Origin of the sequence: Streptomyces sp. NPDC004435 (genome assembly GCF_042873895.1) — a bacterium.
GTDB lineage: Bacteria > Actinomycetota > Actinomycetes > Streptomycetales > Streptomycetaceae > Streptomyces.
The window spans coordinates 54,430-110,489 of sequence record NZ_JBIAMB010000008.1; the positions used below are offsets into that span (position 1 = coordinate 54,430).

The following is a 56,060-nucleotide window of genomic DNA, read 5'->3' on the forward strand; positions in this document are numbered from 1 at the left end:
CCGGCGGCGCGGCCGGGACCGGCGGGGGCGGGCGCGGTTCACGCCGTCGCCAGGAACTGTGTCGCCGCCAGTTCCCCGTACAGCTCGTCGCCCTCGACCAGCTCCGCGTGCGTGCCCACCGCGCGCACGCGGCCCGATTCCATGACGACGATCCGGTCCGCCAGCGTCACCGTGGACAGCCGGTGCGCCACGACGAGGACCGTCGTCTCCCGCGCCACCTCCGCCACGACGTCCCGCAGCGCCAGTTCGTTGACCGCGTCCAGCTGCGAGGTGGCCTCGTCGAGCAGCAGCAGCCGCGGCCTGCGCAGCAGCGCCCGCGCGATGGCGACCCGCTGCCGCTCGCCGCCCGACAGCTTGGAGCCGCGGTGACCGACCACCGTCTCCAGGCCCTCCGGGAGCCGTGCCACGAGCGCGTCGAGCCGGGACCGTACGAGCACCCGGCCGATCTCCTCCTCGTCCGCGTCGGGCGCGGCGAAGGTGAGGTTCTCCCGCAGGGTGCCGGACAGGACGGGCGCGTCCTGCTCCACGTAGCCGATCGACGCCCGCAGCTCGGCGAGCGGCCACTCGCGTACGTCCCGGCCGTCCACCAGGACCCGGCCCCCGGTCGCCTCGTAGAAGCGCTCGATCAGCCCGAACAAGGTCGTCTTCCCCGCCCCCGACGGCCCGACGAAGGCCGTCATGCCCCGCCCCGGCACCTCGAAGGACACGCCCCGGTGCACGGCCGGCAGGTCCTCCCGGTACCGGAACGACACGTCGTCGAACACCACGGAGGCCGGACCGCCGCCTCCCGCCGGAGCGGCCGGTCCGGCCGGTCCGGCGTCGGTCTCCTCGACCTCCAGCGCCTCGGCCTCCAGGATCCGCGACACGGCGGCCGACCCCACCTGGAACTGCGTCGCCGCCTCCACCAGCTTCGAGATCGGCTCGATCAGGTAGAAGAGGAAGAGCAGGAAGGCGATGAGGGACGAGATCGACGTCGCCCCGGACGCGACCCGGGCACCACCGATGCCGAGGACGGCCAGGAACGACACCTGTACGGCGAGCCCGATCGAGGAGCCCGCGAGCGACTGCCACTTGGCCGACTTCACGCCGTGCCGCCAGGCGTCCCGGGCCGCCTCGTCCACGACCGCCGTCTCCCGGGCCTCCGCGCCCGACGCCTTGATCGTCCGGAAGGCGCCGAAGGCGCGCTCCAGTACGGTGGAGATCCGGCCGACCGCCTCCTGCGAGCGCCGGGTCGCCGCCGCGATCCGCGGCATGAGCACGGCGACGGCCCCGCCGATGAGCACGATGACGCCCACCGTCACGCCCAGCAGCACCGGGTCCATGAACCCCATCAGCACCAGCGTCGCCACGAACGAGAGCCCGCCGGTCGCCGCCGACACGACGGACTGCGTGGTGACCGCCCGCAGCAGGGTGGTGTCGGAGGTGATCCGCGACATCAGATCACCGGGCTGCGTCTTCTCGACCTCCGGAAGCCGCAGCCGCAGCAGCCTCCCGATCAGCGAGCGCCGGGCCGCGAGCACCACCGACTCGGCGGTCCGCTCCAGGACGTACGAGCCGAGGGCCTCGACGGCCGTGCCGAAGACCACGAGCGCCGTCAGGACCAGCAGGATCGACGCGATCGGTTCGTCGTGACCGAGCCGGTCCACCAGCGCCTTCGCGGCGAGCGGCTGGGCGAGCCCGCTCGCCGCCCCGATCAGGGCGAGGACCGCCCCGAACGCGACGGCGGGCCGATGGGGCCGGAAATGCGTGTAGAGCGCCCGCCAGACCTGGCGGGTGGAGACGCCGGAGGCGGGAGGGGGAGGGGTTTCGAGAGCGGTGGTCACACGGGTGAGGACGCGAGAGCGCCGTCCTCACCTGACACGCGCACCCCGGAGATCACGGGAGCGACGATCGGATGCCGGGCACCGCCGGCGAGCCGGAGGGCCCGACGTCCACCGCGTCGCGTGACGCACCGAGGCCGTCCGGAGCCCGGCCGCTGTCGGGGTGTCCGCGTCCGGCCCGTGGAGGGCGCCTCCGTGCCGTGGGGCATGATGGACGACTCACCGTCCCCACGTTCGATGGATGTACACGTCATGTCTGAGCCGGCTCCTGTGACGATTCTGCTCGTCGAGGACGACGAGGTGATCCGCAGGTCCGTCGCGATGGCGCTGGAGCGGTACGGGTACCGGGTGACCGTCGCGGGCGACGGACTCACCGGGCTCGAACTGTTCCGGGACGGGCGGCACGACCTGCTGCTGCTCGACGTGATGCTGCCGGCCCTGGACGGCATCGGGCTGTGCCGAAGGATCAGGGAGTCCAGCACGGCGCCGATCCTCATGATGTCCGCGCGCGGTGACGCCCTCGACGTCGTCTCCGGGCTTGAGGCCGGGGCCGACGACTACGTGGTCAAGCCGGTGGACACCGCGGTCCTGGTGGCGCGGATCCGCTCCCTGCTCCGCCGGGCCGCGTTCGTGCCCCAGGGCACCGGGCCGTCCGGCCCCGCGGACACGGCGGACGCACCGCTCGTCTTCGGCGACCTCAGCATCGACCCGGCCGCCCTCGAGGTGCGCAGGGCCGGCGAGGAGATCGCGCTGGCGCCGACCGAACTGCGGCTGCTGCTGGAGTTCTCCGCCCACCCCGGGATCGTGCTGGACCGCCAGAGCCTGTTGCGCAACGTCTGGGACTACGGCTGGGACGGCGACACCCGCGTCGTCGACCTGTGCGTGCAGCGCCTGCGCAAGAAGATCGGAGCCGAGCGCATCGAGACGGTCCGGGGCTTCGGCTACAAGCTGCGACGCTGAAAGGGGAGCTCCGGATGCCCTTCGTACGCGCGCTGCTCAACCCCCGCTCGCTGCGCTGGAAGATCGTTCTGCTGATGGGACTGGCCTGTACCGCCATGGCCCTGACGGTCGGCGTACTCGTCCACGAGTCGACCCTGAACCGGTCCATGCACGAGGGCGCGGGAAAGGCGGTGGACGCCCTCGACCGCGCTCTGAGCGAGGCCCGGGAGTCCGGCGGGCAAGCGCCCCTCGTCTCCCCGGGCGAACTCCCCGACGCCCTGCTGAGCCGGGTCGAGCGCGAGGGCAGCGGGACCCTGTACGTGAACCGGCCCCCGGCACCGGTCTTCTGGGCGGCTCGGCAGGAGGGCGGACGGCTCTACGCGGTCGAGATCGACATGACCGGCGACCTGCTCACCCGCCAGGCCCTGGACCGGCACATGTGGAAGTACTCCCTGCTCACCCTGGGCATCGTCGTCCCCGTCACCGCCCTCGCCACCGAGCTGCCCGCGCGGCGGCTCCGCCGCGTGGCCCGCACGGCGCGCCGCATCACGGCCGGCGACCTCGACGCCCGCACGGGGACCGGCCGTCGCGCCGGTGACGCGACCCGGACGAAGCGAGGGGATGGAAACGCGGGAGGGGACGAGCCCACGGACAGGCGCAGCCGTGGCGGCGGTGACGAGATCGGGGAGATCGCGGCCGTCGTCGACTCGATGGCGGACAGCCTTCAGCGCCGCATCGCGGGCGAGCAGCGCTTCACCGCCGACGTCGCGCACGAACTCCGCACACCGCTCATGGGTCTGGTCACCTCGGCCGGCCTGCTGCCCGAGGGCGAGGCCACCGACATGGTCAGGGACCGGGTCGGGGTCCTGCGCGATCTCGTCGAGGACCTTCTGGAGATCTCCCGTCTCGACGCGGGCGCCGAACAGCCGCAGTGGCGTCCGGTGGCCCTGGCGGAGCTCGTACGGGAATCGGCGGCGCGGAGCGGACTCGACGCGCGGGTGACCGCCGACGAGGCGGCGGAGGCCCGGACGGATCCCCGGCGCCTGGACCGGATCGTCACCAACCTCGTCGTCAACGCGCACCGCCACGGCGCCGGTCCCGTCGAGATCACGGTCGCCCCGGGGACGATCACGGTACGCGACCACGGCCCCGGCTTCCCCGCGGACCTCCTCGCCCACGGTCCCCAGCGCTTCCGGACGGGCGCGGACGAGCGGGGGCGCGGGCACGGCCTGGGCCTCACCATCGCGTCGGGCCAGGCCAAGGTGATCGGCGCGGTGCTGGAACTCGCCAACCACGCCGAGGACGGGGGAGCGGTGGCGACACTGCACCTGCCGGCCGAGCGGCCCGGCCCCCTCGGCCCCTGACCGCCGCGCGGGCCAGGCTCCGGCGCCCGCCCGTCTCGCGCGGGGCCCGCCTGCGGGCCCGACGCGCCGACGGGCTAGTTCTCCGGGCCCGCCGCCTCGCGCGGGTCCCGCCTTTCGGCCCGACGCGCCGCGCGGGCTAGGCCTCTCGCGCCCGCCGCCTCGCGCGGGCCCCGCCTTCCGGCTCGACGCGCCGACGTCGATACACGATCGATGGGTTGCCGAGCCTTGCCGGAGCCTTCGTCTCGGCCGTCCGGACACGCCGCTCCCGCAGCCTTGCCGGCGTACTCGTCCCGAACGGCAGCATCCGGAGGTGGCTCCGTGTCCCTTTCCCCCGCGTCCCTTTCACCCGCCCACCGCAAACGCGTCGCGGGCGGCGCGCTGGCCCTGGTCCTCGTGACGGCGCTGGGCGTCGCCGTCTCCGGAGCGGGGACGGAGGGCCGCCCCGCGGCGCCCGCCGCGCCTGGAACCGTGTCCGTCGACGGCGGCGGGGTCCCGTGGCCCCAGGACGGACAGACAGCCGTCGCACTGGAGGGCTCGGGCCCGGTCGGGACGCGGGGCGACGGGACCCCCGTCCCCGTCGCGAGCCTCGCCAAGGTGATGACCGCTCACGTCATCCTCCAGGAACACCCGCTGCGGCCGGGGGAATCGGGCCCCCTGATCACGGTGGACCAGCAGGCCGCGCACGAGGCGGGCGTCGGCGGTGAGTCGACGGTGCCGCTTCAGGCGGGCCGACGCTACTCCCAACGCCAGCTCCTCGAACTGCTGTTGATTCCCTCCGGGAACAACGTCGCCCGTCTGCTGGCCCGCTGGGACTCCGGAAGCCAGGAGGCGTTCACGGCGAAGATGCGGCGCGCGGCCGCCCGACTGGGCATGGACCGGACCACGTACACCGGCGCGAGCGGCATCGAACCCACCACCACCAGCACCGCCACCGACCAGCTCGTCCTGGCCCAGGCGGCGATGCGGCACCCCGTCTTCCGGGACATCGTGGCCACCCGGGCCGTCACCGTTCCGGGAGTCGGCACGATCACCAACACCAACCCCCTGCTGGACGTCCCGGGCGTCGTCGGCATCAAGACCGGCTCCAGCACGCCGGCCGGCGGCAACCTCCTGTGGGCCTGCGAGGTCCGCGTCGGCGGCACTCCCCGCCTGCTCGTCGGCGCCGTCCTCCACCAGCGGGCGAACACCACGCCCGTCGAGGGCCTCCACGCCGCCGTCGACAGCAGCCGCCGCCTGATCACCGGGCTGCGCGACCGGCTGGCACGGGCGGAGGGCTGAACCGCGATGACGACGTACGGACACGGCGCCACCCCGGATCAGGCGGCAACCGGACCCCTCCCGGACGACGTGCCCCCGGACGACGTGCCCCGCCGCCCCCGGCCGGGCGACACACGCCGCCGAAGCGTGGCCGTGGCGCTCTGCTGCGCGGTCCTCGCCCTGACCCTGGTCGGCCACAGCCGGCTCCCCGCCCTCCCCGGGCACCTCAGCAGTCTGGCCGAGACCCTGGTGCCCTGGTCCGCCCTGGCGGTTCTCGTGCTCGCCGCCGTGGCGCTGTCGCTCCGGCCGCGGACGGCGGCGGTGGCGCTGGTCCTGCCGGTGGTCGCCTGGACGGCCGTCTTCGGCGGCACCCTCACCGACAAGTCCTCCGCCGGCGGGGACCTCACCCTGGTCAGCCACAACGTCAACCAGGACAACCCCGACCCGCAGGGCACCGTACGGACCCTCCTCGCGTCCCGCGCGGACGTCGTCGCGCTCCAGGAGCTGAGCCCGGAGACCGCGCCCGCCTACGCCGCCGCCCTGGCCGACGCGTATCCGCACCACTTCCAGCAGGGGACGGTCGGCCTCTGGAGCACCCGTCCCCTGCGCGACGCCCGCGCCGTCCCGATCATGCCGTGGACCCGTGCCATGCGCGCCACGGTCGAGACCGACCGGGGTCCGCTCGCGATCCACGTCGTCCACCTGCCGTCCGTCCGTGTCGGGCCCTCCGGCTTCACCTCGGGCGCCCGTGACGACGTCATCTCCGTCCTGGAGGATGTCCTCCGCGCCGAACGCTCCCCGCGCGTCGTGGTCATGGGCGACTTCAACGGCTCCACCGACGACCGGGCCTTCCGCCCCCTGACCACCCGCCTGACCTCGGCCCAGTCCACGGCCGGCGCGGGCTTCGGCTTCACCTGGCCGGCTACCTTCCCGGTCGTACGGATCGACCAGATCCTCCTCGGAGGCGTACGGGCCACCGCGGCCTGGACCCTCCCCGCGACCCCCAGCGACCACCTTCCCGTCGCCGCCAGCGTCAGCCTTCGCTGACGGCGACGCGGCCCGGCCCGCGGGCACCGGCCGGGCACGCCCGCCCCGCCTGGCACGATGACGGCATGGTCATCGGCACGTCCCCCTCCCTTCCCGGTCCCGCGGACACGGGCGCGGCCGCACACGCCGCCGCCCGAGCGCGTTCCCTGTACGACCGCCCCGACGCCTGCTCGGACGCGCCCGCCGAGCTCGTCGCCCCGTACGCGCCGGGGCTCGGGCGCGCGGGCCGGCGGGAGGCGCTGCGGCCGGTGTACGAGGCGCTGGTGGCGGAGCTGGGCGAACCCACGCTGTACGGCGGGTCGGCCGCCGGGCCCAGTGCGCGCTGGCACACCGGTGCGCACGTGGTGCTGCTGGCGGGCGGTCCGCAGGGTGCCACGCTCACGGTGCACACGGCGTCGGACCTTCACGGACGCGAGTACTCCACCGTCGAGTCGGGCTCGGTCGGCTGGCGGGCGGAAGGTCCGCACGGCTTCGACGCGCTGCCCTACCTGTGGCTGCTGCACCGGGGACCGGAGCGCGGCTGGCCGGCCTTCCGCTGGGACGGCCATCACACGGCCGCGTCCTGGGAGCACCTGGAGTCCTCGCTCGAACTGCTCCTGGACTCGTGGATGGAGCAGCTGCCGGTGCAGGCGCCGGGCGAGTGGGCGTCCTTCGTGGTGGGGTGCGCGCGCGACTGGCCGCGTCACCTGCGGGTGGGGTACAGCCAGGACCCCGGGCGACTGTCACTGATGGTGGACCACCGGACGACGGCCGGGGAACCGGGCCTGGAGGAGACGATGAGGGAGCGGGGCTGGCAGGTGTGCGACGGCGGGTGGTGGCGCGCGGAGTTTCCGGACGAGGACCCCTCGGCGGCGCGGTCCGCGGCCCGGCTGCTGGTCGCGGACGTCCGCGCCCGAGGTTCGGTCTGCCCGGACGAACTGGTCGCCTGGGAACCGACCGTCAACGACCGCGGCCACCTCTGGCTGCCGGGCATCGGCATGCCGGTGCGCTGAACCCGGCCCCCGCATCCGCCCCCCGGACTCACCGTAGCGGTGCTTCCCGGAGCGCCGTTCTGCTTGCCGGTACGCGCCGATCCGCCGCCTCGATATCGCCGTCGTCCTCCAGGACCCTCGCGAAGTGCTACGAGGTGGGGCGATTCAAGGAAGGGCCTCGCCGACGCGGCGGCATCCTCGTCGCGACGCGAGACAAGTTCCGGGGGGGCAGGTGGATGCGGCCGCCCCGTGTCCGGGGCCGGTGGTCAGGATCCGAAGCGTCGACGACCGCCGCGTACGATGGCGCGCGCCCCCGACATCGTGCCGGTCCCACCGGCCTGCGCCTCCGTGGTCCCGTCGGGTGGAACCGGATCCGTTCGGATCCTGGTCGCGACGGGGGCGCCGGACTGCCCCGCGACCGAGCGGAACGAGGAGGCGGGAGCGTTTGCGAGAGAGCGTGGAGCACCGGCACGGCCGGATCCTGCGGCTCGTCCGGGAGCGGGAGAGCGTGCGCGTCAGCGAACTCGCGGCCGCTCTCGGGGTCTCCGTGGAGACCGCCCGGCGCGACGTGGCCGCGCTGGCCGCCGTGGGGCGCGTGCGGCGGCTCCACGGGACCGTCAGCTGGCCGACCGCGCCGCTGAACGCCCGCGACGCCCGCCTCGCCGGTCGTACCCGCCCCGGCGCGCCGGACGGCCTGACGCTGGGCATGGTCGTGCCCGTGTCCGACTATTACTTCCGGTCGGTCATCCAGGGAGCACGCAGGGCCGCCGCCGACGCGGGGGTCCGCCTGCTCGTCGGCGTCACCGACTACACCTCGGCACGGGACCTCCAGCACGTCGCCACGCTGCTCGACGCGGGTGTCGACGGCCTGCTGCTCGCCCCGAGCTGGGCGCTCGACGGTCCCGACGCGGCAGAGGCGGCGCCCTTCGCCGAGCCCCCGGTCCCCGCCGTGCTCGTCGAGCGGCGGATCCCCCTCGGCGTGCCCGGCTCCCACCTGGACCGGGTGGTGTCGGACCATGCCGGTGGAGCGGCGCTCGCCGTGCGGCATCTGGCACAGCTCGGGCACCGGCGCGTCGCGCTGCTGGCCCGGCACACCCACACCAGGGCCGCGGTCCGGGAGGGCTATCGGTCGGCGGTCCGCGCGCTCGGCCTTCCCGACGACGACCTCTCACCGGCCGCGCACGGCCCCGGGGGCCGCCTCGACGACATCGGCGGGGACCGTCTGCTCGAACTCGTCGCCGCCGGGGAGGTGCGCGCCGGACTCGTCCACACCGACATCGACGCGGTCAACCTCCTCCACCGGCTCCGCGCCCACGGCGTGCGCGTGCCGGAGGACTTCGCGCTCGTGTGCCACAACGACGAGCTGGCCGCGCTCGCGGACGTGCCGCTGACCTCCGTGAGCCCGGCGACCTTCGCCGTCGGCGAGGCGGCGGTCCGGTTGCTGGTACGCCGGCTGGAGGACCCGGATGCCGCGCACTCCGCGGTCGAGTGGCTGCCGCGGCTGGTGATCCGGGACTCCTGCGGAGCCGGGCGTTCGCCCGAGGAGCACACCCCGCTCGAAGGGCGTGGGCGCTGAGGCCGGTCCGGTCCCGGCGACGGGGTCGGGCTGATCGCGTGCCCTCTGACTGACCGAATACTGCCCGAGTCGTCATCGTCCCTTGACGGGGAGAAAGCGCTTGCCGAGGCTGCCGTGCAAGCACCAAGCACCAAGCACCAAGCACCAAGCACCAAGCATCAAGCACCAAGCACCAAGCACCAAGCACCAAGCCCCGCCCCACCTCCCCGCAAAGGCTGGTCCGCCATGTCCTCATCCCCGCGCCGCCGTTCCCTTCTCCAGGCGACCGGCGGTACCGCGCTGATCCTCGGTCTCGGCGCCCACGCGGGTGTCGCCCGAGCCGCACCGGCCACCGCCGCGGCAGCCTCCACGGTCGTCGCCGACCCCCAGCACTTCGCCGTCCTGCGCTCCCGATGGCGCGAACTCGTCCTCGGCACCGGCTTCAGCCCCACCGCCGAGCCCTTCAGGAGCCTTCTCGCCGAACTCGGCAGGACCGCGCGGGCGCATCTGGCCACCATGGCCCCCGCCGACGGTTCGCTGTGGCCGGACGCGGTGTGGCGGGACCCGGAGCCGGACACCGACGCGGAGTCGTACGCCTTCTCGGCCAAGATGAACGAGAGCTACAACAGGATCGGCACGCTCGCCCAGGCGTGGGCTCAGCCCGGCACCGGCCTGACCGGGGACCCCGCCGTGCTGCGCGCGGTCCTCGACGGCCTCGAACATCTCCACGCCCGGATCTACAACGAGACGACCGTCCGCTACGGCAACTGGTGGAACTGGCAGATCGGGGCCCCTCAGGCGCTGATGGACACCTGCGTCCTCGTCCACGAGCACCTGACGGCGGAGCGGATCGCCGCCTACTGCCGGGCCGTCGACCACTTCGTACCCGACTCGGTCTTCGACTCGTACACCGGTACCTCCACCGGGGCCAACCGCGTCGACCTGTGCCGCAGCGTGATCCTGCGCTCGATCGTGGGCGAGGACGGCGACCGGATCGCCCGCGCGATCGCCGCTCTCGACCCCGTGTTCCCGTACGTGACCGCCGGCGACGGCTTCTACGCCGACGGTTCGTTCATCCAGCACCGGAACGTCCCCTACATCGGCGGGTACGGCTCCGTCCTCCACGACGGCGTCGGGCGTCTCATGGCGCTGCTGAGCGCCTCGCCGTGGCCGGTGGCCTCCCCGGACGCGCAGCTCTTCCTGGACACGGTCGACAACGCCATCGCGCCCTTCGTCCACAACGGACTGATCATGGACAACGTGTCCTCGCGGGGCATCAGCCGCGCCGGAACCTCCGACCACACCAGGGCGCACGCGCTGCTCGCCACGATCGTGCTCATCGGACAGGGCGCGAGCGAGGCCGAGAACGCCCGCTGGCGCGCCATGGTCAAGGGCTGGATGCGGCGCGACCACTACGCCCCGCCGCTCAGCAATCCGAAGCTGAGCCTGGCGCGCGCCGCCCTGCTGCGGTCCCTGCTGGACGACACCTCGGTCGCGCCGGCGCCGGAGCCCGTCCAGCACCGGCTGTTCCACCACATGGACCGGGTCACCCACCGGCGCCGCGGATGGTGCGCCTCGGTCTCCATGGCCTCGGAGCGCATCGCCCACTACGAGTTCGGCAACGGCGAGCACGCGCGCGGCTATCACACCGGCGCCGGCTGGCTCTCCTGGTGGGGCGACGACTTCGGCCTGGAGCAGTACTCGGACGCGTACTGGCCGACGGTCGACCCCTACCGGCTCCCCGGCATCACCGCCTCCCGCAAGCCGCTGGCCGACGGCGAGGGCGGCAACTGGGGCCAGCCCATGCCGGCCGCGGCCTGGGTGGGCGGTACGACCGACGGGGAGTTCGGCGCCACCGGGCAGCACCTCGTGGGCCTGTCCTCCACGATGAACGCGAGGAAGTCGTGGTTCTGGCTGGACGACTCCGTCGTCTGCCTGGGCGCCGGCATCTCCTCCACCGACGGCCACGCCGTGGAGACCACCGTGGACAACCGCGCCCTCGGCGCGTCGGCCGTTCCGGCGCTCACCGTCGACGGGCGGACGCAGCCCGACGGACAGGGCGTGCGGCGGACCTTCGAGAACGCCGGCTGGGCGCACATCGCGGGCCACGCCGGCTACGTCTTCCCCCGGGGGCTGAGGCTCGGCACCGTACGCGAGGAACGCACCGGAGCCTGGCGGGACATCAACACCGGCGGCCCCGCCGACCCGCTCACCCGCCGCTACCTCACCCTCTACACCGACCACGGCACCGACCCGACGGACGGGGACTACGCCTACGTGCTGATGCCCGGCGCGAGCCTCCGTACGACGGCCCGGCGAGCCGCCGACCCGGGGTGGCTGCACATCCTCGCCAACACCGGCTCGCAGCAGGGCGTCCGGGTACCCCGCCTCGGTCTCACGGCGGTCAACTTCTGGACCGCCGGCGCCGTCGGGGGCCGCGGCCGGGGAACCGCCGGGCGGCTCTCCGCCGACGCGCCCGCGTCGGTCCTGGTCCGCGAGCACCGGGACGGTACGGCGACCGTCGTGGTCTCCGACCCGGCCCGCCGGGCGACCTCCCTGCGGATCACCTGGAACAGGCGGGTGTCGTCCGTCATCTCCCAGCCGCCCACCGTGACCGCCGCGACCACCGGTGCGGCGCTGAGTCTCACCTTCGGCGGCCTGGACCAGGCCGCCGGGGCGCCGCAGCGGGTCCGGGTCCGGCTCGGCTGAGGGACGAAGGACCAGTGGGGGAGTTGACGACAGGCCCTAGGGCCTGTCTGACAATTCCCGTCGGGTCCGGCCCGCCCGGCACGCACGCTCGCCGCACGGCCGAAACGCCCGAGTAGCTCCGCTACAAGGGCGCCCCGGCCGCACGCCGATCGCACGCACCGAACGACCCGGCCTGATCCGACGCCAATTGTCAGACAGGCCCTAGCCCGCCGCCGAGGAGGAGGGCTCGGGTGCCGTCCGGGGGAAGGCCCGCCGGTAGGTGCTCGGTGAGACGCCGATCTGCTTGAGGAAGTGGTGGCGGAGGTTGTTGGCGGTGCCGAGCCCGCTCAGTTCCCCGACCTTCTCGATGGGAAGGTCCGTGGACTCCAGGAGGCTCTGGGCCCGCGCCAGGCGCTGGTTGAGGATCCACTGGAGCGGCGTCGTCCCGGTGGCCGCCTGGAGTCGCCGGTGGAGGGTACGGGTGCTCATCGCCGCGCGCCGCGCCAGGTCCTCGACGGTCAGGGGCTGGTCCAGGCGGGTGCGGGCCCAGTCGAGCACGGGCGACAGGCTCCGGTCGTCGGTGGCGGGCACGGACAGGTCGATGAACTGGGCCTGGCCGCCGGGGCGGTGGGCGGGCACCACCATCCGGCGGGCCAGCTGGTTGGCGACGTGCGCGCCCAGGTCGCGGCGGACCAGATGGAGGCAGAGGTCGAGTCCCGCGGTCAGTCCGGCGCTGGTGAGCACGTCGCCGTCGTCCACGTAGAGCACCGAGTCGTCGACGTCCACCTTCGGGTAGCGCTCGGCGAGTTGGGCCGTGTGCATCCAGTGGGCGGTGGCACGCCGCCCGTCGAGCAGACCCGCTTCGGCGAGGGCGAAGGCGCCGGTGCACAGGGAGACCATGCGGGCGCCCGCGTCGTGGGCGCGGCGCAGGGCCGTGATCAGTTCCCGCGGCAGCGGTTCGCCCTCCTCGACACAGGCGTCCGGCACGGAGGGCACGATGACCGTGTCGGCTCCGGCGAGGTCGTCGAGTCCGTAGCGGGTCCGCAGCGACAGCCCGGTCTCGGCCTGCGAGCCGTCCTGTCGGCCCGCGCCGCACAGCCGCAGGTCGTACCAGGGGTCGGCCAGGTCGGGCTGGGGCTTCCCGAAGACCGTGCAGGGGATGCTCAGCTCGTACAGGTCCCATGAGGGGAAGCCGATGTCCTCGGGCACGACCAGGGCGACGGAACCAGGGCTCATGCCTCGAAGCGTACGGCAGGAATTTGGTGGTCGGCGTCGCCGGCGTCACTGTCCGGCACCCCCGCGCGCTGCGATCTTGGTCCTACGTGACCAGCCGCCACGCGCGGCCGAACAAGGAGTGGTGACATGCGTGCTGACCTACCGTCGGTGACCGTCGTCGGACTGGGTGCGATGGGCGCGGCGCTGGCCGCCGTCCTGCTGGAGCGGGGGCACGAGACCACCGTGTGGAACCGCTCGGCGGACAAGGCGGGGCCGCTCGTCGACCGAGGGGCCCGCCTGGCCGCGACACCCGAGGAGGCGATCGCCGCCAGCTCCGTGGTCATCGCCTGCGTGCTGGACCACGAGGCGCTGCACGCCGTCCTCGACCCGGTGGCGGGCTCCCTCGCGGGGAAGGTCCTGGTCAACCTCACGACCGGTTCCCCCGAGCAGGCCGGCGAGGCCGCCGCGTGGGCCCGGTCGCACGCCGCCGACTACCTCGACGGCGCGATCATGACCACCCCGCCGGGGGTCGGCAGCGCCGAGATGATGTTCCTCTACAGCGGCTCCCGGGCCGCCTTCGAAGCCCACCGTCCGACCTTGGCGTCCCTGGGCGACCCGCTGTTCATGGGCACCGAGCCGGGCCTGGCCTCCCTCTACGACGCGGCCCTGCTCGGTCTGATGTGGTCCACGCTGACCGGCTGGCTGCACGGCACCGCGCTGGTCGGCGCGGAGAAGACGCCGGCCACGGCCTTCACCCCCGTCGCGATCCGCTGGCTGACCGCCGTCGCCGGCTTCATGACCACGTACGCGCCCCAGGTCGACGCCGGCCGCTACCCGGGCGACGACGCCACCGTCGACGTGCAGATCGCGGCCGTCGACCACCTCATCCACGCGGCCTCGGCCCGCGGTATCGACAACGCCCTGCCCGAACTCCTCAAGTCCGCCATGGAACGCGCCAGGGCGGCGGGTCACGGCTCCGACAGCTACGCGAGCGTGATCGAGGTCCTGAAGAACCCGGGGAACGACAAGTGACCGTGACACCGACAGCCCGCCCCTCCCGCCCCATCCGCCCCACCCTCCCCAACCGTCTCACCGGCCCCGCGCCGGACCCGACGGTCCCTGTCGGCGCCGGCTCGTGGTCGGACCCGACGGTCCCGACGGACCCGGCGGTCCCCGTCGACGCCACCCCGTGGACGGAGCTCCTGGCCGCCGCCACCGACGACTGCCTGGCCGCCCTCCTGGAGGGGGCCGACCGGGACTGGTCGCTCCCCGCGCACCGGCTGGACTGGAGCTGCCGTGCGACGCTCGACCATCTCGCCCTCGGTCTGACCGGCTACACCGGTCTGCTCGTCGCCCGCCCCGAAGACCGGTACATCACCCTCTTCGCCTCGCTCGACCCCCAGGCTTCCGTCCCCGCCTGTCTGGACGGCCTGCGGATCGCCGCGTCGCTGCTCGCCTCCACCGTCCGCGACACGCCTCCCGACGTCCGTGCCTGGCACCCCTGGGGTCACTCCGACGCCGCCGGTTTCGCCGCGATGGGGATCACCGAACTGCTCGTCCACACCTACGACATCACCCGCGCCCTCGGGGTCAGCCGGACTCCGCCCGACCACCTCGCCGCCGCCGTCCTCGACCGTCTCTTCCCCGAAGCCCCGCACGGGCACGGCCCGTCCGACACCCTGCTGTGGTGCACGGGCCGCATCCAGCTCCCCGGCCTGCCCCGCCGCACGGAGTGGCGGTGGGACGGCACCGTGCGCTGACCCCGCCGGGTGCCTCCCCGGCGACCGGAGGAGGTCTCCTCGCCCCTCAGTCCCCCTCCGCCAGGCGCCGGACCCGCGCCAGCGCCTCGGCCACCGCCGCCGGGACGTCCGTCACGGGGAAGCGCGCGTGCCGCACCACGCGGTCGCGGTCCACCACGAGCACGGCCCGCTTCAGCCGCAGCAGCTGCCCGGCCCGGAAGGTGGGCAGCCGCAGGGCGGCCGCGAGGTGCAGGTCGACGTCCGAGAGGAGGGTGAAGGGGAGGTCCTCCTGGGCCGCGAACACCCGCTGTTCGTCCGTGCGTTGGGTGCTGACGCCGTACACCTCCGCACCTGCCGCGCGGAAGTCCTCGTACGCCTCCCTGAAGAGCCGGTTCTCCAGCGTGCAGCCGATCGTTCCCGGGATGTCCGACCAGTTGTCCGGCAAGGGGCTGGGGGCCCCGGTCGCCGGATAGCAGAACAGGACGGTGGCCGCGCCGCCGGCCACCGGGTCCACCGGGCCGCCGTCCCGGTGGCCCGGCAGCTCCAGGTGCGGCAGCCGCTCGCCGGTCAGGTCCGCGACGCGCCGTGCCTCCGTGCCCCCCTCGTCGGCGGTGCCGGTGAGCGAGCCGTCGCCGAAGACCCAGCGGTCGGCCCAGTCCTGCATCGACAGCAGCACCGGCAGCAGCCCCCGGCCGCTCTCCGTGAGCCGGTACTCGTGCCGCACCGGCCTGTCCTGGTACGGGACCTTCTCCAGGACGCCCGTCCCCACCAGATGGGCCAGGCGTTCGGTGAGCACCTTCCGGGAGATGCCCAGCTCCTCCTAGAGCGCGTCGAAGCGATGGTGGCCTCGCGCGGTCTCCCGGATCAGGAGCAGGCTCCACCAGTCGCCGACCACCGCCGCCGCCTGCGCGATCGCGCAGGCCGCGTCCCGCTCGGGCACCGACCTCATCACTGCGTCTCCACTCCTGCGCGCACGGCGGCGCTCTCCTCGGAACCATCTTGCGCCATGGAGTCGGTTCCGGATAGAAACTCACCTGGAACGAGTGAGTTCCCGAAAGAGACTGACGAGACCCAGGGGGGTGGGCGCCGTATGGCCGTGGCACGAGCGATCCCGAGGAACGAGCAGCGCGACGGGGAACGGGAGACCTCGCCGCCGGGCGTCTTCTGGCGCTTCTGGGCGGCCGCCACCGTCAGCGGCGCGGGCACCGCGGTCACCGCCCTCGCCCTGCCGCTCGTCGCCCTCACCGTCCTCGACGCCACCGCCTTCGAGGTCGCCCTGCTCGCCGCGGCGGGGTAGGTCTCCTGGCTGCTGCTCAGCCTCCCCGCGGGCGTCGTCGCGCAGCGCGTACCGCTGCGCCGGCTCCAGGTCACGCTCGACCTCGTACGGTTCGCGGCGCTCGGTTCGCTGCCGCTCGCCTGGTGGCTCGGCACCCTCACGTACCCGCATCTGCTCCTCGCCGCGCTCGTCACCGGAGCGGCGACGGTGCTGTTCGACATCGGCAACTCGACCTTCCTGCCCGCCGTCGTCCCCGCCCGGCAGCTGGCCGCCCGGAACAGCGTCATGTCCGGCACGCACGCTGTCACCGACACCGGCGGCCCCTCCCTCGGCGGAATCCTGATCGGCGTCACGGGCCCGGTCGGCGCGCTCGTCGTGGACGCCGCCAGCTACCTGGCCTCCGCCGTGCTCCTGCGCAACCTCCCCGAGAGCCGCCCCGCGCCCCGGACCGGCGAGAGCGCGTACCGGCTGATGCGCGAGGGCTGGAGGTACGTCACCCGGCACCCGGTCATGAGGCCCTGCATGATCTGGGCGACCGCCGCCAACTTCGTCAACGCCGCCCTCCTCGCCCTCACGCCCCTCTATCTGGTCCGCGAGGCCGGGCTCGACGCCGTGCAGCTGGGGCTCGTCCTCGCCATGGACGGGGTCGGCGCGCTCGCCGGCGCCGCCGTCGCGGTCCGGGTGACCACCCGCCTCGGCACCGCGCGGGGCATCATCCTGGCCGACCTGACCGGCGGCGCGCTGCTCCTGCTCGCCCCGCTGACCACGTCCGCGGGGGACGCGTACTGGTTCGCCCTGGGCAACGCGGGCTTCGCCTTCGGCACCGTCATCGGCTCGATCTCCACCCGCACCTACCGGCAGACCCAGTCGCCCCCGGAGCTGCTGTCCCGCGTGATGGCCACGGTCCGCTTCGTCTCCTGGGGCGCGCTGCCGCTCGGCGCGCTCACCGCCGGTCTCCTCGCCACGTACGCCGGCGCCCACACCGCCCTGTGGATCGTCTGCGCCGCCGCTCTCCTGCCCCCGGTCTACCTCTTCTCCACCGGGGTGGGCCGCCACCGCGACCTCGTCTGAGGCCCCGGCTCCGGGGCAGGTGCGGACCCGGTCTCCGGGCCGGTGGTGATCAGCCCCGCGCGCCACCGCGTAGCCTTGGCCCGCGACGGACAATCCGCGACATCCCCTCATGGCGAGGGTGTCCCCCCTCATGGCGAGAAGGAGCAGTGCAGTGGCCCTGGTTTCTGTGGTGATGCCGGTACACAACTCGGCGGTCACACTCGGGTCCTCGGTCCGGTCGGTGCTGGCGCAGACCCATACCGACCTTGAGCTCCTGATCACCGACGACGCCTCCACGGACGAGTCGATGGACCTGCTGCGCGAGCTGGCCCGGCAGGACGAGCGGGTCCTGCCGGTCGCGGCGCCGGAGCAGGGGGGCGCGGCCAAGGCCCGCAATCTGGCCATGGCACGGGCCAAGGGCGACTACGTGGCCCTCCTCGACAGCGACGACTGGTGGCTCCCGCAGAAGCTGGAGAAGCAGCTCGCCTTCGCCGCGACGGCCGGGACGCCGCTGACGTTCACCTCCTACTACAAGATGGACGCCGAGCACGAGGGCGAAGCGGTCGACTTCGTCCCGAACGGACGGGTGGTCTGGGCCCCCGCCCGGGTCGACTACCGGGCGATGCTGGTGCACGACCACATCGGGGCCCTGACCGCGATGTACGACCGCAAGGTCCTCGGGACGCGGCTCATGCCGGACATGCCCCGCCGGCAGGACTACGCCCTGTGGCTGTCGATCATGAGGGACGGCATCGACGCCCAGGCGGTCAGGGAACCGCTCGCGGTCTACCGCGCCGGCCGGGCGGGTTCCCTGAGCTCCAACAAGCTGGCCCTGGTCCCGGCGAACTGGGCCCTGTACCGCGAGCACGAACACCTCTCGCTCCCGAAGTCGGCGCGCGCGCTGGCGGGTGCGGCCTGGCACTCGGTGCGGAAGTCGCGCATCTAGCTCCGGTCGCGGCTACCAGGTGTACTGCGGGGGGAGTTCGGTGACGGACCGGCGCAGCGCCCGGGGGATGCCGAGGCCGGCGCGGGCCCGGTGGACGGCCGCGAGCTGGTCCGTCGCGGCCGGACCCCAGTCGAAGAGGCAGAGAGCCTGCTCGGGAGTGGCCAGGACGCGGACGTACGTACGGCCGGTGGCCGGATCGATGGGCGGCACGCCGACGCGGGTGAGCCCCGCGGCGTAGCGCACGCGCGCACACGGTTCGTCCGGATCGGACAGGTACCCGAGGTACACCGGGCCCGCCAGCTCGGCCGCGGCCCTTTCACCGGCTGCGCGGACGAGCGTGGCCGCGGGGTCCTTCCGGTCCTCGGGCTCCGGGGTGCCGCCCGGCAGACGGGCCGCACCGGTGACGGGGTCGAGGAGCACGAGCACCCGGCCGTCCGGCGCGAAGGCCCAGCACCGGACCTGCCGGAGCGGGAGACCGCCGGGGACGGGGTGCGGGTGGAAGGGGTGGTGGAGCCGCGCCCGGGGCGTACGCAGGATGCCGACCCGGTCCAGGACGCTCGGCGCGATCGGCACACCGTCCTCCAGGAGGACGACACCGGCGTCGTCGACCCGCGCGCGAAGGGCGGACAGCGCACGGCGGGCGTCGCCCGGGGACATCAGGGCGGGCAGGTCCGCGGGCTCGACCAGCTCGACCGCCTGGATCTCGTCCGCCGCCAGGCGGATCGCGGCGATCTGCTGGTCGCTCCAGACGCCTCCGTCGAAGACGTGCAGGATCTCGCCGGGAAAGCGCATCTCCTCGGGCGCCCGGGCGGCCGCGGCCGAGACCCAGTCGACGGCGAGGCCGCGCCGGACGGTGAGGGTGACGCCGAGTTCCTCCTCCACTTCCCGGACGGCGGCCCGGGCGGCGGTCTCACCCTTGTCCACGGCGCCGCCGGGCAGGAGACGGTGGGGCCGGTAGCCGACCTTCTGGACCAGGACCTGCCCCCGCTCGTTCGTGATCAGCACGGAGGTCCCGGCCCACACGGCCGCGGACGCGCGCAGCGCCCCGTACTGCTCGTCGGTCGGCGTCGCCGGGGGTGGCTGATCAGCGGTGCTCGTCATCGTGGGTGCTCCGATCGGCGGCGTGCGTGTCGAGGGGGGTGAGGGATGTCAGGAGGAGGGGCGTGGGGCAGATGGTGATCCAGTCCGCGACGGCACGCGAGGGGGAAGCGCGCGCCGCCGTGATCCGTTCCGTGGTGCCCAACGGGTCCGGGCGGGCTCGTGTCACGGCTGTCCGGCCGGGGGATCCGCCGGGCGGGCCTTCGGCCGGACAGCGGTGGTGCGGACCGCGCTGATCGACGGCCGCCCCACGACGCACCGGTTGCGCTCCCGGCCTGATTGATACCTTTCACTTGTCGAGTGAAAGCAAATGGCTTCGCTCATGTGGAGAGGGGGCCGTGCGTGCTGGCTGAAGAGCGGCGAGAGGTGCTCCTGCGCCTGGTCGAGCGGCGGGGATCGGTCAAGGTGAAGGACGTGGCGGAGGAGATGGGGGTCTCCGCCGTCACCGTCCGCCAGGACGTCCGGGAGCTGGCGGGCCGGGGGCTGGTCGTGCGGGTGCACGGAGGAGCCATGTCGGCGGGCGCGGCGCGGACGGCCGACGCGCCCGGCACGGCCGCCCCTCGGCGCCCCGTGCGGCGGGGGGACTCGTTCGGGCTGGTCGTTCCGCCGGGGGCCTACTACTACCCCGAGGTCATCCGAGGAGCCCAGGACGCGGCTCGCGCGCTGGGCGTCCGTATCGTGCTCGCCTTCTCCGGCGCGACCTTGACGGACAATCAGGAGCAGGTGCGGCGGCTGATCGCGGCCGGCGTCGACGGTCTGCTGCTGATGCCGCGCGCCGGACTCGAACCCACGGAGCGGGCCGAGGAGTGGCTGGCCGGGCTCGACGTGCCGGTCGTCCTCATGGACCGGAGGGCCGGCGTCCGGGCGGGGCGGCTGGAACAGGTCGCGTCCGATCACGCCCATGGCGCCCGCCTGGCGGTCCGGCACCTCGCCGACGCGGGGCACGAGCGGATCGCCCTGGTCGGCCGGGCGGAGAGCCCCCACACGCCCTTCATACGCGAGGGATACGCGACGGCCTGCCGGGCCCTCGGAGTGGAGGCGGGCTCGGAGTACGCCATCGCCGCGACCGACGGACCGGCGTCCGCGCGGAGCTTCGAAGCGCTCGTGGACGCGGTCGCGGCGGGTGAGGTCCGGGCCGCCCTGGTCCACAACGATCTCGACGCCGTCGCCCTGGTCGGCCTCCTCCAGGCACGCGGGCTGCGCGTCCCCCAGGACCTCGCCATCGTGACGTACGACGACGAGGTCGCGGAGTTGAGCGACGTGCCGCTCACCGCCGTGGCGCCGCCCAAGCGGGCCGTGGGGGAGTGGGCGGTCGACCTCCTGCGGCGGCGGCTCGCCGAGCCGGCCGCGCCCCTGGCCGAACTGCTGCTCCGCCCGGAACTGCGCGTGCGGGAGTCGAGCGGGGTCCCCCTCGCGGCGGAGCCTCGCGCCTAAGGAACGGTAGGGCGCGGAAGGGCGCGGGGGCGGAGGAGGCGCCGGGCGTCGAGCGGAGACGGCTCCGTGTCGCATCACTTGCTTTCGTTGGGAATCGAATGAAGCCTAAGCATTGACTCGGCCACGTTTCCTGGCGAATGATTCCGGTCAACGCCCCCGCAAACGATCGGTGCACACCATGCTTCGCAGAACCTCGGCCGCCCTGGCCTGTTCCGTCACGGCCCTCGCCCTGCTCGCCACCGCCTGCGGCGGCGGCACGGACCAGGGGGCGTCCCCGACCGCCGGGAAGACCGGAGAGGTCACCTTCTGGTCCTTCGTCAAGGGCTCCGACAAGGTGGCCGAGGCGTTCAACCGCAGCCACCCGGACATCAAGGTCACCTTCGAGACCGTCCCGTCGGGACAGGAGTACTACTCCAAGCTCACCAACGCCGTGAAGGCGGGCACCGCCCCGGACGTCGCGGTGGTCGAGTACCCGCACCTGCCGGAGTTCGCCGCGCAGGGCAAGGTCGAGGACCTGAGCGGCATCCTCGGCCCGGTGGTGAAGGAACGGTTCCCCGAGGCGGCGCGGCAGCTGGTCGACCTCGGCGGCAGGACCTGGGGCGTGCCCCGGGACGCGGCGCCGCTGATGATGATGTACCGCAAGGACTTCTTCACCCGGCACAAGATCGACGTGCCCACCACGTGGGACGCCTACCGGAACATGACCGAGCAGGTGAAGAAGGCCGACCCCGCCGCGCGCGGCGGGGTCCTGTACACCGACAACCCCGGGCTCCTGGAGGCGCTCTCCTGGCAGGCCGGCGGGCGGTGGTTCTCGACCGAGCAGGACTCCTGGAAGGTCACCGTCGACGACGCGCCGTCGAAGAAGGTCGCCTCCTACTGGGGCGACCTCGCCCGCAAGGACCTCGTCCGCTCGCTCAGCCAGCTGGACCCCTTCTGGACCAGCGTTCAGAAGGGCCAGACCGTCGCCTACGTGTGCGCCAGCTGGTGCGCCGGAGCCCACCAGGCAACCGTGCCCGACCAGAAGGGCAAGTGGGCCGTCGCGCCCGTTCCCACCTGGGACGGCGAGCCGGCCTCCGGCATGTACGGCGGCTCGTCCTTCGTCATCCCGAAGGGGGCCGACAACAGCGGCGCCGCGGCCGAGTTCATCAAGTGGATCACCACCGACCCCGAGGGCATGAAGGCCTGGGTGTCGTCCGGCACCAGCAGCATGTTCCCCGCGGACCCGAAGCTCGTGCCCGTCACGAAGGCGGCCTTCGGGACGGACTACTTCGGCGGCCAGGACATCTACACCCTGATGTCGCGCTCCTACGACGCCATCCGGCCCGGCTGGACGTGGGGCCCGGTCATGGGCGCCACCAACACCGCCATCGTGGACCAGCTCCCCAAGGTCGCCGACGGCACGGTGAACCTCCCCGACGTCCTGTCCACCGCCGAGCAGGTCACGGTCGGGCAGATGAAGCAGCGCGGCCTGTCGGCCTCCGCCCCGTAAGAACTCCCCGCTCCCCGGAGCCCACGGCCGAGACCCGTACCCGCGGACCCCGCCCGGCCCCTCCCACGATCCCGCCCGGAACTCCCGGATCCCGCCCGGAGGAGACCCCGCGCCCCGGATCCCGCAAGGAACCCCGGCCCGGCGGCCGCCCCCCGCCCGCGCGGCGGGTCGGCCCCCGGCTCCCTTCCGCACCCGCCCCACCCAAGGAAGGCCGGTATGGCAAGCCCATCCGCCCGAGGACAGCGTCGGACCGCCACCCTGCTCCTCACCCCGTTCCTCGGCCTGTTCGCGGCCGTCACCCTCGCCCCGCTGCTCTACGCCGCATGGCTGAGTCTCTTCACCACCCGCACCTCCGGCCTCGGGTTCGGCGGCACGGAGAACGTCTTCACCGGGCTCGCCAACTACACCCGCGCCCTGTCCGACGAGGCGTTCCGCGACGGGTTCCTCGTCATCGCCGCGTACTGCGCGATCTACATCCCCGTCATGATCGGCGGATCGCTCGTCCTGGCCCTGCTGCTCGACTCGGGTCTCGCCAAGGCCAGGTCCTTCTTCCAGCTGGCGCTCTTCCTGCCGCACGCGGTGCCCGGCCTGATCGCCGCGCTGATCTGGGTGTACCTGTACACCCCCGGCCTCAGCCCGGTCATCGACCTCCTGGAGGCCGGCGGATTCGACGTCAATTTCCTGTCGGTCGACAGTGCCGTGTTCTCCGCGGCCAACATCGCGGTCTGGGAGTGGACGGGCTACAACATGGTCATCTTCTACGCGGCCCTCCAGGCGGTGCCCCGCGAGACGCTCGACGCGGCGAAGGTCGACGGCGCCGGGGCCGTGCGGACCGCGCTGTCCGTCAAGGTCCCGATGATCTATCCCGCGGTGGCCCTCGCCGTCCTCTTCACCGTCATCGGCTCCATCCAGCTCTTCACGGAACCGAAGGTCATCTACAACGCCTCCAGCGCGATCGGCAGCAGCTGGACCCCCAACATGTACGTCCAGACCGCCGCCTTCCAGAACAACGACTTCGGCCTCGCCGCGGCCGCGTCCCTGCTGATCGCCCTGTTCGCCGCCGTGCTGTCCTTCGCCGTCACCCGTATCTCACGCCGCGGGAGCAAGCCGTGACCAAGTCCTCCACCCTCGACGCGCCGGCCCCCGCGCCCCTGACGCCGCCGTCGACGGGCCGCCGGCCGGCGCCCCGTACCCGCAGGCGACCCGTGAAGTCACCGTCCGCCCTGCTGTCCAGGGCCGGGGTCACGGCGATGCTGGCCCTCGCCACGCTCTACACCCTGCTGCCGCTGACCTGGCTGCTGATGTCCTCCACCAAGAGCCGCGAGGACCTGTTCGGCACGAACGGCTTCGCGCTCGGCGACGAGATCCACCTCGCCGACAACCTGAGCCACCTCTTCACCGCCGACGGCGGCGTGTACGCGCGCTGGCTGGTCAACACGGTGCTGTACGCCGGTGTGGGAGCCCTCCTGGCGGCGGTCTTCAGCGTCGCCGCCGGCTACGCCTTCGACAAGCTCGCCTTCCCGGGCAAGGAGCGGCTGTTCTCGCTCGTGCTCCTCGGCGTCATGGTGCCCGGCACCGCCATGGCGATCCCGCTCTACCTGCTCGCCGCCAAGGTCGGCCTCGTGAACACCTTCTGGGGCGTGTTCATCCCCGGCCTCGTCTTCCCCTTCGGTGTCTATCTGGCACGGGTGTTCAGCGCCTCCTACGTGCCGGACGAGGTGCTGGAGGCGGCGCGGATGGACGGAGCCGGCGAGTTCAGGACCTTCTGCCGCATCGCGTTCCCGATGATCGCGCCCGGCTTCGTGACCATCTTCCTCTTCCAGTTCACCCAGATCTGGAACAGCTTCTTCCTGCCCCTCGTGATGCTCTCCGACCAGGACCTCTACCCGGTCAACCTCGGGCTCTACGTCTGGTACTCCTCCGCCCTCACGCAAGGTCATCCCGAGGACTACCTGCTCGCCGTCGTCGGCTCCCTCGTCGCCGTGGCCCCGCTGATCGCCGTCTTCCTGATGCTCCAGCGGTTCTGGAAGTCCGGCATGACCGCCGGCGCCGTCAAGTAGGCCGCCACCATGAGGAGTCCGTCCATGCACCCGCGCCCGACCACCCGCCCCCGCGCCCTCTTCGCCATGGGCCGCCGCCACCGGGACGCCATGTTCCCGCCGCCCGCGGTACGGCGCCTGAGCGCGTACGTCGACATCGACCCCGCACACGTCGCCGAAAACCTCACCGAGGAACCCGCCCTGGAGGACGCCGAGATCCTGATCACCTCCTGGGGCTGCCCCGTCCTCGACGAGGACGTGCTCGCCAGGGCACCCGCGCTGAAGGCGATCGTCCACGCGGCGGGCAGCGTCAAGCACCACGTGACCCAGGCATGCTGGGACCGCGGCCTCGCGGTCTCCTCGGCCGCCGCGGCCAACGCCGTCCCCGTCGCCGAGTACACCGTCGCCGCGATCCTCTTCGCCAACAAGCGCGTCCTCGACATCGGCGCCCTCTACCGCGACCACCGCGCCCCCCTGGACTGGTCCCGGCACTTCCCCGGCTTCGGCAACTACCGCCGCACCGTCGGTGTGGTCGGAGCCTCGCTGGTCGGACGCAAGGTGATCGAACTGCTGCGCCCGTACGACCTCGACGTCCTCCTCGCCGACCCGCACGTCAGCACCCTGCGCGCGGCGGCCCTGGGCGTGCGCAAGGTGGAACCGGACGAGCTCGTCAGCGCCTCCGACGTCGTCTCCCTGCACGCCCCCGCGCTGCCCGAGACCCATCACTTCATGGACGCGCGCCGGCTCGCGCTGATGCGGGACGGAGCCACCCTCGTCAACACCGCCCGAGGCTCCCTCGTCGACACCGAGGCCCTCACCACCGAAGCCCTGAGCGGCCGCATCCGCGCGGTCATCGACGTCACCGAACCCGAGGTGCTCCCCGCCGGCTCACCGCTCTACTCCCTCCCCAACGTCCTCCTCACTCCGCACATCGCCGGCTCGCTCGGCGGCGAACTCCAACGGATCACCGCCGGCGCCCTCGACGAGATCGAGCGCTACTGCACCGGAGAACCGTTCGCGCACGCCGTCCACCACGCGGCCCTCGCCACCTCGGCCTGACCGCTCCGGCCGGTCCCGGACGACGCCGATCCGGGACCCGGCCGGTCCCCGCCGTGCCCTCCCCGCCACGGCCTCCGCTCCTCCCCTCTCCGTGTCCCCGCACGACGAACAAAGGAGTTCCCCCCATGCAGCACACCCGACCGCTCGGCAGGCGCCAGTTGCTCGCGGCAGGCGGCGCCCTCGGGCTCGCCACCGCGGCGGCCCCGCTGCTCACCGCCCCGGCACAGGCCACCACCCCCACCACCGCCCGCAAGCCCCGCACCCGCATCACCGATCTCGGGCCCGGCATCGAGCAGTTCGCGCTCATGAGCGCCCTCCAGGTCGGCGACACCGTCTACGTCGGCTCCCGCAACCTCGAACCGACCCAGGTGATCGCCTTCCACCTGCCCACCCGCAAGGTGGTGGCGCAGACCGTCCTCGGCACCGGCCACTCCATCCAGGCGCTCGCCGCCGACCCCACCGGCAGGTACCTGTACGCGGGCATCCTGACCAAGGGCGACGAGGGCAGGCCGAACCTCTTCCGCTGGGACCTCACCACCCCGGACAAGCCCGCCGAGGGCGTCGGCCGGACCGAGGACCGCGACATCCGCGACCTCGCCGTCGCCCCCGACGGCACCGTCTACGCGGTCGGCGGGATCCCCGGGAAGGCGCCCGCGCTCTGGATGTACGACCCCGCCACCGGCAAGGTGACCAAGCTCGGCGTCCCCGACCCGAAGGCCACCCTGGCGAGGGCCGTCGCTGCCACGGACACGACCGTCTTCTTCGGCGCCGGCAGCACCCTGGCCGGCGGAGACGGCGCGAGCAGGGCCTCGCTGTACGCGTACGACCGGGCCACCGGCACCTTCAGCGACATCACGCCGCCGGAGATGGAGAAGGACCCCAGCCTGCGCGACCTCGTCATCGCGGGCGGCCGGCTCGTCCTCGGTACCGCGGCGTCGACCGAGCCGGCCAAGCTGGCCGTGATGGACCTCGCCGACCTCTCCTCGTACACCGTGGCGCCCACCACCGGCAAGGTCGTCAAGAACCTGACCGCGAACGGCGACACGCTCCACTTCGCCACCGACGCGGGCCTGTACTCCTACTCGACGGCGACCGAGGTCATCAGCCCCGTCCCGTTCGACGGCGACCTCGGCGAGATCTGGGGCCTCGACCACGTCGGCGGCACCCTGACCGTCGTCTCCGGCTACGGCTTCGTCGGCGAGATCGACCTGGCCTCCGGCCGGGCCGTCGTCACCGACCTCGGGCAGGCGGGCGCGCCCGTCACCCCGCAGACCACGATGGGCATCGCCGCCGACCACCGGTACGCCTACGTCGGCGGCAACAACGGCATCGCCCGCCACGACCTGCGCACGGGCAAGGTGCTCAACCTGAGGGCCCCCGGGGAGGCCAAGGACGCCGAAGTGCTGAACGGCGTGCTCTACACCGGTCAGTACAGCTCGCAGGGCATGTGGACGTACGACCCCGCGAAGGGCGGACAGCCGCGTCAGTTGGCCGCCTTCCCCAGCGAGCAGAACCGTCCGCTCGACGTCTGCTACGACCCCGTCAACGAACTCCTCGTGGTCGGCGTCCAGTCGGACACCGAGGGCGGCGGCTCCCTGTGGACGTACGCCCCGAGGACGGGGAGGAAGACCGTCCACATCAATCCGGTCGACGCGACCCAGATGGTGCGGGCGGTCGCCACCCGGGACGGCGTCGCCTACCTCGGCGGAGACAACCCCACCACCCAGGGGACCCCCGGCACCCTCGTCGCCTTCGACCCGGTCGCCGGGCGCGAGCTGTGGCGCCTGGACCTCCCCGCCTCCCTGACCACGGGCGTCGCCGCGCTCGCGGTGCGCGGCCGGCACCTGTACGGGCTCACCAGGAAGGGCGGCTTCTTCGTCGTCGACCTCAGGATCCGCCGGGTGATCCACACCGCCGACCACCGGGCCCTCTGCCCCGGCTTCGCCGCCATGGTCACCAGCCGCGGGAGCGTCTACGGCGTCTCCGACACCACCCTCTTCCGCTTCGACCCCAAGACCTTCGCCGTGACCACCGTGGTGGCCGGGATCAACGGCGGCTGGTACAGCGGCCCGCACATCAACGCCGACCACCGCGGCCGGCTGTACACCATGCGGGGCCGCAACCTCGTCCGCATCGAGGACAGGCCGGTGAACTGACCATGAAGAAGTCGACAAGGCGGTCCCTCCTGGCCGCGGCGATCGCGGGAACGCTCACCCTGGCGGGCCTGACCGCCGCGCAGGCGGGCCAGAACACCGAGCGCCGGGCCGCTCCGGGCTCGTGCGCCGAATCCGGCGGGCCTGCGCCCCTCCTGACGATCGACTACCGGAACGGCAGGCCGGACTCCGGCATCCCGGACCTGACCACGACGCACGCGACGGCCCCCGACGCCTCCTCCGTCGTCCCGTCGGGAGACGACCACGCGATAGCCCACAAGGTGACCCTGGGCGATCCCGCCTACGTCTCCGACGGAGCCCCCCGCAGCGAGAGCGCCACGAACGACGTCCACGAGGGGAAGTTCGTCGTGGGCGACGAGCAGCGCTACGAGTTCAGCGTGCTGCTGAAGGACTGGAAGCCCTACGAGCCGGGCGACTCGGAGTCCGGCGACATCATCTTCCAGGGCAAGCACGCCGGCGGAAACCTTCCGTCCTTCTACCTCATGACCAAACGGAACAGCATCGCCTTCCGCTCGCCGACCCTCCAGCTCCAGGCGAACGTGGTCGACGACTTCCGCCCGCACATCGGTGAGTGGATGCGCTTCCGCGTGGACGTGCGCTGGACGGACGACGACACCGGCTCCTACGAGGTCTCCACCCGGATGCCCGGCGAAGCGGGGTACACCCTCCGGCGGACGTACGAGAACGTGCGGACCTTCCACCCCGCGAACCCCGCGGAATTCGGCTATCTCAAGTGGGGCCTCTACCGCCCCGGCCAGTCCCTGGAGAAGGGAGACGTGCCGACGCGGATCGTCCACCACGACGACATCCGCGTCCTGGACCTCTCCCGGCGATCCGGGCGATGAAGAGCCCCGACCGCCCCTGACCACCCTGACCGGGCCGGGGGGGGGCCCCCCCCCGCCCCCCCCCCCCCCCGGGGCCCGCCCCCCCCCCCCCCCCCCCCCCCCCCCCCCCCGCCCCCCGCCCCCCCCCGCCCCGCCCCCGCCCCCCCCGCGGCCCCCCCCCCGGGGGGGCGGGCCGCGGCCCACCCTTGCCCGCCCCCTCCCCTGAAAGCGCGTCCGTGAGACATGTCATCGCCCTCGATGTAGGGGGCACCGGAATGAAGGCGGGACTCGTCGGCCTGGACGGCGTGCCGCTGTACGAGGCGCGGCGGGCCACCGGACGCGAGCGGGGGCCCGACGCCGTCGTGGAGTCGGTCCTCGGCTTCGCGCAGGAGCTCCTGGCCCACGGGCGGACACGCTTCGGGAGAGCGGCCGAGGCCGCGGGAGCCGCCGTGCCCGGCGTCGTCGACACGGAACGCGGTGTCGCGGTCCGCTCCGCCGACCTCGGATGGCGGAACGTTCCGCTGCGCGGACTGCTCAGCCGGCGGCTCGGACGGATCCCGGTCGCCCTCGGGCAGGACGTGCGCACCGGCGGCCTCGCCGAAGGCCGCGTCGGGGCCGCCCGAGGCACCGGCCGCTTCCTCTACGTGTCCCTCGGTGCCGGCATCGCCGGGGCGATCGGCATCGACGGCGGCATCGAGGCCGGTGCGCACGGCCGCGCCGGCGGGCTCGGCCACATCGTCGTACGCCCCGGCGGCCCTGCCTGCGGCTGCGGTCGACGCGGCTGCCTGGAGGCCCTGGCCTCCGCCACCGCGATCGGCCGCGCCTGGGCCACCGCCGGCGGAGGCCCGGGAGCCGACGCCGCCGACTGCGCCCGGGCCGTGGAAGCGGGTGACGAGGCCGCGCGGGCGGTGTGGCGAGCGGCGGTCGACGCCCTCGCCGACGGCCTGGTCACCGCCCTCACGGTTCTGAACCCCCGTGCGCTCGTCATCGGAGGCGGCCTCGCCGGGACCGGCGACACCCTGCTCACCCCGCTCCGCGAGGCCGTCGCGGAACGCGTCACCTTCCAGCAGCTGCCCGCGATACTGCCGGCGGCCCTCGGGGACACCGCGGGGTGGCGGGGCGCGGGCCTGCTCGCCGGCGAGCTGCTGACGCGGCGGCAGGCCGTCTGACGGGTGCCTTCCGCCCCGGCCCCGGCCGGCCCGTCGTCGCGGTCGGGGCGGCGCGGGGGTCACGCCTCGCGGGAGCCCTCGTACATGGCCTCGACGAGGTCGGCGTACGCGCGCTCGACGACGGGCCGCTTGACCTTGAGGCTGGGGGTGAGCTCGCCGTGCTCGATGTCCAGGTCACGGGGGAGGACGGCGAACTTCTTGAGGGTCTGCCAGCGCTGGAGGTCCGCGTTGACGCGCCGGACGAAGCCGTCGACGAGGGCGTGGGCCTCCGGGGAGGTGACGACCTCGGTGTAGGTGCGCCCGGCGAGGCCGTTCGAGGCGGCCCAGGGCATGATCACGCTCTCGTCCAGGGTGATCAGTGCCGTGCAGTAGTTGCGGCCGTTGCCGATGACCAGGATGTTGCTGGCGAAGGGGCAGACGGCCTTGAAGCGGCTCTCGATCTCGGTGGGGGCCACGTACTTGCCGCCGGAGGTCTTGAAGAGGTCCTTCTTGCGGTCGGTGATCCGGACGTAGCCGTCCTTGTCGATCTCGCCGATGTCCCCCGTGCGGAACCAGCCGTCGCTCTCCAGGACCTCGGCGGTCTTGTCGGGGAGGTTGTGGTAGCCGCGCATGATGCCCGGTCCGCGCAGGAGGATCTCGCCGTCCTCGGCGATGCGGACCTCGGTGCCGGGCAGGGGCTTGCCGACCGTGCCCACCCGGCCGTCGTCGGCCGGGTTGACCGTGCAGGCCGCGCTGGTCTCCGTGAGGCCGTACCCCTCGAGGACGTTGACCCCGGCGCCCGCGAAGAAGTACCCGATCTCGGGGGCGAGCGCGGCGCTGCCCGAGGCGCTGCCGCGCAGCGAACCCCCGAAGGCCGCGCGGATCTTGCCGTAGACCAGCTTGTCGGCGACGGCGTGCTGGACGGTGAGGGCCAGGGGCACCGTGCGGCGGCCCGTGGCCACCATCTGCTCCTGGCCGGTCCTGGCGTAGTCGCGGGCGACCTTCGCCGCCCACAGGAAGATCCTGTACCTGGCTCCGCCCTCGGCGCGCGCCCTGGCGGCGATGCCGTTGTAGACCTTCTCGAAGACGCGCGGCGCGGACGCCATGATGGTGGGCCGTACGACGGGCAGGTTGGTGACGATGCGATCGATCCGGCCGTCCACGGCCATGACGTGGCCGGACTGGATCTGGCCCGAGATCAGGGCCTTGCCGAAGACGTGGGACAGCGGCAGCCAGAGGAACTGCACGTCCTCGGGGAGCACGAGCCCCGTCGCCACCTGCGCGACCCCCTGGTAGGACCAGCAGTCGTGCACCAGCCGCACGCCCTTGGGGCGGCCGGTCGTGCCGGAGGTGTAGATCAGGGTGGCGAGCTGCTCGGGGGCGATGCTCCGGACCGTCGTCTCGATCGCGTCGGGGTGCTTCGCCAGGTGCTCGGCGCCGCGCCGCTCCAGCTCGGCGAGCGTGAGCACCTCCAGGCCCTCGGGTCCGGTCGCGTCCGGCGCGGGGTCGAAGAGGATCGCGTACCTGAGGCCGGGCAGTTCGCCTTTGTGCGCGACGACCTTGGCCAACTGCTCCGCGTCCTCGACGAAGACGGCCCGGCTGTCGGAGTCGGCGAGGATGTACGCCGTCTCCTCGCCGTTCGTGCTGGGGTACACGGCGGTCGCCGCCGCGCCCGCGCACATCACGCCCATGTCGGCGAGGATCCACTCGATCCGCGTCGCGGAGGAGATGGCGACCCGCTCCTCGGTCCGCAGCCCCAGGGCCAGCAGCCCGGCCGCGATGGCGTGGACCCGCCGCGCCGTCTGCGACCAGGTCAGCGAGCGCCACTCCTCGGTGTCACCGTCCACGGCCACGGGGTAGCGGTAGGCCTCCCCCTCGGGGGTGGCCTCGACCCTCGACAGGAACAGGTGCGCCACGGAGTGCGGGCGGTTTTCGAGAAGGTACTGCGCGGAACTCATGTCGGCCTCCGGGCCCGAGGGCGCTCTCGTCACAGACGGGTTCACTGGCAGGTAACTTGTGAGCTGTGGTGAGGCTAGGTCTCGAACCCGTCGGAGCGTAAGGGCCTGGCGGGCCTTTGCGCTCTCAGTCGTTCTGCTGCACGACCCCTCGCGTGGAGAAGGTGACAGGGGTGCCACCGGTGAAGTCGCCCGGCGGGATGCCGGGGTGGTGACCCTCCTTCGCGGGAGGCCGTTCGTCGTGGGAGCCGAGCGAGAGGCGCGAGACGATGCGGTAGCGGTCGCCCCGGTAGAGCGAGTGGACGTACTCCACCGCCCGGCCCCGGGAGTCCGTGGTGAGCCGCTCGAACAGCAACCCCGGTGAGAATTCGGGTACTTCGAGCAGGTCGGCCTCGGCGCGGGTGACCACGGTGGGCTCGATGGACTGCACCGCCTCGCTCACCAGGACGCCGTGCCGGTCGCGCAGGTGCTCGTACAGGTCGCCCTGCTCCAGCTCCTCGCTGCTCAGCCCGGGGGCGAGGTCGGCCCGGATGTGCAGGTGCTCGATGGCCATGGGGGAGCCGTCGACCAGACGCAGGCGGGCCGCGTAGAGGATCTCGGAGGCGGGGGAGATGCGCAGCTTGCGGCTGACGCGGGCCCCGGCGGGCAGGGTGCGCAGTTCGAGGAGGCGGCTGGTCCACACCCCGCCGGCCTGCGGCAGGCTGAAGGAGCTGCGGCCGGAGACCAGCTCCTGGGTGATCTTCTCCTTGGCGACGAACATGCCACGCCCGTGCTCACGGACCAGCAGCCCCGCCATGACCAGCTCGTCGGCAGCCGCGCGCAGGGTGGGACGGGAGACGCCCAGCTCGGCGCAGAGCGCCCGCTCGGAGGGGATGGCGTCGCCCGGGCGCCGCGCCTCGATGAGTTCGAGGATCGCGTCCCGGACCCGCTCGCGCTTGAGCATCGCGCCGGAGGCCGCCGCGTCGATCTCCATACCGGCTCTCGTTCGTCGTCGGAAAACTGGTCGCACCTTCGCTGGTCAACCATAACGGGCGTGCTGGTCAGGTGACAACTGACCACTTGCCGTCAGGGCTGCGCACGTGGATCCGGCCGATACTTGGCCAGAAACCTTCTGTGTAGCGGGGGTTGACGGCGACATTGGTCCATGCCACCTTCATCTCGCGCCAACTGGTAAACCCTCGATCGGTAAGTGGTCAGGTTAGGTTGGCCCGCCGTTCCCCGGCTCTTCCAGAGCTCCGTTCCCAGGCTCCTGCGCCCAGGCTCCTTCAGAGGTGAACCGTGAAGCACCGCCCCCTCGCCCTGCTCGGCACGATGCTGCTGGGCACCGGCCTCGCCGGCTGTTCCTCCTCCGGCGGCCAGAACGCCGGCGGACCGACCGTGCTCGACGTGTGGCTGATGCGCGACAGCGTCTCGGAGGCGTTCCAGAAGGAGTTCGAGGCCGGCTTCGAGAAGGACCACCCCGGCATCGACCTCAAGATCCAGATCCAGGAGTGGGAGGGCATCGGGGAGAAGGTCACCGCCGCCCTGGCCGGCAACGACGCCCCCGACGTCATCGAGGTCGGCAACACCCAGGTCGCCCAGTACGCCCAGAGCGGCGGACTCACCGACTTCTCCGGCAAGGTCGGCGAGCTCGGCGGCGACTTCTGGCTCGAAGGACTGGCGGAGCCCGGCGGCTGGGAGGGCAAGCAGTACGGCATCCCCTACTACGCCGCCAACCGCGTCGTCATCTACCGCACCGACCTCTTCGCCAAGGCCGGCATCGACGCCACGAAGATCAAGACCCGCGAGCAGTGGCTGGCCGCCACCGAGAAGCTGAACAAGGACGGCGTGCAGGGCATCTACCTGCCCGGACAGAACTGGTTCACCCTGGCCGGCTTCGTCTGGGACGAGGGCGGCGACCTCGCCGTACAGGAGGGCTCCACCTGGAAGGGCGCCCTCGACACCCCCGAGGCGCTGCGCGCCATGGACTTCTACCAGCGCCTCCAGGCGCTCGGCAAGGGCCCGAAGGACTCCGACGAGTCGCGCCCCCTCCAGGCCGAGGTGGTCGCCAAGGGCCAGGTCGCCCAGGTCATCGCCACCCCCGGCGGCGCCGGCGTCATCGCGCAGAAGAACCCCGAGCTGAAGGGCAAGCTGGGCTTCTTCCCCATCCCGGGCAAGACCGCCGACACCCCCGGCGCCGTCTTCACCGGCGGCTCCGACCTGATCGTCCCGGCCGCCGCCGAGCACCAGGACGAGGCGTACACCTTCATCAAGGAGCTGGCCGGCGACGCCTGGCAGAAGAAGCTGGCCCTCGCCATGAGCTACGTCCCCAACAAGACCAACCTGGCCACCGCCGTCGCCTCCGACCCCGGCGCCGCGACGATGGCGGTCGGCGCCGCCAACGGCCACGCCACCCCCAACACCCCCCAGTGGGCCGCCGTCGAGGCGAAGAACCCCATCAAGGACTACATGACGGCCGTCCTCATCGGCCGCGATCCGAGGGCGGAGGCCGCGAAGGCGTCGCAGTCCATCACCACGACCCTGAACAGCGGTTCCTGACCCGTGCGCGCCGGAACCCCGTACGCCGGAACCACCCGGAGACCGTCCCGCGGACGCCGGCTCGCCGTCGGCCCGTACCTGCTGATCGCGCCGGCCGTCCTGGGGATGCTCTACCTCCTGCTCTACCCCTTCGGCCGCGCCCTGCTGATCTCCCTGCAGGACTTCCGGCTGCGCGAACTGATCCGGGGCGACGCCGAGTTCGTGGGTCTGCGCAACTACCAGACCCTGCTGGCCGACCCCCGGTTCTGGGAAGTGACCCGCCGCACCTTCCTCTTCATGGCCGTCAACGTCGTGCTCATCATGTTCCTGGCGACCCTGGTCGCCCTGATGATCGAACGGCTCGGCAGGATCGGCAGGACCGTCGTCCTCAGCTCGCTGGTCCTGGTGTGGGCGGTACCCGTCGTGGCCGCGACCACCGTCTTCCAGTGGCTCTTCCACTCCCAGTTCGGCATCGTCAACGAGACCCTCACCGGCTTCGGTCTCAGCTCCTTCGAGGGCTACACCTGGTTCGCCGACGGCACCGCCGCCTTCACCATCCTCGTCGCGCTGATCGTCTGGCAGTCCGTGCCGTTCGCCGCCATCACCCTCTACTCCGCCCTCACCACCGTGCCCGAGGAGCTGTACGAGTCCGCCCGCCTCGACGGCGCCGGCACCTGGACGATCTTCCGCACCGTCACCTTCCCCCTGGTCCGCCCGATCTTCATGCTCGTGCTCTCCCTGGAGGTGATCTGGACCTTCAAGGCGTTCGTGCAGATCTGGGTGATGACCCGCGGCGGACCGGGCGACGCCACCACCATCCTGCCCGTGTACGCGGTGCAGACCGCCCTCGCCGGCCAGCGCTACGACCTCGGCTCGGCCGCCTCCATGGTCACCGTCCTGCTCATGAGCGGCGTCCTCGTCCTCTACTTCCGCCAACTGTTCCGCCAGGAAGGGGAACACCTGTGACCTCGGCCCCCGCCGCCACGGCGACCACCGGCCCCCCGGCAGGCGGCCCCGCCCCGATCCCCGTCACCAGGCTCCCCGCCCCCGCCAGGCGGCGGCGAGCCCTACGGCGGGCACCGCTCCTCGCTGCCGCCGGCCTCACGGTCGTGTGCTGCCTGTTCCCGGTCTACTGGATGGTGGCGACCGCCTTCCGGCCCTCCCGCGACATCCAGTCCTACGACCCCCGCCTCATCCCCGACGAGTGGACCCTGGACCACTTCCGCACCGCGGTCGGCGCGGACGGCTTCGGCCTCTTCTGGCGCAACAGCGTCCTCGTCACCCTCGCCGCCGTCCTGCTCTCCCTCGTCGTCGCCCTCGGCGCGGCCTACGCGGTGGCCCGGCTGCGCTGGCGCGGCCGCCGCCAGTTCATGCTCGCGGTCTTCATCGCCCAGATGGCCCCGTGGGAATCGCTGATCATCCCCGTCTACATCATCGCCCGCGACACCGACATGCTCGACCGGCTGCCGACACTCACCCTGGTCTACTTCATGATCACCCTGCCGTTCACGGTGGTCGTGCTGCGCGGCTTCATCGCCGGCATCCCGCCCGAACTGGAGGAGGCCGCCCAGGTCGACGGCTGCACACGCGTCGGAGCCTTCCGGCGCGTCGCCTTCCCGCTCCTCGCGCCCGGCCTGATGGCCACCTCCCTGTTCGGCTTCATCACCGCCTGGAACGAGTTCACCTACGCCAACTTCCTCATCATCAAGCAGCAGGACAGCCGCACCCTGCCGGTCTGGCTCTCCTCCTTCCAGACCACCTTCGGCACCGACTGGGGAGCCACCATGGCCGCCTCCACCCTCTTCGCCCTGCCGGCCCTCGTCGTCTTCCTCGCCCTCCAGCGCCACGTCACCTCCGGCCTGACCGCCGGCGGCGTGAAGGGCTGACCCGCACGCCGTCCCCGCCGCGCACCCCGCCCCCTCGCACCAGGCCGCGCACCACGTCCCCGGCCGATCGGCCGCCGTGGTCCGGCCGGGCGGCACCCGTGGCCACCGCCCGCGCCCCGTACGACACCGGAGACCGCCCCGTGGACCTGCCCCACACCGCCCATCCGCGCCCCGAACTGACCCTCGTCCCCCGCCCCCGGCGGCTCTCGCCCCGGCCCGGCCGCTTCCGCCTCGACCGCACCACCCGCCTGCGCGTCGCCCCCGGCGCCGAACCGGCCGCCGAACTCCTGCGGACGTACCTGGCCCCCGCCACCGGTCTGAGCCCGGAGCACGCCGACGACGGCACCTTCGTCCTCGCCCTCGACCCGGCGCTCACCGGCCTGGGGGAGGAGGGGTACGGCCTCACCGTCGCCGAGCACGGAGTCCTGCTGCGCGCCGCCGGCCCCACCGGCCTGCTCCGCGGCGTCCAGACCGTCCGCCAGCTCCTGCCGCCGCACACCCTCACCGCCCCCCGGGCGCCCGGCGCCCCGGCCGTCGTCGAGCTGCCCGGCGTGGAGATCACCGACGTCCCCGCCCACCCCTGGCGCGGCATGCACCTCGACGTCGCTCGCCACTTCCAGCCGGTGGCCTACCTCCACCGCTTCGTCGACCTGATGGCCTTCCACAAGCTGAACGTGCTCCAGCTCCACCTCACCGACGACCAGGGCTGGCGCATGCCGGTGGCCGCCTACCCCCGGCTCACCGAGATCGGCGGCCGGCGCACCGAGTCGATGATCGGGCCCGCCGGCAGCGACCGCTTCGACGGCCGCCCGCACGGCGGTTCGTACACCCGGGCCGAACTCGCCGGCCTCGTCGCGCACGCCGCCGCCCGCGGGGTGAGCGTCGTCCCCGAGATCAGCGTCCCCGGCCATGTGAGGTCCGCGCTCGCCGCCTACCCGGAGCTGGGCAACTTCCCCGACCGGCGGCTCGACGTGTGGACCCGGTGGGGGGTGTGCGACAACGTCCTCGGCGTCGGCGACCACGTCCTGGACTTCTTCCGCACCGTCCTCGACGAGGTGATGGACCTCTTCCCCTCCTCGTACATCCACATCGGCGGGGACGAAGTGCCCACGCGGGAATGGGAGTCCAGTCGTACGGCGATCGCCCGCGCCGCGCGCGAGGGCCTGGCGGGCCCCCGTGAACTGCACGGCTGGTTCCTGGGCCGGATGGCCGACCACGTGGTCCGGGCGGGCCGCCGCCCCGTCGCGTGGGCGGAGGACGGCGCCGCACTGCCCCTGTCGTGCACGGTGATGAGCTGGCGCACACCGGAACACGCCTGGGCGGCGGCCCGCAGGGGCCACGACGTGGTGCAGGCCGACCACCGCCGCACCTACTTCGACTACGCGCGCGCCGCCGGTTCCGGCGAGCCGCCCGCGCAGCCGGGCCACGCCACCGACCTGCGCAGCGTGTACGGGCTCGACCTGCTGCCCCGGGATGGCGACGCCCGTCTGGCGGGCAGGGTGCTGGGCACGCAGGGGCAGCTGTGGACGGAGTTCGTGCCCACCTCCCGGCACATCGAGTACCTCACCTACCCCCGCCTGTGCGCGCTGGCCGAGCGCGCCTGGACGGTGGCCGACGACTGGCCGGACTTCCGCACCCGCCTGGACGGCCACCGCGCCCGGCTCACCGCGCTCGGCGTGCCGCACGACACCCTCGGCGACCACCCGGCCCACGCGGCGGTCTGACCCCGTACACCCTCAGGGTCTCCCGCCCCTCCCCGCTCCCTCTCACCCCCCCGCTCCCTCTCACTCCCCCCCCGATCCCTCCCGCCGTGCGGCGGGAGCGAACGAAAGGAAACCGTCGGATGAGTACCCCCCGTACCACCAGCCGGACCACGGGCCGCTCCGCCCGCGCGGCCCTGGCGCTGACCGCGCTCCTCGGCACCGCGGCCCTGGCGACCTTCCCCCTGACGACCGCCTCCGCCTCCGGCGGCGGGGTCGCGGTGCAGTACCGCACCAGCGCGAGCGGGGCGACGGCCGACCAGAGCGAGCCGTGGTTCAAGGTCCGCAACACCGGCACGACCGCCGTCGCGCTCAGCCAGGTCAAGATCCGTTACTACTTCAAGGCGGACTCCCCGAACGCCACCTACCGTTTCGCCTGCTCCTGGGCGGTCAAGGGCTGCTCGGTGATCACCGGCACCTTCGGCACCCTGGCCAACCCCACGGCGACCGCCGACCGCTACCTGGAGATCGGCTTCACCCCGGCGGCCGGCTCACTGGCCCCCGGCGCCGACACCGGCGACATGCAGCTGCGGTTCCACCAGACCAACTGGCAGACCCTGACCCAGAGCGACGACTACTCCTTCCAGGGCGCCCCCACCGCGTACGCCGACTGGACCAAGGTCACCGCCCAGGTCGCCGGCGTGAACGTGTGGGGCACCGCCCCGGCCGGGAACGAGCCCACCGACCCGCCGACCACGCCCCCGACCACCCCGCCCACCACACCGCCGGGCAACGGCGAGACGCTCTTCGACGACTTCTCCTACACCTCGCACACCGACCCGGCCCTCGCCTCGCACGGCTGGAGCGTCCGCTCCAACTCCGGTGGCCCCGGCGTCCCCGGCGCGACCTGGGACCCCTCGAAGGTCACCTTCGTCAACCAGAGCGGCAACACGGTGATGAACCTGGAGACCTCCAGCGCGGGCACCGGCTCCAGCACCGTCCACACCGAAGTCCTCACCAAGGCCACGAAGTTCAAGAACGGCACCTACGCGTCCCGGGTGAAGTTCTGCGACGCCCCCAAGTACGGCCCGGACGGCGACCGGATCGTGCAGACCTTCTTCACCATCAACGACCTCAAGGCCCCGATGGCCGACGACTACGCCGAGTACGACTTCGAGTACCTGCCCAACGGCGGCTGGGGCGAGCCCGCCAACATCCTCTACACGACCTCCTGGGAGACGTACAACCCCGACCCCTGGCAGGCCGTCAACCAGCACAGCGAGAGCCGTACGAGCTTCGCGGGCTGGCACGACCTCGTCGTGACCATCGACAACGAGAAGATCACCTACTACGTGGACGGGGCCCTCTTCGGCACCCACGACGCCGCCTACCTGCCCGAGCGGCCGATGTCCATCAACTTCAACCAGTGGCTGATCGACCTCAACGGCCAGCCGTCCACCACCCCGCGCGCCTACGACCAGCAGGTCGACTACGTCCTGCACGTGAAGGACCAGGTCCTCACCCCGGCCCAGGTCGCCGCCAAGGTCGCCGCCCTGCGCGGCGCGGGGACGACCTTCGTCGACCAGGTGCCCGCGTCCTGACCCACCCGCTCCCCGGCCGCCCCTGATGTCCGCCCGGCCCCTCGCCGAGGGGCCGGGCGCGTCAGCCGGCGGTGGGCCAGGTCCGCAGCAGTGCGGCGATTCTCCCGGCGGTGCAGGCCGGGTCGAGGAGCAGGTCCCTCAGGGCGACGGCGTCCTCGCGGGCGGGTCTGACGGAGACGCCCGCCGCTTCGAGGTACATGACGCCGGTCGCGGCGGCGACGGCCAGGTTGGAGCGCTCCAGCCAGCGGCAGCGTCCCAGGGCGTGCACCAGAGCGGCGGCCTTGGCGTAGGGGCCGGCGTAGACGGGTCGCTCGAACAACTCGGCCCGGTGGCGGGCGACTGCGGAGACCGGGACGCCGTAGTCGTCGGGGGCCGGATCGTCCGCTCCGGCTGCCTCGGCGACCTGGAGGATCCAGGGGACGTCGATGTGCAGCTCCATCAGGCGGCGCGCGATCCCCGAGGCGTCTGCGAGGGGGACGCGGGCTCGGCCTCGTCGAAGATGGCCTGGTGCTCGGCCAGGAACCGGGCGGCCGCGTCCACCGCTCGCGCGCGCAGCCCGCTGGCGTCGTCCTGCACCAGCCGGGCGAGGTAGTCACCGACGCTCAGGCCCAGATCGGCGGCGCGCTTCCGCGCGAGTTCCGCGACGTCCTCGTCCACCCGCGCACCCAGCTGTGTCTTCGCCATGCCGGCATGGTAACAACTGTTACCTGATCGCTTCAACGGCCCGGCGCCGCCGGCGCCGCGGCGGTCGCGCCTCAGAGGTCGGCGAGCGTGCTCTCGACGGTGTCGAGGAGGACCTGCCGGTCGCGCTGCACCCGGCCGAGGACCCGCAGCCCGTAGTACGTGCTCTGGATGCGGCGGGCCAGGGTGCGGAGGTCTCCGGCGGTGCGGATCTCGCCGGTGCGGCGACCGTCGGAGAGGACCGCGTGGAGCGCGTCCGCGACCTGGTCGAAGCTGCGCGCCGCCAGGTCCCGCACGTCCCGGTCGTCGGTGGCCGCCTCGACGGCGGCGTTGATGGTGAAGCACCCCCGGCGGCCGGCCTCGTCCAGATCCGCGTCGACGGCTCGGACCATCAGCCGGCGCAGGCGGTCCTTCACGGGGCCGGGGCCCTGGAGGAGCGCGACCTGCTCGGCGGTGCTCGTCTCGTGGTAGTGCCGGAGCGCGCGCAGATAGAGCGACCGCTTGTCGCCGAAGGCGTTGTAGAGACTGGACGGACCCAGGCCGGTGCCGGCGGAGAGGTCGCGCGTCGACGTCCCGTCGTAGCCCAGGCGCCAGAAGGTCTCCATGGCCGCGGTCAGGACGCGTTCCTCGTCGAATGTTCGGGGCCTTGCCATGGGCCCAGCCTATGACGGCTCCGGCCGGACCCGTCCCGGTGGCGACCCGGCGGGGAGGTGTCAGGCCACCACCCCGACCGCCTCGATCTCGATCATCCACTCCGGATCCGCGAGCGCGGCGACCTGGACGAACGTCTCGGCCGGGAAGGGCTCCCGGTACTGCTCCGCGCGGAGGGCCGCGAAGAGGTCCTGGTGCGCGATGTCGGTGACGTACACGGTGAGCTTCACGGCCAGGTCGAGGCCGGAGCCCGCCCGCGCGAGGACGGTGGACACGTTGGCCAGGGCCTGCCGGGCCTGTGCGCCGAAGTCCCCGCGCCCGACGGTGACGCCGTCTGCGTCGACCGGCGCCTGCCCGGACGTGAAGACGAGCCCGCCGGCCCGGATGCCGAGTGAGATCCCCGCCCCTTCGTACCAGTCGCGCTCCGCGGTGACACGAACGCGCTCGAGCGACGGAGTGGAGGACGAGGGCATGGCTGCTCCTTGGGGAGGTACTGCCGGAGGGAAGCGCGGGCGTCGAGCTGCCCCCACAGGGGCGTACGCACCCTAGCAGGTTTTGAATCGATCGCTTCAAAACCGGTCCGGGCCGCGCCCCGGACGCTCCCGCCTCCGTGGTCGACCGGGTCCGGTTCAGCTCGTCCGGAGCTTGTGCACCACGGTGTCGTCGGGGTCCAGGGTCCTTCCGTCCTCGGCCTGGACCACCAGGGGGCGGAGGGCTCGGCCCCGGTCGCGGTCGACCAGTTCGGAGCGCGGTTCGCCCGGCGCGAAGAAGTTCCCCTCGCCCGGAGGCCGGCAGCCGCCTGATCGGCGGTACATGGTCTTCTACTCGATCGGCAGCGCCACCGGGGCCCTCGCCGGGACCTCCCTCTACGCCGCGGCCGGCTGGGGCGCGGTCTGCGCACTGGGCGCGGGCATCAGCTGCGCCGCGTTCCTGCTGTGGGCGCTCACACCCACGGCGACGCCAGGTCCCGGCCGCGCGGACGCGGCCGGGTGAGGGATCCGTACAGGCGGGCGGCGCGGGAGGCGCCGCTCCGCGGGGCCCGTGCTCAACCGACCAGACGGCGGCGCCAGTCCATGGGGGTGACGGTGATGACCTGGTCGGGGTCACCGTCCCACTCGGTGGGGAGCCCCACCGTGTCGAGGGCGGCGACGACCTCCTGGCCGATGGCCGCGGTGGTTTCGGGGGAGCCGTCGAAACCGCCGTAGAGGAGCGTGAGCCCGTGGCCCGCGGCGGCGGAATCCGTGCACTGGGTGTGGAAGTAGACGAAGCCTCGGGCGTCGGGCTCGCCTTCGGCGCCGATCTCGGACCGGCCGCAGCCGCGGCAGCACGTGAAGTTCTCGCGCGCGGTGATGCCCGCCTCCTGGAGGGCGGTGAACGCGCGGGTGAGCCGTTCGGGGTCGGTCTCGCCCCGCCAGGTGGCCTGCTCCGCGACCCGCTCCAGCCACAACCGGTCGGCCAGCGCCGTCGCTTGTTCGCGGGAGACGGGCCGGTGGTCCTTGGTGACCAGGTAGTCCTCGGCGACCTCGGCCAGTTGGGCGCGCGAGACGTAGCCGCCGGCCAGCACCTCGCGGACGCGTCCCTCCAACTCCCTCCGCCGGTCCTCGGCGAGGTCGAGCGGTGGCACCTCCTGGGCGGGGCCAATCTCCAGCGGCGACCAGGTCAGGAGTTCGTGCCAACCGGCCTCCCGGCGGGCCCAGCCGGTCATCGCCGCGATCACGTCCTCGGGCCCGTCGACCATCACTTGGAAGTGCCGGTCGGCGGAGCCGTCGCGGTACTCCAGCGTGTAGTCACCACCGGCGGCGTGCCAGACCTGGGCGAAGTCGTCCGGCAGGTCGGGTATCCGCTGGAGCACGAGGAACCGGTCGCCGTCCTCACCGATCCGCCGCACCAGCCCCGCCAGCGCGTCGGCGGACACGCGCACGTGCCGCTCCTGGTTCTCCGTCTTCACCACGATGTCGAGCATGGGCTGACTCTGGCACACCCCTCCGACAACGGACCGCCGGGAGCCTGTCGGCCCGTCAACCCGGTCAGCCCGTCGGCCCCGAACCCGAGGGCCGCTGTGGCCGGCTGTCCGGCCGCGGCTCCACTATGGGGGGATGGACCGTCTGCTCCACCTCGACCGCACGCTCGACGAACTGGATCCGCCTCGCTGGGGGCCTCCTGGCCCCGGCGCGACCCGTCTGGTGGCCAAGGTGCACGAGCTGCGGCGGCTTCCGCTCGGAGAACTCGGTCCGGCGGATCTGCGCACCCTGATCTCCCAGCAGGTCGCCCTGGCCCACGTCGTTCCGCTCGCGGCGCGCATGCTGTGCGAGGACCCGCTGCTCGACGCGTACTTCCACGAGGGGGACCTGCTGCTGGCCGTGGTGAGCGTCCCGGCGTCGACCTGGGACCTCTTCCCGGCCCTCGGGGCGCGGCTGCGCACCGCGATCACGACCCTGCCGGAGGCCGCTGTGGCGGGACTGCCCCGTGGCGCCGCCGAGGACCTCGGCCGTTACGTCGCCCGGAGCGGAGGGGAGCCGGGCACGCCGTCCGGGGGAGCCGGGAAGGGGGGGCGACCGGAGCCCGTTAGGCTGCTGATCTTCGGCGAGTGGGGGGGCTTGGCGTGAGGCGACGGGGCATACGGATGGGCGTGTTCGGCGCGGCCCTCGTGTTGCTGGCCGGCTGCGGTTCCAGGACGGTCGGCACCGCGACCGGCGCGGAAGCGACGGGGGCGGCTGAGGGCGGGGCCACGGGCGGGGCGGTCGCGGCGGCCGCCTGGACGCTGTCCGTTCCGATCCGCATCGACGGAGTCCGTACCACCGACGGCGGCCGGTCGCTGGTGGTCGGCGCCGAAGTGCCCGACGGCCCGGTCGACGTCGACTGCGTACGCGACCTGCGCGGTGCTCTCGACACCGTCGAGCACGGGACGGTGCACGTCAGCGTCACGTACGAGTCCCGCTCCCAGGACCGGGAGGCCGGCTGCACGGGGACACGGCGGGTCGAAGCGAAGGACGACCTGGGTGAGCCCCTGGGCTCCCGCCGGGTCATGGTGAACAGCCGGAACGTCTACACCCCCGCCGGTGCGACCCCGCCCTGCGGCCGTGCGACGAGAACGGCTGCGACCCCACGCCTCCGCGCTGCACCCCGTCCTCGTACCGGCAGGCGGTCGACGACACGGACATCCCGAAGCACACGAACTGGGACGAGCGCGGCTGCGACGAGACGTGGCTGGTGCTCGACCTGTCGACCCGGATGGGGCCGGCGTGCGGCGACGCGGGCGACGGCTGTGCCCCCGGGAGCATCAGCCAACGCTGGTTCTACCGGGCCGAGCCCTCGGGCTGGCAAGCGGTCGCCATGAACGGCGAGGCGGGGTGTACGGGCATCCGCGAGGTCCTGCCTGAACTGCCCGAGCATCTCTGCGCGTCGCTGCCGCGGCTCGGCCGCGGCTGAAGCGGGCGCGACAGCACCACACCGGAAGAGGGGTTCGTCCTCGAAGGCATCCATGGGTGCACTCCGAGCTACGTGTTGTGCACCTGGATCAGAATGTAGTACTTCTTATACATGAGCGAGCAGGTACACAACAGGCTGGCCGTTGTCAGGGCTGAGCGGAAGGTGTCTCGACAGGCACTGGCCGAGGCAGTGGGCGTCCACTACCAGACCATCGGCTACATCGAGCGCGGCCAGTACAACCCCAGCCTCGACCTGGCCCTGAAAGTGGCCCGGTTCTTCGGCCTGCCGGTGGAGGCGCTGTTCTCCCTGGAGCCGTTCCAGCCGCTCACCGACGAGGTCTACGGGAGGAAGCAGTGATGACCGCGACGCGCTACGACCGGCACATGTACGCACTGATGAACGACCGCCGTGCGGCGGCCGTCTACGCCACGACGACCCGGCGCCGGCTCGCGGTCGGGGCCCATGTCGCCCTGACCGCCGTCGGAGTGGGCGCCTGGATCGGCACCGTCTTCGGACCCGGGTACGGCCCCGCCCTCGTGATCGCGGGCGTCCTGCTCCCCTGGGTCGTCCTCACCGGCGCCCTCAACGGCTCCACGCGGGGACTCCTCGAACTCCGCGGCCGGATGCTCGACGAGCGACAGCTCGTGGAGCGCGACCGGGTGCGAGCCCTGTCCCACCGCGTGACCCTGTGGCTGCTCGTGGCCGCGGCGGTCGCCGCGGGCACCTACAGCGTCCTGGCGGACGCGCCGCTCCAGCTCGCCGTGACCCCCGTCCTCGTCGGCGTGCTGGCCGCGCACTGGATGATGCCGCTGTGGGTGGCCGTCCTCCGGGTCCAGGACGACCCGAGCGACGACGCCGCCGACACGTTCTGAATCGATCAGGTGCGCCGGCCGGGACCTCCCCCTCGCGGGTACGGCTCCCGGCAACGCCGCGGAGGGCGGTCCGCCAGGTGGCGGGCCGCCCTCCGTGCGGACAAGGCCCTACGGCGCCCGATGGCGCCCGATGACGCCTGACGAAGCGGTCGTCCGCCGCGTCAGTGTTTGAAAGCGTCCTTCGCCTTCTCCTTGGCCTGGCGCGCGTCGCCCTTCGCCTGCTCGGCCCGGCCCTTCGCCTCCAGGCTCTCGTCGTCGGTCAGCCGGCCGGCCGCCTCCTTGAGCTTGCCCTTGGCCTGTTCGCCCTTGGCCTTCATCTTCTGCTCACCGGACACGAGGAATCACTCCTTATCCCTGCGGCACATCTGACACCAGGACGCCTGACCGGTATCGCGGACGGCAAACATGAATAGCGGGGCAATTCTGAACAGCCCGGATGAATTGCCCGGCCGTTCGTCGCCACCGGCGCCACCACGTGGGCGTAGATGTTTAGCCCGCGCGGGTACGGCGAGATGTTGCCCATGAGTGCTTCGGAGAAGAGTGAACAGAACGCGTTCCACCGGACGGGCCCGTACGTGGTGCCGGACTACCCCGACATGACGTGGACGGATGCCGTCGACGAGGAGGAGGGCGAGGACCTGGCGGACCTCGGGGTGCCGGACGTCCTCCCGGCCCCGTGGGCGGAGAAGGCCCGCGCGGCCGCGCGCGCGGCGCGGGGTGCCGGGGACGCGGCGTGGAGCGCGGTGCGCGCGGACAAGGCGGTGACGGCCGCCGCGGTCGCGGGCGCGGTGACCGCGCTCGGCCTTGCGTACCTCGTCGGCCGGCGGGCCGGGCGGCGGGCGGCGCGGAGCAGCCTCGGGCCGATGGCCCTGCTGCTCGAACGCCGCGGTTGAGCGCGCGGGCTTCTTCCCGCGCCCCGTCTTTCCGGAGCTCGCTACGCACGGTCTCGCACGGCCCCTCGTGCCGTTCCTCGCCGCCGGCCCCGCGCTTCAGGCGCCCTGGTCGGTCGCCGCGGGACCGGGTAGCCGACACCGCTGGTGGGCGGCCCGGCAGACCTCAGGCCGCGTCCCCGCCACGATGTGGGCCCGGCACCTCCACACCGGAGGTGCCGGGCCCACATCGTGGCGTCACGCGGAGAGCACCGTGCCGACTCGGATCGATCGCGTTCCGGGCGAGCGAGGGCGGGCGCCGATCCGAATCGCGTCCCCGAGGCGCGTACCGGTGCGGACACACAGCGTGTACGACCCGCGGCCGCCCCGGCCCCGGCGCTCCGGCACGGCATGCGCGGTGATCCTCCCGCCGTCGAGGCCGGTGACAGGCACCGGACGGCCCGGTCGCTCGCCCGAGGCGGTCGTCACGTACCGTCGGTGGGCGTGATCCGTGGGGGAATCATGAAGTGCGGAGAGGCGGGTACGAGCTGTTTCGGCCGTGCCCACCCACCCGGACGAGGGGAGTACCAGCAGCATGACGGACGCGATCACCGTACGGCGGTCGGCGCCGGAGCCCCTGCTGACCGTGAGCGCCGTCTACGACGACGATGCCCACGGCGGGGCGATCGCCTCAGCGCGTGCCTTCACGGCGGACTTTCTCGTGGCCGCCCCGTCCACGCGGGGCGGGCCGGTGGCGGACGAGCGCGTCGAACTGGCGCAGTTGGTGGTCAGCGAGTTGGTGACCAACGCGGTACGGCACGCCGGCGGCCTCTGCCGCCTGGTCCTGGAGCTGCGCCGGGACACCCTCGACATCTCGGTCTTCGACCGTGAGCCCGCCGTCCCCGTGCCCCGCGGGCACGATCCCTGCCGGATCGGGCAGCACGGCGTCGAGATCGTCCTCGCCGTCTGCGAGAGCCTGACCGTGGAGCCCGTCCCGGACGGGAAGCGGGTCCGCGCGCGCCTCTCCCTCCGGCAGGACCGCACCGACACGGCGGAACCGTCGGACTGACGGGCCGGGACGGACGGGCCGGGGGTACGCGGCCGAGCGGGGGTTCCGGACGGGACCGCGCGCTTCCGTTTCCGGACGGGACCCGCGCGTTTCGGGCCGTCACCGGAAGTGCGGCCGTCCGCGGCGCGGACCCCGGACGCCATGCGCGGCCCCAGCGGGTATCGGGGGAGTGTGCCCCGGGGATCCGGGGATCCGGGGATCCGGGGATCCGGGGATCCGGGGATCCGGGAAGCCGGGAAGCCGGGAAGCGGGGGGAGCCGGGTGGGCGCGACGCGCCAGCGACTCGTCAGCGCCCCGCGGCCGCGCGGCGGCTCGACCGCCGTCGGAGCGTGCGTCGTTCGGTCTCCGTGAGACCGCCCCACACGCCCGCCGGCGGCTGAGGTTCCGCCATCGCCGCGCGCAGGCACTGCTCGCGCACCGGGCAGCGCCGGCAGACTTCCTTCGCCTCCTCCGCCTGGGCGAGGGCGGGGGAGCCCACCCCCACGGGGAAGAACAGATCGGGGTCGACCTCCTGGCAGGCCGCGGCTTCACGCCAGCTGTCCATGTGAGCCTCCTGGCACATAGTCGGGATTTCGTCCTCGTCTTCGCCTGACCGCTCGGCCGGACCCGAAACACGGTCGCGCGCGGCCGAGTTCGGCTTCAGGCCGTCATCGGGCTCCCCTCCGCGGCCCGCCGGCCACCGGCGTGACGCTCCACCACGCCATCGCCACCCCGACACCGAACAGCAGGATCAGTACGACCGGCATCGCGGACTCCTCACGGGCAAGGGGATCGGGTCGGATCATCCGACTGACCGCGAACGCGACGCCGAAACGCCCTTTCCGAAGAACGCGCCTCGTCTCCCCGGTGGCCCGCACCGCCTTCACGGGATCCCGCCACTTTCCACCAGGGCCGCTCCCGCCGCCCGGGGCGGGTGATCATCCCGGCTCGTCGGACTTGGACGGCCGGAAGCAGGCGGTCACGTCCTTGCCTCGTGGGCAGGGCTGGGTGCGCACCTCGTCGGCGAGGGCGTCGACGAGGAACAGGCCGCGCCCGCCCAGGGCGCTGTCGTCCGGGCCGCGCGGCTCGGGAAGCCGGGGCGACGCGTCGTGCACGGTGACGTGCAGGCACTCCTCGTCCCAGGTGAGGATGAGCTGCGCGTCGCTGTGCGCGTGGATGTGCGCGTTGGTGACCAGTTCGGAGACGGCCAGGACCACGGAGTCCGCCACCCCGGGCGCGGTCCGGTCCCAGCCGAGGGTCGTCAGGTGCCCGCGCGTCCAGTCCCTGGCGGTCTTCACGCCCATGCCGACGGGCAGCGACCTCGCCCAGCCGACGGCTCTCATCGAGGGATCCCTTGTCATGACTCTCCTTCGAACGACGACTTCGCACCTTCCGTCTGCCCTGCGACCGCGGGAGGAACCGGTCCCCGGCCCTCCGTCTCCCCGACACGCCTGCGGACCGGGGTGCCTGAGCCTGCCTCAGCTCCACCCCGTCAGCGAGGTCGGCTCCGTGGGCGGCAGGCCCGTTCCCGAGCACAGATTCGAAAAAGGCTGTGTGGACGTGGGAAGTCCGGGTAGGCGGGCTTGGACAGGGCCGTGTGTCCCGGTTCGGGATCTGTGGGAGAGGGGATTGGTGTGTCGGTCACCACGATGGCGGGTGCTGGGGTCGAGGTCGGGGCGGGGGCGTTGCCGTGGATCCCGGACACGATGGCGGTGGCGCCGAAGGATGCTCGGGCTCTGTCGAAGGTGTTCTTCCGTGAGCTGGCGGTGCTGGAGGAGGGGACGCACGAGTACCAGTACGCGCGGAACACGCTGATCGAGATGAACATGAGTCTGGTGCGGTATGCGGCGGGGCGGTTCCGTCATCGTGCGGACGAGATGGAGGACATCGTCCAGGTGGGGATGATCGGTCTGATCAAGGCGATCGACCGGTTCGAGTTGTCGCGGGAGGTGGAGTTCACGACTTTCGCGGTTCCTTACATCGTGGGTGAGATCAAGCGGTTCTTCCGTGACACGTCGTGGGCGGTGCATGTGCCGCGGCGGCTTCAGGAGGCTCGGGTGGAGCTGGCGAAGGCGACGGAGGAGTTGAGTACGCGTCTGGGGCGGTTGCCGACGGTGAAGGAGCTGGCGGAGCTGATGAGTCTGACGGAGGAGGAGGTGACCGAGGCGCGGCTGGCGTCCAACGGTTACAACTCCTCCTCCCTGGACGCCGTGCTCGGTGGCGAGGACGAGGAGGGCGACGCGTCCCTGGCGGACTTCATCGGCGCCGAAGATCCCGCGATGGAGCTGGTGGACGACTTCCACTCGCTCGCCCCGCTGATCGCCGACCTGGACGAGCGCGACCGGCAGATCATCCACCTGCGATTCGTCGAGGAACTGACGCAGGCCGAGATCGGCGAACGCCTCGGCTGCTCCCAGATGCACGTCTCCCGCCTGCTGGCGCGGACGGTGAAGCGCCTGCGCACGGGCCTGCTGGGCGCGAGCGCCGGCTGATCCGGCCGAGGAACCGTCATCCGGCGCCCGGTCCACCGGGCACCCGTCACCTCCCGGGCGGGTCCGCCGGCCGCCGTCCCCCTTCGGCCGCCGTCGGCCGCCGGGTGGCGACGGGCGGCGCGGGCGTCGCCCAGCGGATCGCCGCCACGACGAGCCGGCCGCCCGGCCGTGCCACCGGCAGAAGGAGCCGGATGTGCACCGGCAGAACGACGAGCCGCCGCGCCCACGGCGGCAGGAGGTCGACCGCCGCTGCCGCGAGCAGGGCGTACGGGAGGCGGGCCGGCCAGGGCAGGGGTGGCGCGGCCAGCAGATAGCGTGCCGTCCCGGCCGCCTCGTCGGTGGTCCGCAGTTCGCCGCGTCTGCGCTCCAGCGCCTCCCCCAGCGCCGCCTCCGTCACCGGAGGGTCGGGGACCCCCAGGCGCCGCGCGACCGACGCCATGTCCGCGACGTAGCCGTCCCGGCGGGCGGCCGGCAGCGGGCCCTTCCCGTAGCACTGGTACGCCCGCAGGAAGCAGCAGGTCTCCGCCAGGTGCACCCAGGAGAGCAGCGCCGGATCGGAGGCCCGGTAGGCCGTTCCGTCGGTGGTCGTCCCGGTCACCCGCGCGTGTACGGCGCGTACCCGCCGCACCGCCCGCTCCGCGTCACCGGCCGTCCCGAAGGTCGTCTCCGCGAGGAAGGTACTGGTCCGCTGGAGCCGGCCCCAGGGATCGCCGCGGAAGCCGGAGTGCGCCCAGACGGCGGCCATGGCGACCGGATGCAGTGACTGCAGGAGAAGCGCGGCAAGGCCCCCGACGTACATCGAGGCGTCCCCGTGCACCACCCGCACCGGGCGGTCGGGGGCGAACCAGCGCGGGCCCGGGGTCCCGTGGATCCGGGCGCGCTTGCGGTGCGCCTCGGGGCCCGCCACCCGCCGCAACAGCGCGTCACCGGCCTTCGCGCGCACCCTGTCGATCCGTACCGTACGCATCGGCCTCGCCTCCTTCCACGGCTGCCCGCGGTCCACGGCCCGTATGCCCGGCATCCGAGCGTGCCCGACCGCGCGCGGCCCACGGCGCCCACGCCCCGCGCCGGCGCGTCCCCGCCCACCCGCGCGGACCGTGGAGACCCCTCGGCCCGAGCCGTGCCCCGGCCCTTCGGTCCGGAGAGGGCTACTGTCGATCGTATGAGTGCTGACGGCCTCGCGACCGGCGGGGAACTGTCCCTGGAGCAGGCGCTCAGCGCGACGGTGCAGCGCACGGGGGCGCTGGCGGCGGGCGTGTACCTGCTCTCGCCGGACCAGCCGATGCTGTGCCTGGCCGCCGTCTGCGGCATGCCGGTGCGCACGGTCGCGCCCTGGTGGAGGGTGGCGGTGTCGGCGGCCGGACCGCTCTCCGAGTCGGTGCGGGAGGACCACCTCGTATGGGTGGGGCGCCAGGAGGACATGGCACGCCTGTACCCGAACGCGGCGGCCGGGCTGCCGTACCAGTTCGCGCTCGCCTTCGCGCCTCTGCACGGGGCCCGCCGGTGGGGGGCGCTGGCACTCGTCTGGCCCAAGAGCCACCCGCCCTCGCTGACCCGGCGCGAACGCGGCGCCGTGCTGGCGAGCGCGAGCGGTGTCACCCGCATCCTGGACGAGGCGTCCGGCCTCTGGGACATCCCCGAAGAGCCGAGGGCCGTCCCGCTGCTCCACCCCGGCGCGGACCCCGCGCAGACCGGGCTCGCCGCCGACGACCTGCTGAGACGGCTGCCTCTCGGCGCCCTCGGCATGGACCTCCAGGGCCGCGTCACCTACGTCAACGACGCGGCAGCCCGGCTGCTCGGCCGCAGCGCCGACAGCCTCATGGGCACCCTGCCCTGGCAGACCGTCCCCTGGCTCGACTCGCCGGTGCACGAGGACCGGTACCGCACGGCCGTCCTCAGCCGCGAGCCGGTCGCCTACACGGCCGCGGGGCCGCCGGGCCGCCGGTACGACATCCGGCTCTACCCCGACGACAGCGGCATCAGCGCCTTCATCTCCCCCAGCCTCGGCGAGGAGTCCTCCGACGCCTCGCCCCCGCACGCCGCCACGACCACCCCGGAGGACGCGGGGGAGACGGTCGGCACGGGCCGGATCCACCAGCTGATGCACCTGTCCGCCGCCCTCAGCCAGACCGTCACCGTGTCCGACGTGATCGGCACCGTGGCCGATCTGATCCTGCCCGCCTTCGGGGCCCAGGGCCTGGTCGTCTCCGCCGCCGACGCTGGCCGGCTCAGGGTCATCGGGCACAGGGGCTACGACCCGAGGGCCGTGGCGCGCCTGGACGGGCTGCCGATCGACACGGAGGTCTCACCCGTCGGCCGCGTCCTGAACAGCGGCACGCCCGCCTTCTACGCCGACCCCGACGAGCTCACCCGCGCCCACCCCCGCGCTCCTCTGCACAGCGGCAAGCAGGCGTGGGCCTTCCTTCCCCTGGTGGTCTCCCAGCGCCGGGTGGGCTGCTGCGTCCTGTCGTACGACCACCCGCACCGCTTCGACGCCGGCGACCGTGCCGTACTGGTCTCCCTGGCCGGACTCATCGCGCAGGCCATGGACCGGGCGCTGCTGTACGACGCCAAGCACGACCTGGCCCACGGCCTCCAGCAGGCGCTCCTCCCGGTGACCCTGCCCCGCGTCCCCCGGCTCGCCGTCGCCGCCCGCTACCTCCCGGCCGCCCACGGCATCGACGTCGGCGGCGACTTCTACGACCTGATCCGCCTCGGCGACACGGCCGCCGCGGCGGTCATCGGCGACGTGCAGGGCCACAACATCAACGCCGCCGCCCTCATGGGCCAGGTCCGCACCGCCGTCCACGCCACCGCGGGCTCCCGGCCCGGCGACGTGCTGGCCCGCACCAACCGCGTGCTGATCGACCTGGAGACCGACCTGTTCGTGTCCTGCCTGTACCTGCACATCGACCTCGTGGAGCGACGGGTCCAGCTGGCCAGCGCGGGACACCTGCCTCCGCTGCTGCGCGGGCCCGCCTCCACCGGGCGGACCGCCCCGCTCGCCGTGGACCCCGGCCCGCTGCTCGGCATCGGACCGTGCACCGAGGCCGACTACCCCGTCACCGCCGCCGACCTTCCCGCGGGTTCCCTGCTCACGCTGTACACCGACGGCCTGGTGGAGAGCCCCGGCACGGACATCAGCGACTCCCTCGCCGACCTGGCCCACCAGCTCGACCGGGTGGGCGGCCGGCCCCTCGACCTGATCGCCGACACCCTCCTGAGGCACGCCGCGCCCCGGCACGGGCACACGGACGACATCGCGCTGTTCCTCCTGCGCAGCCGGTAGACGTCCCCCGGCGGGTCGTGAGCACTCACTCGTAGACGACGGTCACCCGCTCGAAGCCGAGGCCGAGAAGGAGCCCCTGGAGCATGGCCCTCGTGTTCCGCTCCGCCCGGGAGGTCAGGTCGGACGTGCGGGCGGCGTCGCCGATGCGCTGGGCGGCCAGGACGTGGACGGCCTGTTCGCTCGCGGGGTTGTCCGAGAAGAGGTCGCCCAGCCGGTCCAGCAGACCGCGCTGCTTGGAGACGGCGTACGAGTGCGCGGGGTCGAGCGAGGCATCGCCCAGTCGGGCGTGGGGCAGGCGGAGCGTGGCCTCGGTCCGGTCGGCGTCGACGCTGACCGCGTCGTCCCGGAGGGCGCCGAGGTCGACGTAGGCGCTGACACCGCCGGTCGCGACGTAGAGCGTGCGGGTGCCGCGGATCGCGTCCGGCAGGAACCGCGCGTCGTGCTCCAGGTCGACCACCACCTGATAGGTCCCGGCAGCGCCCTCGTACCGGCTCAGGTCCTGGACGGACTTCAGGACGGCGGGACCGGAGCGGTCCTTCACGTCGGTCCCGAAGACGTCCAGACCGGGGAGCCTGAGGAACTGGCCGACCACCATGAGGGCGACGGCGATCACGAGCAGGGCGACGGTGGCGAGGCGCCACCTCCCTCCGGGGCGCTTCCACGAACGGCGGTCCGGCGCGGGTCTGTTCTCGGTCTCTTCTCCCATGAGAGCCGGATGCCCGTGCCGCTGCCTCTCATGCCCAACTGCCGCGAGTCGGTGTGGCGTTGGGTCCGATGGGGCGAGTGTTCCGGAGGGGGCGCCCCAGTCCGGGCGGCGCCCGGGGGCGACCGTTCGCGTAGGACCTCGCCCGGCGGGTACACGGCGGGGCATGGCCGAGCGAAGCATCCACGAACGGCGGACACCGGTACGACCGGCACCCGAGACGCCCGACCCCGAGCCGCCCGACCCCGACGAGACCCGGGGCATCGGCGCGACGCGCGCAGAGGGCGCGACGAGCGAGACCGAGGCCGCCGGACCGGGCCCCGTCGTCGAGGCACGCGCCCCGGACTCGCCGGCCGGCCTCCCCCGAGCCTCCTGGGTCGCGGTCCTCAAGGGCGCGGCCGGCGAGTTCACCGAGGACGAGCTGATGGACCGGGCGGCGGCGCTGACGTACTACGGCGTGCTGTCGCTCTTCCCCGGACTGCTCGCCCTCGTGTCCCTGCTCGGGATCAGCGGGCGGCGCACGACCGACCGGGTGCTGGACAGCCTCGGCGGCCTGGCGCCGGGACCGGCCCGCGACGTCCTGGAGCAGACGCTGGCCTCCCTGCGGGAGAACGCGGCCACGGGCGCCACGATGGCCGTGGCCGGTCTCGCCGTGGCGCTGTGGTCGGCCTCCGGTTACGTCGGCGCCTTCATGCGCGCCGCCAACCGCGTCCACGACGTGCCCGAGGGCCGCCCCCTCTGGAAGCTCCTGCCGCTCCGCCTCGGCATGACGGCGGCGCTGATGGTGATGGCCGCCACCGGTGCCCTGGTGTTCGTGCTCAGCGGGGACGTGGCGCACCGGGCCGGCGACGCGCTGGGCGTCGGCGACACCGCCCTCGCGGTCTGGTCGGTGGCCAAGTGGCCCGCCCTGCTCCTGCTCGCCGTCGTGATGATCGCCCTGCTGTACTGGGGCAGCCCGAACGCGAAGGGCCGCGGCTGGCGTTGGGTCACCCCCGGCAGCGTGCTCGCCCTGCTGATCTGGGTGACGGCATCGGCGGGATTCGGCGTGTACGTCTCCACGTTCGCCTCGTACAACCGCGTCTACGGCACCATGGCAGGCGTCGTCGTGTTCCTCGTGTGGCTCTGGATCACCAACCTGGCCGTGCTGCTGGGCCTGGAGCTCGACGCCGAACTGCTGCGCCGGCGCGCGGTGGCGGGCGGCATGCCGCCGGACCGGGAACCGTACGTGGAACCGCGCGACACGCGCGCGTGGAGCGAGGAGGAGCGGCGCCGGGCCGGCCTGCCGCCCCGGAAGGAGCGAGACGATGACGGATGAGGGATCGTACGAGCGGGACCGCCACTACCTGACGACGAGGATCACGGCCGACGGGCGCGACGGCTACCCCGTGGAGCCGGGCCGCTACCGGCTGATCGTCGCGCGGGCGTGCCCGTGGGCGAACCGTGCCGTGATCGTGCGGCGGCTCATGGGGCTGGAGGAGGCGCTGCCGATGGGCATCGCCGGACCGGTCCACGACGAGCGCAGCTGGTCCTTCGACCTCGATCCGGGAGGCCGGGACCCGGTGCTCGGCATCAGGCGGCTGCGGGAGGCGTTCCTGCGGCGCGACCCCGGGTACGAGCGGGGGATCACCGTGCCGGCGATCGTCGACGTGCCCACCGGCCAGGTGGTCACCAACGACTTCGCCACCATCACCCTGGACCTGGGGAGCCAGTGGACGGAACACCAGCGCGCCGGCGCGCCGGACCTCCTCCCCGAGCGGCACCGCGAGGAGATCGAGTCCCTCTGCGAGGAGATCTACCAGGACGTCAACAACGGGGTGTACCGCTGCGGCTTCGCCGGCACGCAGGAGGCGTACGACACCGCGTACCGCCGGCTGTGGAACGCGCTCGACCGGCTGGAGGAACGGCTCTCCGGACGGCGCTATCTGGTCGGCGACACGCTCACCGAGGCCGACGTCCGGCTCTTCCCCACCCTCGCCCGCTTCGACGCCGTCTACCACGGCCACTTCAAGTGCAACCGGCGGAAGCTGACCGAGATGCCGGCGCTGTGGGCGTACGCCCGCGACCTCTTCCAGACCCCCGGCTTCGGCGACACGATCGACTTCGACCAGATCAAGGAGCACTACTACGTCGTCCACCGGGACATCAACCCGACCGGCATCGTGCCCCGCGGCCCCGACACCGGCGACTGGCTCACCCCGCACGGCCGGCAGTCCCTCGGCGGACGCCCCTTCGGCGACGGCACCCCGCCCGGCCCGCCGCCGCCCGCCGAACGCGTCCCGCCGCCCGGTGCAGCCGTGCCGCCGCCCGGCTGAGCGCCTGCCGCCCGGATGGGCGCCCGGTCGGCGCCGTCGTCAGGCCGCAGCCGCGAAATAGGGGGTTTGGCGGCGCCGGATCGGTACAGGCGGAGGCTACGACCCACTTGAGCCAAAGAATCTGGAGGCGCCCCATGGGCATCATCGCGTGGATCCTCATCGGCCTGCTGGCCGGAATGATCGCCAAGGCTCTCATGCCGGGCAAGGACCCCGGCGGCGTCATCGTCACCATCCTCATCGGCATCGCCGGCGGTCTGCTCGGCGGCTGGCTCGGCAAGGTGATACTCGGCGTCGACTCGATCGACGGCTTCTTCGACGTCTCGACCTGGATCGCGGCCATCGTCGGCTCGATGATCCTGCTGGCCCTCTACCGCCTCGTCACCGGCGGCCGCCGCCACCACGCCTGACCCCCGCCCAGATCGCCGGGCACCACGCGGAGGGGCCCTCCCGCAGCAGCGGGAGGGCCCCTCCGCGTCCCCGTCGGACCCGTCCTGTCGCGGCCCCCGCACCGGAGGCCGACCCCGCCACGCGGAGGGGACGAGGGGGCCCGTCGGGCGTGGGACGACCGATTTGCCTCCGGCCTCTGGTCCAGTGAGGAGGTGAAAGGGACGCGAGTCATCGGAGGGCGCGGAGCGCATCGCCCGGGGCACGGCCGCGCCGGCGGGCACCGGTGAGCGGGGGAGGGCCGGCCGCGCGGTTGATGTTCCCCGAGGGACACCGCTACGCGCGCTTCGTGCCGCTGCTGTTCGCGCTGACGTTCGTCAGCGGGCTGGTGGACGCGGCGAGCTTCCTCGGGCTGGGCCGGGTGTTCGTGGCCAACATGACCGGCAACGTGGTCTTCCTCGGGTTCGCCCTGTCGGGCGCGGCACAGCTGTCCGCGGCGGCCTCGGCGGTCGCCCTCCTGGGGTTCATCGCCGGTGCGT

Annotated in this window: 52 protein-coding genes and 2 pseudogenes (1 of these 54 running past the window's edge); 38 read left to right on the forward strand and 16 right to left on the reverse strand. The window is 73.1% G+C overall.

Translation table 11 applies throughout. The annotated features are described in order from the left end of the window. Positions 1 to 38: 38 nt before the first annotated feature. Positions 39 to 1,823: an ABC transporter ATP-binding protein gene (locus ACFYT9_RS16120; protein ID WP_387272821.1), complete on the reverse strand. Its 1,785-nt coding sequence runs from the start codon at positions 1,821 to 1,823 to the stop codon at positions 39 to 41. Between the two features lie 249 nt (positions 1,824 to 2,072). Here ACFYT9_RS16120 and cseB point away from each other — a divergent pair, with 249 nt between their 5' ends. The 7 genes from cseB (at position 2,073) to ACFYT9_RS16155 (ending at position 11,662) form a co-directional block, all read left to right on the forward strand. Then, entirely contained in the window at positions 2,073 to 2,780 is a 708-nt protein-coding gene (gene cseB, locus ACFYT9_RS16125; RefSeq protein WP_387272819.1) for a two-component system response regulator CseB, read from the forward strand. Between the two features lie 14 nt (positions 2,781 to 2,794). Continuing rightward, a complete protein-coding gene (locus ACFYT9_RS16130) occupies positions 2,795 to 4,123 on the forward strand; it encodes a sensor histidine kinase (protein ID WP_389164011.1) in 1,329 nt (442 codons plus the stop codon). Between the two features lie 318 nt (positions 4,124 to 4,441). Further along, a complete protein-coding gene (locus tag ACFYT9_RS16135; protein WP_389164012.1) occupies positions 4,442 to 5,401 on the forward strand; it encodes a D-alanyl-D-alanine carboxypeptidase family protein in 960 nt (319 codons plus the stop codon). Between the two features lie 6 nt (positions 5,402 to 5,407). Continuing rightward, complete coding sequence (locus ACFYT9_RS16140) at positions 5,408 to 6,427, forward strand: endonuclease/exonuclease/phosphatase family protein (protein ID WP_389164014.1); 1,020 nt, start codon at positions 5,408 to 5,410, stop codon at positions 6,425 to 6,427. Between the two features lie 65 nt (positions 6,428 to 6,492). Further along, on the forward strand, positions 6,493 to 7,419 hold the full coding sequence (locus ACFYT9_RS16145) for a hypothetical protein (protein WP_389164017.1): 927 nt from the start codon (positions 6,493 to 6,495) through the stop codon (positions 7,417 to 7,419). 424 nt (positions 7,420 to 7,843) lie between these two features. Next, a complete protein-coding gene (locus ACFYT9_RS16150) occupies positions 7,844 to 8,974 on the forward strand; it encodes a substrate-binding domain-containing protein (RefSeq protein WP_389164019.1) in 1,131 nt (376 codons plus the stop codon). Positions 8,975 to 9,199: 225 nt separating this feature from the next. Further along, entirely contained in the window at positions 9,200 to 11,662 is a 2,463-nt protein-coding gene (locus ACFYT9_RS16155; RefSeq protein ID WP_389164022.1) for a polysaccharide lyase 8 family protein, read from the forward strand. 201 nt (positions 11,663 to 11,863) lie between these two features. Here the strand turns inward: ACFYT9_RS16155 and ACFYT9_RS16160 are convergent, their stop codons facing one another. Then, a complete protein-coding gene (locus ACFYT9_RS16160; protein WP_389164025.1) occupies positions 11,864 to 12,877 on the reverse strand; it encodes a GlxA family transcriptional regulator in 1,014 nt (337 codons plus the stop codon). Positions 12,878 to 13,003: 126 nt separating this feature from the next. Between ACFYT9_RS16160 and ACFYT9_RS16165 the strand changes: the two genes are divergently transcribed. Continuing rightward, complete coding sequence (locus ACFYT9_RS16165) at positions 13,004 to 13,888, forward strand: NAD(P)-dependent oxidoreductase (RefSeq protein ID WP_389164028.1); 885 nt, start codon at positions 13,004 to 13,006, stop codon at positions 13,886 to 13,888. Between the two features lie 170 nt (positions 13,889 to 14,058). Continuing rightward, a complete protein-coding gene (locus ACFYT9_RS16170; protein WP_389164629.1) occupies positions 14,059 to 14,616 on the forward strand; it encodes a maleylpyruvate isomerase N-terminal domain-containing protein in 558 nt (185 codons plus the stop codon). A gap of 46 nt (positions 14,617 to 14,662) precedes the next feature. On the opposite strand, the pseudogene ACFYT9_RS16175 reads toward ACFYT9_RS16170, so the two are convergent. Further along, positions 14,663 to 15,544 (reverse strand): annotated as a pseudogene (locus tag ACFYT9_RS16175) (winged helix-turn-helix transcriptional regulator). A gap of 141 nt (positions 15,545 to 15,685) precedes the next feature. Here ACFYT9_RS16175 and ACFYT9_RS16180 point away from each other — a divergent pair. The 3 genes from ACFYT9_RS16180 to ACFYT9_RS16190 all read left to right on the forward strand — a co-directional run bounded on the left by ACFYT9_RS16180 (position 15,686) and on the right by ACFYT9_RS16190 (position 17,867). Continuing rightward, positions 15,686 to 15,892, forward strand: coding sequence for a hypothetical protein (locus ACFYT9_RS16180; protein ID WP_389164031.1), 207 nt, complete (start codon positions 15,686 to 15,688; stop codon positions 15,890 to 15,892). A gap of 12 nt (positions 15,893 to 15,904) precedes the next feature. Beyond that, positions 15,905 to 16,942, forward strand: a complete 1,038-nt coding sequence (locus ACFYT9_RS16185; protein WP_389164632.1) for an MFS transporter — start codon at positions 15,905 to 15,907, stop codon at positions 16,940 to 16,942. Between the two features lie 151 nt (positions 16,943 to 17,093). Continuing rightward, on the forward strand, positions 17,094 to 17,867 hold the full coding sequence (locus tag ACFYT9_RS16190; protein WP_387272797.1) for a glycosyltransferase family 2 protein: 774 nt from the start codon (positions 17,094 to 17,096) through the stop codon (positions 17,865 to 17,867). A 12-nt stretch (positions 17,868 to 17,879) separates the two neighbouring features. On the opposite strand, the gene ACFYT9_RS16195 is transcribed toward ACFYT9_RS16190, so the two are convergent. Continuing rightward, the gene (locus tag ACFYT9_RS16195; RefSeq protein WP_387272795.1) at positions 17,880 to 18,968 is read right to left on the reverse strand and encodes an NUDIX domain-containing protein; all 1,089 of its coding nucleotides are present in this window, start codon (positions 18,966 to 18,968) and stop codon (positions 17,880 to 17,882) included. Between the two features lie 339 nt (positions 18,969 to 19,307). Between ACFYT9_RS16195 and ACFYT9_RS16200 the strand changes: the two genes are divergently transcribed. The 8 genes from ACFYT9_RS16200 to ACFYT9_RS16235 all read left to right on the forward strand — a co-directional run bounded on the left by ACFYT9_RS16200 (position 19,308) and on the right by ACFYT9_RS16235 (position 29,153). Continuing rightward, on the forward strand, positions 19,308 to 20,399 hold the full coding sequence (locus tag ACFYT9_RS16200) for a LacI family DNA-binding transcriptional regulator (RefSeq protein ID WP_389164035.1): 1,092 nt from the start codon (positions 19,308 to 19,310) through the stop codon (positions 20,397 to 20,399). Between the two features lie 178 nt (positions 20,400 to 20,577). Then, positions 20,578 to 21,888 (forward strand): ABC transporter substrate-binding protein, encoded by a 1,311-nt coding sequence (locus ACFYT9_RS16205; RefSeq protein ID WP_389164038.1) that lies wholly within the window; start codon positions 20,578 to 20,580, stop codon positions 21,886 to 21,888. Positions 21,889 to 22,104: 216 nt separating this feature from the next. Next, positions 22,105 to 23,001 (forward strand): carbohydrate ABC transporter permease, encoded by an 897-nt coding sequence (locus tag ACFYT9_RS16210; protein WP_376596231.1) that lies wholly within the window; start codon positions 22,105 to 22,107, stop codon positions 22,999 to 23,001. Next, on the forward strand, positions 22,998 to 23,948 hold the full coding sequence (locus ACFYT9_RS16215) for a carbohydrate ABC transporter permease (RefSeq protein WP_376596229.1): 951 nt from the start codon (positions 22,998 to 23,000) through the stop codon (positions 23,946 to 23,948). Before ACFYT9_RS16210 ends, ACFYT9_RS16215 begins: the two co-directional genes overlap by 4 nt. Before the next feature lie 24 nt (positions 23,949 to 23,972). After that, positions 23,973 to 24,986, forward strand: coding sequence for a hydroxyacid dehydrogenase (locus tag ACFYT9_RS16220; RefSeq protein WP_389164042.1), 1,014 nt, complete (start codon positions 23,973 to 23,975; stop codon positions 24,984 to 24,986). A 125-nt stretch (positions 24,987 to 25,111) separates the two neighbouring features. Continuing rightward, on the forward strand, positions 25,112 to 27,142 hold the full coding sequence (locus tag ACFYT9_RS16225; protein ID WP_389164045.1) for a PQQ-binding-like beta-propeller repeat protein: 2,031 nt from the start codon (positions 25,112 to 25,114) through the stop codon (positions 27,140 to 27,142). A 2-nt stretch (positions 27,143 to 27,144) separates the two neighbouring features. Continuing rightward, complete coding sequence (locus tag ACFYT9_RS16230; protein WP_389164048.1) at positions 27,145 to 28,005, forward strand: heparin lyase I family protein; 861 nt, start codon at positions 27,145 to 27,147, stop codon at positions 28,003 to 28,005. 215 nt (positions 28,006 to 28,220) lie between these two features. Next, positions 28,221 to 29,153 (forward strand): ROK family protein, encoded by a 933-nt coding sequence (locus tag ACFYT9_RS16235; protein WP_389164051.1) that lies wholly within the window; start codon positions 28,221 to 28,223, stop codon positions 29,151 to 29,153. A gap of 59 nt (positions 29,154 to 29,212) precedes the next feature. Here the strand turns inward: ACFYT9_RS16235 and ACFYT9_RS16240 are convergent, their stop codons facing one another. Then, positions 29,213 to 31,090, reverse strand: coding sequence for an AMP-dependent synthetase/ligase (locus tag ACFYT9_RS16240; protein WP_389164054.1), 1,878 nt, complete (start codon positions 31,088 to 31,090; stop codon positions 29,213 to 29,215). Positions 31,091 to 31,214: 124 nt separating this feature from the next. Then, positions 31,215 to 32,060 carry a GntR family transcriptional regulator gene (locus tag ACFYT9_RS16245; RefSeq protein WP_376598638.1) on the reverse strand — a complete coding sequence of 282 codons (846 nt, stop codon included), beginning with the start codon at positions 32,058 to 32,060 and terminating at the stop codon, positions 31,215 to 31,217. Positions 32,061 to 32,365: 305 nt separating this feature from the next. On the opposite strand from ACFYT9_RS16245, the gene ACFYT9_RS16250 reads away from it, so the two are divergent. The 5 genes from ACFYT9_RS16250 (at position 32,366) to ACFYT9_RS16270 (ending at position 38,791) form a co-directional block, all read left to right on the forward strand. Further along, complete coding sequence (locus ACFYT9_RS16250; protein WP_389164057.1) at positions 32,366 to 33,625, forward strand: extracellular solute-binding protein; 1,260 nt, start codon at positions 32,366 to 32,368, stop codon at positions 33,623 to 33,625. 3 nt (positions 33,626 to 33,628) lie between these two features. Beyond that, positions 33,629 to 34,570, forward strand: a complete 942-nt coding sequence (locus ACFYT9_RS16255) for a carbohydrate ABC transporter permease (protein ID WP_389164060.1) — start codon at positions 33,629 to 33,631, stop codon at positions 34,568 to 34,570. Between the two features lie 56 nt (positions 34,571 to 34,626). Then, positions 34,627 to 35,490 (forward strand): carbohydrate ABC transporter permease, encoded by an 864-nt coding sequence (locus ACFYT9_RS16260; RefSeq protein ID WP_376598664.1) that lies wholly within the window; start codon positions 34,627 to 34,629, stop codon positions 35,488 to 35,490. Between the two features lie 140 nt (positions 35,491 to 35,630). Then, the gene (locus tag ACFYT9_RS16265; protein ID WP_389164634.1) at positions 35,631 to 37,214 is read left to right on the forward strand and encodes a beta-N-acetylhexosaminidase; all 1,584 of its coding nucleotides are present in this window, start codon (positions 35,631 to 35,633) and stop codon (positions 37,212 to 37,214) included. Positions 37,215 to 37,333: 119 nt separating this feature from the next. Then, positions 37,334 to 38,791, forward strand: a complete 1,458-nt coding sequence (locus ACFYT9_RS16270; protein WP_389164063.1) for a cellulose binding domain-containing protein — start codon at positions 37,334 to 37,336, stop codon at positions 38,789 to 38,791. A gap of 61 nt (positions 38,792 to 38,852) precedes the next feature. Here the strand turns inward: ACFYT9_RS16270 and ACFYT9_RS16275 are convergent, their stop codons facing one another. The 4 genes from ACFYT9_RS16275 to ACFYT9_RS16290 all read right to left on the reverse strand — a co-directional run bounded on the left by ACFYT9_RS16275 (position 38,853) and on the right by ACFYT9_RS16290 (position 40,596). Further along, positions 38,853 to 39,230 carry a fic family toxin-antitoxin system, toxin component gene (locus ACFYT9_RS16275; protein WP_389164066.1) on the reverse strand — a complete coding sequence of 126 codons (378 nt, stop codon included), beginning with the start codon at positions 39,228 to 39,230 and terminating at the stop codon, positions 38,853 to 38,855. Further along, positions 39,230 to 39,475 (reverse strand): hypothetical protein, encoded by a 246-nt coding sequence (locus tag ACFYT9_RS16280; RefSeq protein ID WP_389164069.1) that lies wholly within the window; start codon positions 39,473 to 39,475, stop codon positions 39,230 to 39,232. Before ACFYT9_RS16280 ends, ACFYT9_RS16275 begins: the two co-directional genes overlap by 1 nt. Positions 39,476 to 39,546: 71 nt before the next feature. After that, the gene (locus tag ACFYT9_RS16285) at positions 39,547 to 40,125 is read right to left on the reverse strand and encodes a TetR/AcrR family transcriptional regulator (RefSeq protein ID WP_389164072.1); all 579 of its coding nucleotides are present in this window, start codon (positions 40,123 to 40,125) and stop codon (positions 39,547 to 39,549) included. A 60-nt stretch (positions 40,126 to 40,185) separates the two neighbouring features. Beyond that, complete coding sequence (locus ACFYT9_RS16290; RefSeq protein ID WP_389164074.1) at positions 40,186 to 40,596, reverse strand: RidA family protein; 411 nt, start codon at positions 40,594 to 40,596, stop codon at positions 40,186 to 40,188. A 308-nt stretch (positions 40,597 to 40,904) separates the two neighbouring features. On the opposite strand from ACFYT9_RS16290, the pseudogene ACFYT9_RS16295 reads away from it, so the two are divergent. Then, a pseudogene (locus ACFYT9_RS16295) lies at positions 40,905 to 41,116 on the forward strand (MFS transporter); the annotation flags it as partial. A gap of 52 nt (positions 41,117 to 41,168) precedes the next feature. On the opposite strand, the gene ACFYT9_RS16300 reads toward ACFYT9_RS16295, so the two are convergent. Continuing rightward, a complete protein-coding gene (locus tag ACFYT9_RS16300; RefSeq protein ID WP_389164077.1) occupies positions 41,169 to 42,086 on the reverse strand; it encodes a DUF6891 domain-containing protein in 918 nt (305 codons plus the stop codon). Positions 42,087 to 42,219: 133 nt separating this feature from the next. Here ACFYT9_RS16300 and ACFYT9_RS16305 point away from each other — a divergent pair, with 133 nt between their 5' ends. The 4 genes from ACFYT9_RS16305 (at position 42,220) to ACFYT9_RS16320 (ending at position 44,424) form a co-directional block, all read left to right on the forward strand. Next, entirely contained in the window at positions 42,220 to 42,729 is a 510-nt protein-coding gene (locus tag ACFYT9_RS16305; RefSeq protein ID WP_389164079.1) for a contact-dependent growth inhibition system immunity protein, read from the forward strand. A 604-nt stretch (positions 42,730 to 43,333) separates the two neighbouring features. Continuing rightward, a complete protein-coding gene (locus tag ACFYT9_RS16310; protein ID WP_389164082.1) occupies positions 43,334 to 43,552 on the forward strand; it encodes a hypothetical protein in 219 nt (72 codons plus the stop codon). 111 nt (positions 43,553 to 43,663) lie between these two features. Further along, positions 43,664 to 43,909 (forward strand): helix-turn-helix transcriptional regulator, encoded by a 246-nt coding sequence (locus ACFYT9_RS16315; protein ID WP_055639523.1) that lies wholly within the window; start codon positions 43,664 to 43,666, stop codon positions 43,907 to 43,909. Beyond that, positions 43,909 to 44,424 carry a hypothetical protein gene (locus ACFYT9_RS16320; protein ID WP_387278457.1) on the forward strand — a complete coding sequence of 172 codons (516 nt, stop codon included), beginning with the start codon at positions 43,909 to 43,911 and terminating at the stop codon, positions 44,422 to 44,424. The genes ACFYT9_RS16315 and ACFYT9_RS16320 overlap by 1 nt, the downstream gene beginning before the upstream one ends. 161 nt (positions 44,425 to 44,585) lie before the next feature. Here the strand turns inward: ACFYT9_RS16320 and ACFYT9_RS16325 are convergent, their stop codons facing one another. After that, a complete protein-coding gene (locus ACFYT9_RS16325; protein WP_376606242.1) occupies positions 44,586 to 44,759 on the reverse strand; it encodes a CsbD family protein in 174 nt (57 codons plus the stop codon). 186 nt (positions 44,760 to 44,945) lie between these two features. Here ACFYT9_RS16325 and ACFYT9_RS16330 point away from each other — a divergent pair, with 186 nt between their 5' ends. Then, positions 44,946 to 45,317 (forward strand): hypothetical protein, encoded by a 372-nt coding sequence (locus ACFYT9_RS16330; protein ID WP_389164085.1) that lies wholly within the window; start codon positions 44,946 to 44,948, stop codon positions 45,315 to 45,317. Between the two features lie 571 nt (positions 45,318 to 45,888). After that, on the forward strand, positions 45,889 to 46,362 hold the full coding sequence (locus tag ACFYT9_RS16335; RefSeq protein ID WP_389164087.1) for an ATP-binding protein: 474 nt from the start codon (positions 45,889 to 45,891) through the stop codon (positions 46,360 to 46,362). Positions 46,363 to 46,648: 286 nt separating this feature from the next. On the opposite strand, the gene ACFYT9_RS16340 is transcribed toward ACFYT9_RS16335, so the two are convergent. Both ACFYT9_RS16340 and ACFYT9_RS16345 read right to left on the reverse strand, forming a co-directional pair. Next, positions 46,649 to 46,906 (reverse strand): WhiB family transcriptional regulator, encoded by a 258-nt coding sequence (locus ACFYT9_RS16340; RefSeq protein WP_376605420.1) that lies wholly within the window; start codon positions 46,904 to 46,906, stop codon positions 46,649 to 46,651. Between the two features lie 373 nt (positions 46,907 to 47,279). Continuing rightward, the gene (locus ACFYT9_RS16345) at positions 47,280 to 47,702 is read right to left on the reverse strand and encodes an ATP-binding protein (RefSeq protein ID WP_389164090.1); all 423 of its coding nucleotides are present in this window, start codon (positions 47,700 to 47,702) and stop codon (positions 47,280 to 47,282) included. Positions 47,703 to 47,975: 273 nt separating this feature from the next. On the opposite strand from ACFYT9_RS16345, the gene ACFYT9_RS16350 reads away from it, so the two are divergent. Continuing rightward, entirely contained in the window at positions 47,976 to 48,833 is an 858-nt protein-coding gene (locus ACFYT9_RS16350; RefSeq protein WP_389164093.1) for an RNA polymerase sigma factor SigF, read from the forward strand. 46 nt (positions 48,834 to 48,879) lie between these two features. On the opposite strand, the gene ACFYT9_RS16355 is transcribed toward ACFYT9_RS16350, so the two are convergent. Then, positions 48,880 to 49,800, reverse strand: coding sequence for an oxygenase MpaB family protein (locus ACFYT9_RS16355; RefSeq protein ID WP_389164096.1), 921 nt, complete (start codon positions 49,798 to 49,800; stop codon positions 48,880 to 48,882). A gap of 195 nt (positions 49,801 to 49,995) precedes the next feature. Between ACFYT9_RS16355 and ACFYT9_RS16360 the strand changes: the two genes are divergently transcribed. Continuing rightward, entirely contained in the window at positions 49,996 to 52,122 is a 2,127-nt protein-coding gene (locus ACFYT9_RS16360; protein ID WP_389164099.1) for a SpoIIE family protein phosphatase, read from the forward strand. Between the two features lie 25 nt (positions 52,123 to 52,147). Here the strand turns inward: ACFYT9_RS16360 and ACFYT9_RS16365 are convergent, their stop codons facing one another. Continuing rightward, positions 52,148 to 52,828: a DUF4230 domain-containing protein gene (locus ACFYT9_RS16365; RefSeq protein ID WP_389164102.1), complete on the reverse strand. Its 681-nt coding sequence runs from the start codon at positions 52,826 to 52,828 to the stop codon at positions 52,148 to 52,150. Between the two features lie 163 nt (positions 52,829 to 52,991). Between ACFYT9_RS16365 and ACFYT9_RS16370 the strand changes: the two genes are divergently transcribed. The 4 genes from ACFYT9_RS16370 to ACFYT9_RS16385 form a co-directional block, all read left to right on the forward strand. Continuing rightward, the gene (locus tag ACFYT9_RS16370; RefSeq protein WP_389164104.1) at positions 52,992 to 54,140 is read left to right on the forward strand and encodes a YihY/virulence factor BrkB family protein; all 1,149 of its coding nucleotides are present in this window, start codon (positions 52,992 to 52,994) and stop codon (positions 54,138 to 54,140) included. After that, positions 54,130 to 55,137 carry a glutathione S-transferase family protein gene (locus ACFYT9_RS16375; RefSeq protein ID WP_389164107.1) on the forward strand — a complete coding sequence of 336 codons (1,008 nt, stop codon included), beginning with the start codon at positions 54,130 to 54,132 and terminating at the stop codon, positions 55,135 to 55,137. Before ACFYT9_RS16370 ends, ACFYT9_RS16375 begins: the two co-directional genes overlap by 11 nt. 134 nt (positions 55,138 to 55,271) lie before the next feature. Beyond that, the gene (locus ACFYT9_RS16380) at positions 55,272 to 55,544 is read left to right on the forward strand and encodes a GlsB/YeaQ/YmgE family stress response membrane protein (RefSeq protein ID WP_376603434.1); all 273 of its coding nucleotides are present in this window, start codon (positions 55,272 to 55,274) and stop codon (positions 55,542 to 55,544) included. 293 nt (positions 55,545 to 55,837) lie between these two features. Beyond that, a protein-coding gene (locus ACFYT9_RS16385) for a YoaK family protein (RefSeq protein ID WP_389164110.1) crosses the window boundary here: on the forward strand, positions 55,838 to 56,060 show its start. The gene runs 452 nt beyond the window's last position; 223 of the gene's 675 nt are visible here — the first part of the coding sequence; the start codon lies at positions 55,838 to 55,840; its stop codon lies beyond the right edge, outside the window.

Excerpts from the sequence above, each read along its gene's own strand:
- cseB (WP_387272819.1), top strand. The coding sequence starts at position 2,073 with ATGTCTGAGCCGGCTCCTGTGACGATTCTGCTCGTCGAGGACGACGAG.
- ACFYT9_RS16130 (WP_389164011.1), top strand. The coding sequence starts at position 2,795 with ATGCCCTTCGTACGCGCGCTGCTCAACCCCCGCTCGCTGCGCTGGAAG.
- ACFYT9_RS16140 (WP_389164014.1), top strand. The coding sequence starts at position 5,408 with ATGACGACGTACGGACACGGCGCCACCCCGGATCAGGCGGCAACCGGA.
- ACFYT9_RS16145 (WP_389164017.1), top strand. The coding sequence starts at position 6,493 with ATGGTCATCGGCACGTCCCCCTCCCTTCCCGGTCCCGCGGACACGGGC.
- ACFYT9_RS16155 (WP_389164022.1), top strand. The coding sequence starts at position 9,200 with ATGTCCTCATCCCCGCGCCGCCGTTCCCTTCTCCAGGCGACCGGCGGT.
- ACFYT9_RS16160 (WP_389164025.1), bottom strand. The coding sequence starts at position 12,877 with ATGAGCCCTGGTTCCGTCGCCCTGGTCGTGCCCGAGGACATCGGCTTC.
- ACFYT9_RS16165 (WP_389164028.1), top strand. The coding sequence starts at position 13,004 with ATGCGTGCTGACCTACCGTCGGTGACCGTCGTCGGACTGGGTGCGATG.
- ACFYT9_RS16180 (WP_389164031.1), top strand. The coding sequence starts at position 15,686 with ATGGCCGTGGCACGAGCGATCCCGAGGAACGAGCAGCGCGACGGGGAA.
- ACFYT9_RS16195 (WP_387272795.1), bottom strand. The coding sequence starts at position 18,968 with ATGACGAGCACCGCTGATCAGCCACCCCCGGCGACGCCGACCGACGAG.
- ACFYT9_RS16205 (WP_389164038.1), top strand. The coding sequence starts at position 20,578 with ATGCTTCGCAGAACCTCGGCCGCCCTGGCCTGTTCCGTCACGGCCCTC.
- ACFYT9_RS16210 (WP_376596231.1), top strand. The coding sequence starts at position 22,105 with ATGGCAAGCCCATCCGCCCGAGGACAGCGTCGGACCGCCACCCTGCTC.
- ACFYT9_RS16220 (WP_389164042.1), top strand. The coding sequence starts at position 23,973 with ATGCACCCGCGCCCGACCACCCGCCCCCGCGCCCTCTTCGCCATGGGC.
- ACFYT9_RS16225 (WP_389164045.1), top strand. The coding sequence starts at position 25,112 with ATGCAGCACACCCGACCGCTCGGCAGGCGCCAGTTGCTCGCGGCAGGC.
- ACFYT9_RS16230 (WP_389164048.1), top strand. The coding sequence starts at position 27,145 with ATGAAGAAGTCGACAAGGCGGTCCCTCCTGGCCGCGGCGATCGCGGGA.
- ACFYT9_RS16240 (WP_389164054.1), bottom strand. The coding sequence starts at position 31,090 with ATGAGTTCCGCGCAGTACCTTCTCGAAAACCGCCCGCACTCCGTGGCG.
- ACFYT9_RS16245 (WP_376598638.1), bottom strand. The coding sequence starts at position 32,060 with ATGGAGATCGACGCGGCGGCCTCCGGCGCGATGCTCAAGCGCGAGCGG.
- ACFYT9_RS16270 (WP_389164063.1), top strand. The coding sequence starts at position 37,334 with ATGAGTACCCCCCGTACCACCAGCCGGACCACGGGCCGCTCCGCCCGC.
- ACFYT9_RS16275 (WP_389164066.1), bottom strand. The coding sequence starts at position 39,230 with ATGGAGCTGCACATCGACGTCCCCTGGATCCTCCAGGTCGCCGAGGCA.
- ACFYT9_RS16280 (WP_389164069.1), bottom strand. The coding sequence starts at position 39,475 with ATGGCGAAGACACAGCTGGGTGCGCGGGTGGACGAGGACGTCGCGGAA.
- ACFYT9_RS16285 (WP_389164072.1), bottom strand. The coding sequence starts at position 40,125 with ATGGCAAGGCCCCGAACATTCGACGAGGAACGCGTCCTGACCGCGGCC.
- ACFYT9_RS16290 (WP_389164074.1), bottom strand. The coding sequence starts at position 40,596 with ATGCCCTCGTCCTCCACTCCGTCGCTCGAGCGCGTTCGTGTCACCGCG.
- ACFYT9_RS16300 (WP_389164077.1), bottom strand. The coding sequence starts at position 42,086 with ATGCTCGACATCGTGGTGAAGACGGAGAACCAGGAGCGGCACGTGCGC.
- ACFYT9_RS16305 (WP_389164079.1), top strand. The coding sequence starts at position 42,220 with ATGGACCGTCTGCTCCACCTCGACCGCACGCTCGACGAACTGGATCCG.
- ACFYT9_RS16315 (WP_055639523.1), top strand. The coding sequence starts at position 43,664 with ATGAGCGAGCAGGTACACAACAGGCTGGCCGTTGTCAGGGCTGAGCGG.
- ACFYT9_RS16320 (WP_387278457.1), top strand. The coding sequence starts at position 43,909 with ATGACCGCGACGCGCTACGACCGGCACATGTACGCACTGATGAACGAC.
- ACFYT9_RS16330 (WP_389164085.1), top strand. The coding sequence starts at position 44,946 with ATGAGTGCTTCGGAGAAGAGTGAACAGAACGCGTTCCACCGGACGGGC.
- ACFYT9_RS16335 (WP_389164087.1), top strand. The coding sequence starts at position 45,889 with ATGACGGACGCGATCACCGTACGGCGGTCGGCGCCGGAGCCCCTGCTG.
- ACFYT9_RS16340 (WP_376605420.1), bottom strand. The coding sequence starts at position 46,906 with ATGGACAGCTGGCGTGAAGCCGCGGCCTGCCAGGAGGTCGACCCCGAT.
- ACFYT9_RS16345 (WP_389164090.1), bottom strand. The coding sequence starts at position 47,702 with ATGACAAGGGATCCCTCGATGAGAGCCGTCGGCTGGGCGAGGTCGCTG.
- ACFYT9_RS16355 (WP_389164096.1), bottom strand. The coding sequence starts at position 49,800 with ATGCGTACGGTACGGATCGACAGGGTGCGCGCGAAGGCCGGTGACGCG.
- ACFYT9_RS16360 (WP_389164099.1), top strand. The coding sequence starts at position 49,996 with ATGAGTGCTGACGGCCTCGCGACCGGCGGGGAACTGTCCCTGGAGCAG.
- ACFYT9_RS16365 (WP_389164102.1), bottom strand. The coding sequence starts at position 52,828 with ATGGGAGAAGAGACCGAGAACAGACCCGCGCCGGACCGCCGTTCGTGG.
- ACFYT9_RS16370 (WP_389164104.1), top strand. The coding sequence starts at position 52,992 with ATGGCCGAGCGAAGCATCCACGAACGGCGGACACCGGTACGACCGGCA.
- ACFYT9_RS16375 (WP_389164107.1), top strand. The coding sequence starts at position 54,130 with ATGACGGATGAGGGATCGTACGAGCGGGACCGCCACTACCTGACGACG.
- ACFYT9_RS16380 (WP_376603434.1), top strand. The coding sequence starts at position 55,272 with ATGGGCATCATCGCGTGGATCCTCATCGGCCTGCTGGCCGGAATGATC.